Below are 57,061 nucleotides of genomic sequence, written 5' to 3'. Positions count from 1 at the left end.
GCTTGCCAGAGCATCCGCGAAACCGTTCTTGACGTCGGAGAGCGCAATGCGGCCTTCGGGACGCTTCGGACCGGCAAGAGAAGGTACGATATCGCCGAGATCAAGAGACAGCGTGTCGGTGAAGACAGGATCTGCCGCATCACGTTCCCGGAACAGGCCTTGCTCCCTCGTGTAGGCCTCGACGAGCGCGATGCGCTCTTCAGTGCGTCCCGACATGCGAAGATAGTTGAGCGTCTCGCCATCGACAGGGAAGAATCCACAGGTGGCGCCATACTCCGGCGCCATGTTGGCGATCGTCGCGCGATCCGCCAGCGTCATGTTGTTGAGGCCCGGGCCATAGAACTCGACGAACTTGGAGACGACACCCTTCTTGCGCAGCATCTGCGTGACCGTGAGCACGAGGTCCGTGGCGGTTACGCCTTCCGGCAGTTTGCCGGTAAGCCTGAAACCGATCACTTCAGGCAGAAGCATCGATTGGGCCTGACCGAGCATGGCAGCTTCGGCTTCGATACCTCCTACACCCCAACCAAGCACGGCGAGGCCGTTGACCATGGTCGTATGGCTGTCCGTGCCAACGAGCGTATCAGGGTAAGCGACGATTTCGCCGTTGGGCAGTTCGCGGGTCCAAACAGTCTGCGCGAGGTATTCGAGGTTCACCTGGTGACAGATACCAGTGCCCGGCGGAACCACGCGGAAATTGTCGAACGCGCCCTGTCCCCACTTGAGGAAATTATAACGCTCGCCGTTACGGGCATATTCCAGTTCGACGTTTTGTTCGAATGCGAGAGCGGTGCCGTAAGAGTCGACGATCACTGAGTGGTCGATCACCAGGTCGACAGGGACGAGAGGATTGATCTTCTTTGGATCGCCACCCAGGGCGGTCATCCCATCACGCATCGCGGCCAGATCGACAACCGCGGGAACGCCAGTGAAGTCCTGCATGAGAACGCGCGCCGGGCGATACCCGATTTCCGCGCCTGCACTGCCCTTATCCTCAAGCCAAGCAGCGACCGCCTCGATATCTTTTTTCTTAACGGTCTGCCCGTCCTCGTGACGCAGCAGATTTTCAAGCAAAACCTTCATTGAAAATGGCAGACGCGAAATTCCCGTCAGCCCGTTCTTTTCTGCCTCAGTCAGGGAGAAATAGGTATAAGTCTTACCCCCGACGTTCAGGCTTTTTCGGCAATTGAAACTGTCGATGGATTGTTTAATCTCAGCGCTCAAGATCTATTTTCCCCTGCTATCGATTCCAGACTCCGACGTTGTGGGCACATACAGACCGCATCGCCACACATCATGGTGCATCCCGACGAGCCGCAAAAAAGCTGGCCGGATGATGGTTCGGACCTCTATATAAAGGTTCCTCCGGTCGGCAGCCAGCGGCTAGCGGGCCGTTAAGTGAGCTCTAGCGTCAGCATTTAGTCGACTCAATTCTCCGACGACGCCATACGTTCACCCTAGGTGCCGTCATCACAATCCAGCAAACCTCCACGAACCTTGTGCAGCTAACCGGCGAAAATCTCGTTCTTCAGCGCGGCCAGCGCACACTTTGTGAGCATCTGTCGTTCGCAGTAACGGCGGGAGAGGTCTTGCTGCTCACGGGCCCCAATGGTGCTGGAAAAACAACGCTACTTCGCGCGATTGCCGGATTTTTAGCCCCTGCGGCGGGAGCGATTGAACTCAAGGGCGGCGATACGGAGCAAACCGTAGGCGAACAGGCGCACTTTGTTGGGCACGCCAATGGCGTCAAATCCAACCTGACCGTGACGGAAAATCTAGAGTTCTGGGCTGCATTTCTGGCACCTAAATCCAATCGGATGAGCCATATCGAGCGTATTGATAAAGCTCTGGAAGATTTCAACCTTCTTTCGTTGGCGGATATTCCAGCCGGCTATCTCTCTGCCGGGCAGAAACGACGGCTGGGCCTCGCGCGCCTGGTTTTAGCCCACCGCCCGCTATGGTTACTCGATGAGCCAACGTCATCCCTCGACGATGCGTCTGCCACCAACCTTGCCAATGTCGTGAATGCGCATGTTGCCGCTGGTGGTTTGGCCATCGCCGCCACACACCTGCCGCTTGGCTTTGAGCCGGCTCGCGAACTGCGGCTTGGCCGGGTGGCAGCGTCATGAGGGCGGCCTGGACCCTGTTGAAGCGAGATTTGCAGTTGGCGGTCCGCGAAGGCGGTGCGATCGGGACGGCGTTGGGCTTCTACTTATTGGTGGTCGCCATGCTGCCCCTCGGACTGGGGCCGGATCTCAATCTGCTCTCACGCATCGCGCCAGGCATTTTGTGGATCGCCTTGTTGTTGGCCGCACTGCTGTCCCTGAGTCGAATTTTCGAAACTGATTTTGAGGATGGTTCGCTCGAACTCATGGCGCTGGGCGAACTGCCGCTCGAATTGGTCGCGGCAATCAAAGCCCTTGCCCACTGGCTGACGACTGGGATTCCGCTCGCCTTGCTCGCGCCGCTTCTCGGGATACTGCTCAATCTCGATATCGGGGCTTATGGCGTACTCGTATTGACCATGCTGGTCGGAACGCCCGCCATCAGCTTCTTGGGATCAATCGGTGCCGCGCTGACCTTGCGGGCCCGCCGCGGAGGTCTGTTGCTGGCGCTGCTTGTACTGCCGCTTTATGTGCCAACACTGATCTACGGCATCACGGCCATCTCTTCGGCGCTGGTCGCACCAGATGCGTTCGTACCGTCCCTGTTGATCCTAACGGCGCTATCACTGGGCTCCCTGGTGCTTGGACCGATTGCCGCGGCGGCGGCGTTGCGCATTCAGATGCAGTAGTGTCCGATTGTTTCATGTGAATCAGCAACTGGCTGTGCAATCTACACAGAGCCTGCTAACGAAAATCGTCGATCTGTCGCCTGTTCCGGCACAATTTGCTCTTTAATCGTTGAGCCCTTAGATCTGAGCCCATGCAGACTCAATCGTTCACCCAACGTTTCGCAAATCCGACGCGGTTCATGGCTTTTTCGGGCGCGCTGATGCCGTGGCTGGCCGGGCTTTCGGTGTTGGTGATCGCGTACGCCCTTTATCGGGGTTTTACCGCGCCCCCGGACTACCAGCAGGGCAAAACGATCTACATTATGTACATCCACGTACCGGCAGCGTGGCTCGGCATGATGGGATATGCACTTATTGCCGCTTCAAGCTTCGGCCTACTCGTATTTCGGCATCCGTTGGCGGATGTGTCAGCGAAGACCGCTGCACCCATCGGTGCGGCTTTCACACTGTTGGCGCTCATCACGGGCTCTCTTTGGGGCAAACCCATGTGGGGCACCTATTGGGTATGGGACGCGCGACTGACCTCGGTGCTGATACTCTTCTTCCTTTATCTTGGCCTGATTGCCCTACGATCTTCGATTGAGGATGAACCGCTCGCTGCCAAGTTGACGGCTGTGCTTGCGTTGGTTGGCGTGATTATTCTCCCGTTCATCAAGATTTCAGTCGAAGGGCTCGATATTCCGAGCCTCGGCATCTCTATTCCGGCCTGGAACACGCTGCACCAGCCTTCCAGCGTATTCCGCTCCGATGGACCCAAAATTCACATCTCGCAGCTCGTACCCCTGCTGATTTCGGCAATCGGCTTCACGCTTCTCTTCTTCACGATGCACCTGAAAGCGATGCGTAATGAAATTCTGCGCCGTCGCGTCAAATCGCTCCGACTGGCTGAAGTCGATCGGGCACGCGCCAGCGAAACAACAGTCGCAGCGGAGTAGAAAATGGATTTTGGTCCGCACGCCACATTCATCATCGCCGCCTACGCGGCCGTAATCATTGTGCTCGGCGGCTTGATCTTCTGGCTGATCTTCGACGGTTTCCATCAGCGCCGATTGCTAAATGAACTGGAAGCACGCGGCGTTCGGCGGCGTTCGGCTCAGCGCGTATCCCGTGGAAGGCTCGATCATGAGTGAAGCCGGTACATCAACCAGGCCAAACCCCACACCCCGGCGCCGTTTCGGATGGCTTCTGGCGCCGGTCATTATCTTCGCGGGTTTGACGGTGATGTTTGCTTTAGCGCTGACTTCAGGGGATCCGTCCCGATTGCCCTCTGCTCTGATCGGCAAGCCAGTTCCACAAGCCTCATTTGAACCTCTTGAAGGCTTGAACAAGGACGGCAAGCCAGTTCCAGGCTTCTCCAGCAGCGATCTCGGCGGGGGCAAAGTGCGCATCGTCAACTTCTGGGCGTCGTGGTGTGTCCCCTGCGTAGCTGAGCACCCAAATCTTGTCGCTTTGGCAGCGCGCACGGGCGTGCCGCTTTATGGGGTCAACTACAAGGACCAAGCCGACGCAGCGCGCCGTTTTCTAGGCCGTTATGGCGATCCCTATACGGCAGTCGGTGTTGATCCACAGGGGCGCGGCGCGATTGAGTGGGGCGTTTATGGCATGCCCGAAACGTTCGTCATCGCGCCTGATGGAACCATTGCCTACAAGCACGTCGGCCCGATTACGGAGACGAGTTTGCAGAATGAGGTCATTCCCGCGATCGAGGCCGCACGCAAAACGGCACCGGGTAGCTGAAGAACTTCTTGCGCCCGTTTGGACCTTAGAGCTCGACGAACTCCACCGTGTCGTTGTCAAGAATTGATAACGTGCCGGTTGGAATGTCGAAGTGGGCGCCATGCAATGTCAGTTCGCCCCGATCTTCCAGTTCCTTGATGAACGGAAAGGTCCGCAGATTAGCGATGGACGTCCGGATACCCGCCTTTTCGAGCTGCGGCTGCAGTGCTGACCGGTCTGGCCCCTGATTGGCGGCTAGCACCCTGAGTTTCGCGTCGTCGAGCATGGACATCCAGTTGGAGATGAAGCGCGCTTCAGTTTCCAGGGCGGCTTTTTGATTAAGTGCCGCTTTGACGCCGCCACAGCCCGAGTGCCCCATGACGAGAAGGTGTTTCACCCGAATGTTGAGCACACCAAATTCAAGGGCAGCGCTGACGCCGTGGAAATGACCGCCTGTCTCATACGGCGGAACCAACGCGGCAACGTTGCGGACCACGAACATCTCACCGGGACCGGCTTTGAACAGCGTTTCGGGTGCAACGCGGCTGTCGCTGCACGAAACCACCATGACTTCCGGATTCTGACCATGTGCAGCCAAGTCCTCGTAGTGCTCACGGCCGGGTTCGAACTGCCCCGTCTTAAATTGTTGGAATCTCTCTGCAAGCGAGGTCGGAAAGCTCTTCATTTAGCAATTCCTGTGTGGTCTGTGGTGAATTTGGAAATTCCGGTTATCTGAAACCTGAACATCTGTCGAGAACAGTAAAAAATGATGCTAACTCGTGAAGCGACAGCGCTATCTGGCCCATCGGGCAAAGTGCCACAGGCGAAAAGTAGCCATTTTTGGGCCCGCGATTGGCATGCCAGCCCTCTCAACGTGAAATGAGGAGTCCCGTGCGACACGGAACGCAACTCGGCCTTGGATTATTCGCCGCAGGCTGCCTTTTCTGATGCGTCACCGATTGGACCAGGAATTGGTCGCGCGCGGACTGGCGCGGACCCGTGCTCAGGCACGCGATCTCATTTTGCGCGGGGAGGTTTTTGTGGCGGGACAGGCTGCTGCCAAACCCAGCCAACCTGTCGCCGCAGATACTGAAATCACGATAACGGGCGACAGTGCGCATTACGTATCTCGTGGAGCTCTCAAGCTGATCGCGGGCCTCGACGCGTTCGGTTTCGATCCGGCGGGATGTATCGCGATCGATGTTGGCGCTTCGACCGGCGGTTTCACGCAGGTTCTGTTGGAACGCGGAGCGGCGAAGGTCTATGCAGTTGACGTCGGTCGCGACCAGCTTCACGAGGAACTTGGCGAAGATCCGCGCGTCACGAAACTCGAGTCGACGGACATACGCGATCTCACAGCCGATACGGTGCAGGAACCTGTCACTGCGCTCGTCGCGGATGTCAGCTTTATATCTTTGAAGAAAGCGTTGCCTGCCGTTCTGGATCTGACAGCGCCCGGTGCATGGCTCGTCGCGCTCGTAAAACCCCAGTTCGAGGTTGGGCGCGAAGCTGTAGGAAAAGGCGGCATTGTGCGCGATTCAGTTCAACGTCAGACAGCTGCCGACGACATAGCGGCCTGGATCGGAGCGCGACAGGGGTGGCGCTTGTCGGGGATCGTCGAGTCACCGATTTCCGGAGGCGATGGCAACAAGGAATTCCTGCTCGGGGCAACGCGGCATGGGTGATATCGAAGAACTGGAAATCGCGAAACTGGGTGCACAGGCCGACGGCGTCTCTGAGCGCGCGTCTGGCTCGGTGTTCGTCCCCTATGCCCTTCCCGGAGAACTCATCCGCGCCGAAATACAGGGCACACGTGCACGCCTCGTCGAGGTGTTGCGAGCCTCTCCCGACCGCGTGGTTCCCCCCTGCCGGCATTTCACGGCTTGTGGAGGGTGCGCCATCCAGCACCTCGCCTATGAGAAATACACCGCTTGGAAACGTGAGACCGTAGCAGGAGCATTCGCCGCGCGGGGCCTCGATCTGGAAGTTGCCGATCCGGTAGCAGTTGGACACGGAGCCCGCCGCCGCGCCGTTTTCTCGGCGAGTCGCGATGGACGCGAGGTTGCGCTGGGGTTCCACGCGGCAAACTCTCACGATGTGATCGATCTCACGGAATGCCTCGTGGTGGATCCGGGTATCGTCCAGGTGTTGCCGGAGCTAAAGGCGTTTCTCGCGCCGTTAGTGCCCAGTAAGGGCGAGGCGCGTGTCACGGTCATCGCGGCCTCTAACGGCTTCGATGTTTCTGTTGACGTCGATGGCCTTGGCACCGAACTCCCACCAGGCCAAAGAGCACGTCTGGCGGCAGGCGCGGCTGAACTGAAGCTTCTGCGCTTTAGCTTGAATGGCGATCCGGTTTATCAGTCAGCCGTACCGTTCGTCACAATGGGCGCAGCGCACGTTGTTCCACCGCCGGGTGTTTTCCTGCAGGCTTCTGCTGACGCCGAAGCTGCCATGGCGAGCCTGATCGTCGAAGCCCTTCCTAAGCGAGCGAAACGCGCGGTCGATCTTTTCAGCGGTATGGGCGCGTTTTCATTTGCGCTCGCTGCTCGGGTCAAAGTCCTTGCGGTCGACAGCGACAAGCGTGCCATTGAGGCGCTGGACGAGGCCCGCCGTCACGCCCAAGGCATCAAGCCCATCGAGACCAAGGTCCGTGATCTCATGCGTGAGCCGCTTTCACGCAAGGAGCTGGAAGGTTTCGACCTCGCCGTTTTCGATCCGCCGCGCGCCGGTGCCCAGGCGCAGGCCGAGATGCTTGCGAAGTCCAAGGTGCCCGCGGTTGTCGCAGTGTCGTGTAATCCGGCAACCTTGGCTCGTGATGCACGCATCCTCATAGATGGCGGATACCGCGCGACCCGCATCATTCCGGTCGATCAGTTTCTCTACTCTCCGCACGTTGAGGTCGTCGCGGTGTTCACGCGCTAGCGCGCTACGCTGAAACCGACAGCAATTTGTCGACGTAAGCCGGAACGACCTCCGTCGCCGGTCCATGGACATGTTCTGCGAACAAACTCGCGCCCTCGGACGGTTCGAGGTTGAGTTCGACCGTGTGCGCACCGATGTCACGCGCCGCCGCGACGAAACCTGCGGCGGGATAGACATTCCCGCTGGTGCCGATCGAAATGAACAAGTCGCAACTGGAAAGCGCTGCAGCGATCTGGTCCAAATCGTAAGGCATCTCACCGAACCAGACGACGTCGGGCCGCATGCCGCCCGGCGTCGCGCATGCGGAGCATGCAAGATCCGCCGACAAATCCTCGACCCACGGAGAACGCGCGTTACATAAGGCGCAAAGAGCCTGAGCCATTTGCCCGTGCATATGGATCAAGTTCCGGCTGCCGGCGGCTTCGTGCAAACCGTCGATATTCTGCGTGACGATCACGACGTCGCCCGGAAACGCGTCCTCAAGCTTCGCCAAGGCTCGGTGGGCAGCGTTGGGTTGGACGCCCATTCCGTCGCGGCGGCGCTGATTATAGAAGTCGTAGACAAGGCTCGGATTACGAGCGAACCCCTCCGGCGTTGCCACATCGCGATAGTCGTACCGGGCCCAGATGCCGTCCTTGTCGCGAAAGGTAGAAAGCCCGGACTCGGCTGAAAGTCCTGCACCTGTCAGAATTACGATCCGCTGATAAACTGTCATCCGCTTCTCAAGTTTGCCGTCCGCCAAAGTTCAAGCTTGGCATAACGGCAGGCCGTGCCCGTGGCAAACGGTTGGACACGGGCGCTAACACGGAGACCAAGAGATGGCCGATCCCATCGCTATGGCTTTGCAAACCGCCGGCAACAGCTTGCGGGTGTCTTGGTATAGCGGCATCAATTGGCTGATGAGCCGGCAGGCACGGAAGCTCTCACCCGCGCCGAAATTCACGCCGACCAAGCCCGTTCCCGATCGCAACGAACTGTTTGAAGATCTCCGCGGGTTGATGCGCCGGGACGCGGAGGCGGCGGGCGCTGGGCTCTACCCCCCCGAAATCACGGATGAACCCCGCATTTGGGATCACTTTCGGCGTCTGCGCGCCATGTATGCAGACCTGCCCGGCACCACCGAACGCCGGCAGGCCCGCGATGCATCCACGGCAAGCGCAGCGGCAAAAACTGCGGATCTACCGGACTACTTCACCCAGGACTTCCACTATCAGACGGGCGGCTATCTGACGGACGAGTCCGCGAAGCTCTATGATTTGCAGGTCGAGATCCTGTTTTATGGTGCCGCCGCCGCCATGCGCCGCGCGAGTCTCAGACCCATCGCGGAATTCATGTATGGCCGCGATCAGCGCCGTGTGTCGTGCCTCGATGTCGCGTGCGGAACGGGACGACTGCTTCGAGAAATCCGCCGCGCCTATCCCGCTATGGCATTGACCGGCCTCGATCTCAGCGGGCCCTATCTGGAAGAAGCCCGCCAGCATATGGGGCGGTTACGCCCGGCGACTCTGATCGAAACGAACGCGGAGCAAATCCCCTGCGCGGACGCCAGCCAGGACATCGTCACGTGCACATTTCTGTTCCACGAGTTGCCGCCGGAGGTTCGTCGCACCGTGACGTGTGAAATCGCGCGCGTTCTTAAGCCCGGGGGCCTTTTCGTGTTCCTCGACAGTCTGCAGATGGGAGACAAGCCCGGGTGGGACGGACTGCTGGAAGCCTTTCCCGTCCGCTTCCACGAGCCCTACTACCGCAGTTACGCGATCGAGGATCTGAACAAGCTGTTCACTGACGCAGGCCTCAAACCGGCCACGCAGGAGCTCGCGTTTCTGGCAAAAGTCGTGACGTGCCGTAAGCAGGAATGAAATCAACACCACCACCACCCCCGCCCACCTGATTAGCCCCTCCGAAAGGCTTTACGCAAACGGCCATGGCTTAGCTTTCGCCGCCATATCGATCGCCGCGACGATGGCCAGTTCATCACGCCCGTTGCTTGCAGCGATGACGGTTTCCACGCCAGCGACAGCGCGCGCGAACGCGTCGCTTTCCGATGATCCATTGAGGATATGCCCGAGCAACAGCGCCGCGAACAGATCGCCTGTTCCATGCGGGACCACAGGGCGATAAGGGACGGCGCACGCGAACGCTGCTTCGGGGTCCGAGGTCACACAGCGGGTCCGCAGTTGATCGCCAGCAAGCTCTGCGGACGTGACGGCCAGCAAGCGGCAGTCTTTCGGAAGCGCATTTTGCGGGTCGTCGAAACCCTCACCGAAAATGAACTTTGCCTCAAACCGGTTGGGCGTCACGTACGTGGCAAGCGGAACCAGTTCGGACGCAATGGCCTGTGCGGCCGGCACGCCGATATAGTGCCCCTCGGGCTCATCGCCGAAGACCGGATCGCAGAGATAAGCGACGTCGCCATGGCGGTCCCGAACGTGGCGAACGGTCTTCGCAGCGAGCGCGACGTGCTCGGGCGTCGGCAGAAAGCCGGTCAGAATGGCGTCGATATCAGCGAATTGGCCGTTTTGTTCCAACGCCTCCAGCATCGCCGTCAGATCTTCCAAAGCGACGGGCCGGCCTGCCCAATGCACATGCCCCAGATGATTGGAGAGCACAACGCTCGGAAGCGCGATCACCTCGTGCCCCAGGCGTTGGAGCGCCGGAACGACGGCCGCGAGGCCGACGTGGCCGGAAGCGACGTAGGAGGAAAAAGCGAGAACTTGAGCCATTGCGCGCTCACTATCCGGGATATTCGTTTCGTACGTTTTTACAACTTTGTCGGCCTAGTCAGAGGACGCAGACTGCCGCAGGTCGTCCTACTACGTATTGTCCATTTGCGTTTGGGCGTTGCTTGATTAATGTGCGGCGCAACAAAAATCGACACATACAAAACACTTCTGGAACGCTCGAAAGGCCCACGCATGGCTGTCCGTCCTCGCCGCAGTGTCCTCTATATGCCAGGCTCCAACGCTCGTGCCCTGGAAAAAGCCAAAACAATACCTGCCGACGCGCTGATCCTGGATCTGGAAGACGCCGTCGCGCCGGATGCCAAGCTCGAAGCCCGCGAAAAGGTTTGCGCGGCTGTGAAGGCCGGTGGCTATGGTAAGCGCGAAATCATTATTCGCGTCAACGCCTTGGAAACCCCATGGGGTGCTGACGATCTGTTTGCTGCCGCCGCTGCGGCCCCAGACGCCATTCTTGTCCCGAAAGTGGGCCGTCCCGGCGACATCATTTCCGCGGCGAAGGTTGTGACGGCAGCACATGCGCCGGACAAAACCAAGCTGTGGGCGATGATGGAAACGCCGATGTCGATCCTCAACGTACGGGAGATCGCGATGGCGGGTATCGAGCGCGAGCATCGCCTCACCTGTCTTGTCATGGGAACGAATGATCTCCTGAAAGAGTCGCACGCCCGTGACTACAAGGACCGCTTCGCTGTCGTGCCGTGGCTGTCGATGACCATCGTGGCAGCCCGCGCCTACGGGCTCGACGTGCTTGATGGCGTCTACAACGACTTCAGGGACGAGGTGGGACTTCGCGCCGAAGCAGAACATGGCCGCACGTTGGGTATGGATGGTAAGACACTAATCCACCCCAACCAGGTTGCCATTGCGAATGAGATTTTTTCGCCGAGCCCGAAGGATGTCGAGTGGTCGCGGCGGATCATTTCCGAGTTCGCATTGCCGGAGAACCAGAAGAAGGGTGTCATCACCATCGATGGCAAAATGGTCGAGCGGCTGCATATGGTCATGGCGGAGCGCACGGTTTCTATTGCCGAGGCGATTGAAGAGATGGCGGCAAACTGAGTTCTCGACTTCGGCATCTCCCGGCAATAACTGAAGACTCTGAAGGCGCATACGATGCGGAGACGAAAGCGCCCGTCGCGAAAAGAATGAAAGACAACGCATGAGCACGACGAAGACCAACCCGGGCAACTACTTCGAGGATTTTCATGTCGGTCAGATCATCCGGCATGCCACGCCGCGGACTTTGACTGTCGGTGACGCCGCACTCTACATGGGTCTTTACGGACCGAGGTTTGCGGTCCAGTCATCCGACGCTTTTGCCCGCACAATTGGTTATCCGTCGGCGCCTCTCGATGATCTGCTCGTGTTCCACACCGTGTTCGGCAAAACCGTTCCCGATATCTCGTTGAACGCGATTGCCAACCTCGGATATGCCGACTGTCGGTTCGAGAAGCCGGTCTATCCTGGCACGACGTTGTCGACGGTGTCCGAAGTGATCGGGCTCAAAGAAAACTCAAACGGTAAGACCGGAACCGTTTACGTGCGCTCGACCGGCGCGGACGAGAAGGGTGAAACCGTGCTCAGCTACACGCGCTGGGTTATGGTCCGCAAAAAGGATGAGGCCTCACCTGCACCCGAAGCCGTCGTACCGGCACTACCCGAAATCGTCGCTCCGGAAGCCTTGGCTGCTGCGGTTCCCGCTATCGATGTCAGTCGTTTTGACACCAACCTTTCAGGTTCGCCCTTCCGCTGGGGTGACTATGAGGTCGGCGAAAAGATCGATCACGTCGACGGCATGACGGTCGAAGAAGCCGAACATCAGATCGCAACGCGCCTCTACCAAAACACCGCTAAAGTGCATTTCAATCAGCACACCGAAGGCCAGGGCCGTTTCGGACGCCGGCTGATCTACGGCGGCGTCGTAATCTCGTTAGCCCGTGCGCTGTCATTCAACGGGCTCAACAACGCGTTCCATCTCGCGGCCATCAACGCGGGCCGTCATGTTGCGCCACTCTTCGCAGGCGACACGGTCTATGCGTGGTCGGAGGTTCTCGACAAAGCGGAACTTCCCGGACGATCCGACATAGGGGCGTTGCGCACTCGGCTTGTGGCAGTGAAGAATCGTGCGTGTGCCGACTTCCCGTTCAAAACAGCCGAAGGCGGTTATGACGAGGGTGTGATTTTGGATTTGGACGTCTGGCTAGCCATTCCGAAATAACCCTGGACTGGCATACCAAGGTCCATTGCGACAAGTGATGCAGCAAGGCGCTACGTTGATTGCCGCAGCGCAACAGTCGCGCTAAACGAATTTGTGTCGGACAAGCAAAAAGGCAGCGGGAGAGCTTTATGGCAGAAGCGAAAACCATACGTGGTAACGCGATAGAGCGTCCCCTATCGCCGCATTTGCAAATCTATCGACCGTTGATCAACATGGTGATGTCGATCCTGCATCGCATCACCGGTGCGGCGCTGTATTTCGGATCGCTGCTCCTTGCGTGGTGGCTCGTCTCCGCCGCAATCGGTCCGGACTATTTCAACTTCGTCAACGGGCTCTTCGATACGTGGCTCGGGCGGATCGTTCTGTTTGGCTACACATGGGCGCTCATGCATCACATGATGGGCGGCATTCGCCACTTCATCTGGGACACGGCAAGCTACCTGGATATTCCCTCCGTCAACTTCCTCTCCTGGGCCACCATCGTTTGTTCCGTCGTGCTAACGGCTGCGGTGTGGGCCGGCGTATTTTTACTCGGATAAGGGCGGATCTCTCGATGAACATGCGCACCCCGCTAAAGAACGCGCGCAGACTGGGCTCTGCTAAGGAAGGCGCCGATCACTTCTGGCTGCAGCGTGTGACCGCCGTGGCCAACCTCTTCCTGGCCGTGTTCCTGGTCGGCCTCATCATCCACCTCATTGGCGCCGACTACGCGACCGTGAAGGCAACACTGGCTTCACCTGTCGTGGCGCTCCTGTTGCTGCTGCTGATCCTCTCGGGCGTCGTTCACATGCGGATCGGTATGCAAGTCATCATCGAAGACTACGTTCATGGTGAGGGCGCCAAGGTCGTGGCGTTGATGCTCAATACCTTTTTTGCATTCACGATCGCTGCCGCGAGCGTCTGGGCAGTTCTGAAGTTGAGCTTTGGAGCATGACGCAATGGCGGGATCGGCAACAGGCTCAACGAAAGGCGATTCAATGACGGCACCAGCCCAGGGTGGCAAAGCATACCAAATCGTTGATCACACCTACGACGTCGTCGTCGTCGGCGCGGGTGGCGCGGGTCTTCGCGCGACACTGGGTTGCGCCGAGGCGGGCTTGAAAACGGCCTGTGTGACCAAGGTCTTTCCGACGCGCTCGCATACCGTAGCTGCCCAAGGCGGCGTTGCAGCCGCGCTCGGAAACATGGGACCGGATAATTGGCGCTGGCACATGTACGATACCGTAAAGGGATCGGATTGGCTTGGTGACCAGGATTCCATTGAATACCTCTGCCGGCATGCGCCGGATGCTGTCTATGAACTCGAGCACTACGGCGTGCCGTTCTCGCGCACCGAGTCCGGCAAGATTTATCAGCGGCCTTTTGGCGGGATGACGACGCAATACGGTGAGGGTCCGCCGGCCCAGCGCACCTGCGCTGCTGCCGACCGCACCGGCCACGCCATGCTTCACACACTTTATGGCCAGAGCCTCCGGCACTCGGCGGAGTTCTTCATCGAATTTTTCGCCATCGACTTGATCATGGATCAAGAAGGGGCATGCCGCGGCGTCATCGCGATAAAGCTAGACGACGGCACGATCCATCGTTTCCGCGCGAAGAAAACAATCTTAGCGACTGGCGGTTATGGCCGCGCCTACTTCTCCTGTACCTCTGCGCACACGTGCACGGGTGACGGCAACGCTATGGTGTTGCGCGCTGGCCTGCCGCTGCAGGATATGGAGTTCGTGCAGTTCCACCCGACGGGGATATACGGAGCTGGCGTGCTGATCACCGAAGGCGCGCGCGGCGAGGGTGGTTACCTAACCAACTCGGAAGGCGAACGCTTCATGGAGCGTTATGCGCCATCCGCGAAGGATCTGGCGTCACGCGACGTCGTCTCGCGCTCGATGACCGTTGAAATCCGCGAAGGCCGCGGTGTCGGGGCGCATGGCGATCACATCTTCCTGCATCTCGACCATCTCGATCCGAAGATTTTGGCTGAGCGTCTGCCCGGCATTACCGAAAGCGCGAAGGTTTTCGCAGGGGTTGATCTGCGTCGTCAGCCGATCCCGGTAATTCCGACGGTGCACTACAACATGGGCGGCATCCCGACGAACTATCACGGTGAAGTCCTGACCCTGAAGGATGGCAATCCCGACTACATTGTCCCAGGTCTGATGGCCATCGGCGAGGCGGCTTGCGTCTCCGTCCATGGCGCAAATCGGCTTGGGTCGAACTCTCTCATCGATTTGGTCGTGTTCGGACGTGCCGCGGGGCTTCGCTGCGCTGATGTAGTCGAGCCGGGTGCCCATGCTGACCTGCCTGCGGACTCTGCGGATCTTGCACTCTCCCGTCTGGATCACTTCCGCTACGCCAAGGGCGACACGCCAACGGCTGATCTGCGCCTGAAGATGCAGAGGGTGATGCAGTCTAACTGCGCGGTGTTCCGCGACGGTCCGGTACTCGAAGAGGGCGTGCATCTGATCGACGAGATCTGGCAGCAGTCAGGCGATATCCGCGTCTCCGACAGATCTCTAGTCTGGAACTCGGACCTGGTTGAGACGATGGAGTACGACAACCTCATCAGCCAGGCGGCCGTCACCGTAACTGCCGCGGCCAACCGCAAAGAAAGCCGCGGTGCGCACGCGCGTGAGGACTATCCCAACCGCGATGACGCCAACTGGATGAAGCACACGTTGGCTTGGGCTGACCTCGATGCCCGTAAGGTCAAACTCGACTTCCGTCCAGTCCACACCTACACCATGACCAATGAAGTCTCGTATATCGAGCCGAAAGCGCGCGTCTACTGACGTCGCCGCGGGGCAAATGTACCGGCCGATCTCGTTCGGCCGGTATCCTCCAGTGTTTACAGAAACAAAACGGGACTGAGTACTGGCCCTGAATTGCTCACATATGGAGTGAGGATGTGAGCAATAGATAATTGAATTTGCAGAAAGTTTTAATGGAAAATAACTTAAGATTTTAGCGGTTCTTCGCTAACTAACCTTCAATTGTGAATTGCATTACGTAGAACTTGAATTGCACCCGTATATCAGCTGGGTTAGACAGCAACGTTTCCGCGATTAGAGCAGGATATTTCCTCAAATTTGACGGCCCCCACCATGTTGATCATGGTACGAAGAGGTCGGATTATCTTTAATCTGAGCAACTGCACGAACGGGTCTGCTACGAATTTTTTTGGGGCACGCGTATGCTGGAAATTGAATATGACCCGTTGCTCGTGGGCGTATCGATCGCGGTTGCCATCTGGGGATCCTGGACATCGCTCGTTCTGACATTTGGGCTTCTCGACGAACGGAAGCCCATGAGCCAAATCATCGCTCAGTGTATAAACTGCGCCGCAGTCATGGGCGGCAGCATCTGGGCCATGCACTTCATAGCAATGCTCGCCGTTAAGTTTCCCACCGCGATCTCCTACAATATGACAGAGACGGTAGCCTCTCTTCTACTCGCGATCACAGTATGCGGTTTAGGGTTGTTCGTCGCGTCGCAGAACCCAAAGGGTCTTCCTGGCACGCTAACGGGGGGCGCACTCATTGGTCTCGGGATCGCCGGTATGCACTATCTCGGCGTATCTGCCATACGCGGATGCGGGCTGACCTTTCATTTGTTGGGGACGCTTGGATCTGTAGCGATTGCGGTCCTTGCGGCTTGCGCGGCGCTCTGGTTTGCGATGGGCAAACGCGGGCTTGCCGAAACCATGATAGGTGGCGTCATAATGGGTATGGCGATTAGTGCCATGCACTTCATCGGAATGTACGCCACGACATTCGTATCAACACCTACGTTTGTCGCCGTTGCACAGTCCCACTTGTCACACTCGATACTGGCCTATGCCATAGCGATGGCCGCTTTTGCCGTCTGCTCAGCGCAATTGCTGATGGCCACCGGATCGGTAAACAAGGCAGCGGGAACTTTCCGGCGAGGTTACTGACAGAGATCGCGTAAACAGCTGACTCAGTGATCTCAGATAGCCTCACCAATTCGTCAGGGCCCGCACGTGAGAAAAGTGTGGGGTTGCCTTCTCCGTGCCGCAGGGACGAGGCATCCCCTGATTATGTGTGCTGCTGGCAACGTGGCTCTTGCTTGACACAGAAGCTCTGTAGGAGCATTCGCGCGATAAACCGAGTCGGCACGGGAGCGTTACCGCTATGCTTGCACGCTTGTTGTCGGGAATTGTGCGCCCAGGGGGAGATACCGTGAAAAAGAAGCCTGCCGCCATCCCTCCGCGGCAGCCACCGCGCGTTCCAGTGTCGCCGTCTGACACGCGCAGCGCACCAGATCCCTTTTCCATTGTACTGCCTGCAATTGCAGCTTTGGGCGCCGTCTCGTCTATTGCGAGCATTAACTGGGCCGCACAGGACAAAACACCGGATCGCAGTAAGCCGAAACGCAAAGCCGGCACCGCACTGCGCGATCTGGAGACCTGTTGTCTGGGCCTGACGGAGATATTCCGGCGGTTTCAGAAGCACCCCAAGCTCTTCTGTGGTGAAGGCGCTTCACCGAATTCCCCGCTAAAGTTCGGAGTGCACAGTGCCCGTGTATCGCCTGACTCAGCGCGCGTGTTCCAACAAATCGTGAATGACGTGGCGTCGATGCTGGTTCTGGCATCTCAGAATGCCTTTGATGTGATGTCGGCTGTCGAAGACGGAGAAATCAACGCGCCGGAAGAGCTCTTTTTCGGGTTCGGCGAGTGCCAGCAAAAGCTCAACGAGCTTATCCAGTCGCGCGCTACGCTCAAAACAACCGTTGAAGTCGGGTTGGAAGTGTCGGAGCGCCTGACGTCGCTCGTACGCGACATGAAGACCTATCGCTTGGAATAAGCAGCAAGCGTCATGTTCTCGTCACGACACACCTTGCTCTTGACCATTAGTGGCGTTGACAGGGCTGCCTGGAAGCCGCATGTCATTGCTTATCCATTTTAGATGCAGTGCAACAGAAACTGACGGCTCAATGGTCCAGCTCACGCTCCCTCGCAATTCGACGGTAAAATCTGGCAAGGTTTGGAACTCACCCCAAAGCTCGGGGCGCTGGAAAGAGTTCCGCATTTATAGGTGGAGTCCGGATGACGGGGAAAATCCCCGCATCGACATCTACTGGCTTGACCAGGATCAGTGCGGGCCGATGGTTCTCGACGGGCTCATCAAGATCAAGAATGAGATTGATCAGACCTTGACGTTCCGCAGGTCGTGCCGCGAAGGCATCTGCGGCTCCTGCTCTATGAACATTGATGGCACCAACACGCTGGCCTGTCTCAAAGCGATCGACGATGTAAAGGGCGCGATCAAGATCTATCCATTGCCGCACATGCAAGTCGTCAAGGACTTGGTGCCGGATATGACCCACTTCTATGCGCAGCATCGCTCGATTGAGCCCTGGTTGAAAACAGAAACCCCAACTCCGCCGACAGAGTGGAAGCAATCGCGGGACGATCGCGAGAAGCTGGACGGTCTGTATGAGTGTATTCTGTGTGCGTGCTGCTCGGCGTCCTGCCCAAGCTATTGGTGGAACTCGGATCGCTATCTCGGCCCAGCGATACTCCTGCAAGCCTACCGTTGGATCAACGATAGCCGCGATGAAGCAACCGGAGAGCGTTTGGACAATATCGAGGACCCTTTCCGGCTCTACCGATGCCACACCATTTTGAACTGCACCCAGGCGTGCCCAAAAGGCTTGAATCCAGCCAAAGCCATCGCTGAACTGAAGAAATTGATGGTTGAGCGTCGCGTTTAGCGATGACGAGTGCGGCGTTTGGCTTTCGAATACAATTCGAAAGCCCGCTGTTTAGAAATTACCTATGATTCGAGGCTTAATAGGCCTCGTAGCCTACATATCACAGTGGGCCCGCATATCTCTTCTCGACACGTTTCGCAAAAAATTAGACCGGTGCAACCTTAGCGCTGCAACCGGCCTTCTAAGTCGTTCATTGGTATTCTTGGTGGGAAGTCGAACCGTTGACGCTCCGGTGCCCATCCGGAGCCAACGGAATATCGCTTCGTTAGGCTGCCTTCTTCGCAACCTTGCGAGCTGCAGGCTTCTTAGCAGCGGTCTTCTTAGCAGCCGGCTTGACGGCTGCCTTGCGAGCAGCGGGCTTACGAGCCGCCGGCTTCTTAGCAGCGGTCTTCTTGGCGGCGGGCTTCTTAGCGGCAGGCTTCTTCGCAGCAGCCTTCTTCGCCGGAGCCTTTGCCGTAACAGCTTTCTTGCGAGCCGGAGCTGCGGAGCGAGCCGAAGCAGACGCCGTAGTCTTCGTTGACTTGCGGGCCGTGCTCTTAGCAGCAGCCTTCTTCGCCGGAGCCTTCTTTGCTTTGCTCTTGGCCGGAGCCTTTATCTTTTCAGTCATCGTAGTCTCTCTTTCTCTGTTTCTCTAAGGTGTCCGCCCGAATCAATTTCGGACTAAAAAAATCATGTGCAAGTTCGAGGAATTTGTTGACATGCAAAATGAATTGTCGGGTGAAATAATCTCTCTTTCCCCTCAAAGTGTTGCGTGAAGGACTCAAATTTGATGGCTTTTAGATAGGTAACGCGTTTCGACGAGATCAAAAGTTAGGTGCACGAGACAACATCATGGAACGTCGAGACGTTTTTTGAATCGGTTTTTGACTCTCGTCAGATTTGAAAATCGCGTTGCGCAAGGATGATCAATGTGAGGAGCGATGCGTATCACTTCGCATTTGCAAATGAGGGTAATCGATACGGTGTGATGTGGAGGGAGAAGACTTTAGAAAAGCGGTCTCGAAAAATCTAATCACGGTCAAAAAGAAAATGGGGCGCCACCGACGCCCCATTTCTTTATCCTGATGCATAACGGCGAAGACAGTTCGTGCAACGTTAGTTTGAAACGGTTGCACGTGTCGACGGATAAACAACTATGCCGCCGCGAGCGTGCGTGCCTGTAAGTCCAACACGGCAAGGACGTAGCCCACCCGATCTTCCATGGCTTCCGCCCAGATCGAAAAGTAGTTGGGTTGCTCCGGAATGATCTCTCCAATCACTTCGCCGTACTCAAACCTAAGATCGGCTTCGAAGTGTCTTGCGATTGCCTGCATCTTCGAGTTCTCAGAAAGACAGCTCAAGACAAGCTGGTGTACGCCGCGGTTTCTTGCAGCTCGGATGACACGACCCATCAATTCCGAACCGAGGCCCTTATTTTGAAAGGTAGGTTCGACCGATATCGCGGCTTCAGCCTGGGTACCCCAAGCATCCCCGAGTTTGCGTAGTTCGGCTGCTGCGCGGACTTCCCCGTCTACAATGTAGCCGTAGACGATCCCCCCCATATCGTTCATGCGGAGCGCGTAGTCTCCGATGAAACTGTCCGATACGCCGTGGGCGAAACGCATTCTCCGGCTACTCTTATCTAGCCGCAGTAGATGGTCGCGGAACTTTTCTACTTCCGTCGGCCACAGTTTTCTTATTGTTCCTCCCCAGAACCGGTCATCGCTCATGACATCACCTCAGTTCTGGTTGACCTATAATCGCCTGGTGCAGACGAGTGATTATCTGCAGTCCAATTGGCACGCTGTTTTGCGCACCTTGTATTGCACCCAACATTACGACAGGTGAAAGGCAGATGGGGGGCCGGTTGCCATATGTCGCCTCGCCAAAGGTATAGCGGGACTGTAAGTCACAGGCGGGATAATGCCTCATCTGGCGTCAAGGACGATTCTTTGGGCTTATTCGAATAGAAATAGGACGATTTTACTGCCTGTATTCTTTATATATGAGCGCTATACCCGAAATGAAGCATGCGGTATTGCACACGAACTGGGAAGGGAATGACAGCACTACCTAAGCATTCCGGTCCTGTTTTGCGCGCATACCTGCAACGCATTACGAACAATGAAATTGAAGCTGACCCGGCCCAGCAGGAAGCGGTCGTGCGGCTCGACGAATTGGCGCGCGCATTGAGCCTCTATCGTGCGCGCCGCCGTGGCGTTCTCTCCTGGCTGAACCTTGGGAGGTCGTCAGCCCCTCAAGTGCCAAAGGGGCTCTATATCCATGGCGGCGTCGGCCGTGGGAAGACGATGCTAATGGACCTATTCTTCGAGAATGTTGAGTTTGCGCCCAAGACGCGTCTTCACTTTCACGAATTTATGGCCGAGACCCATGAGCAGATCCAGGCCGCCCGCAAGGATGAGCCTGGAGACCCCATCCCGCTTGCTGCATCTCGTATTGCCGATAGGGCCGGCCTTTTGTGTTTCGATGAGCTTCACGTCACGGACATTACCGACGCGATGATCCTGGGCCGGCTGTTTCGCGTCCTCTTCGCGCGCAACGTTGTCGTCGTTGCAACGTCCAACGCAGCGCCAGCGAACTTATATAAAGACGGACTTAATCGCGCGCTTTTCCTACCTTTCATTGACTTGATCGAAGATCATATGTCGGTGCATGTCCTCGATGCGCAAAAAGACTTTCGGCTCGCTAAGCTTGCCGGTCGTCAGCTTTATTTCTCTCCGGCTGACGAAGTCGCGCGCGCCGAACTGGATGCTCTTTGGATGCGCCTGACCGGAGTAGCGAACCCGTCTTCTCAGGGTATCGAAGTCAAGGGGCGAACAATCGAGGTCCCCGCAGCAGCGATGGGCGTAGCTCGATTTAGTTTTGCCGACTTGTGCGCACGCCCACTCGGTGCACTTGACTATCTTCAGATCGCGCACGCTTTCCATACCTTAATAATAGAAGACATCCCCATTCTGACTCCAGACAAGCGCAATGAAGCGCGCCGCTTCATAAATCTGATTGACGCGCTTTATGACAACAAGGTGGGGTTGATTTCATCAGCGGCGGCCGAGCCTGATGCACTGTATCCGCATGGAGATGGCGCAGACCTATTTGAGCGAACGGTCTCCCGGCTCATGGAAATGCGTACCGAACAATACCTCGAAACGCGAAACCGGCGGGCTGAAAATGTCCGCGCGCTATAGAACTATGGCGCTGCAGGATCTGCCCACTAAATAATACGGCCCGGAACAAGAAGTTCCGGGCCGATCGAAGCAACGAGTATTTTGCCTTTTATTATCGGCTCGTTCCGGAGCTGGCACCCGGCTTCTGGGGCGGCTTCCATTCTGGTGCTGCAGCCAGCGCGTCGCTTGTCGCGGCCGCAGTGATCATCGGCTTATTGGGGTCGGTGTTGTCGATCTTCAACTCGGACAACTGAAGGGCGACGTTCTTTTCACCCAGTCCAAGGAAACCACCGACGCCCACGATGATGGATTCAACCTGACCATCCTTCGTCAGCAATACGTCATTCACGTTGCCGATAGATTCATTGGCACCATTACGGACCGACGAACCGATCAGCTTGCTGACACGAAGCTCGCCCTGACCGATTGTCGTGGCGCCTGCATCAGCGGTGGACTTGCTCATGGTCTCCGCGCTTGGGGACTGAGCTGAAGCGCCGGGCGCTTTGTCTTCCATGCCAGCAGCACCGTTGCTTGAACCCGGCATGGCGCTATCAGGAGTGGCCGGCTTGTTCTGCGTGTCGCCCATTGACGGCTTGGCCGGATCAGCGCCTGGAGCCGCGCTCTGCGCGAAAGCAGGGCCTGCAGCCATAAGTGCCAGTAGCGAGGCCGTGGTGATGAGCTTTTTCATAGCGATAAACCTCTTTTACATCCTTGGGAGCTGTTCAACCGCCTTACTGCGGCTGAGCGCTGCCTGCAAAGGCAACTGCTCCAAAGAACGGCCCATCCCGAAGTAGGGTTCCATGTCAATCTGACGCTACGATACGCAAGATGCTCCCAACGGAATATCCGCTGGGAGCATTTATAGTGACGTCAATTGATTGTTTCGCTGAGTTCCGTACGAACGTTAGCAATCGCGCGTTATGGTTTCCCACCGAGTCCAAAACTGGATCGACGTGACGACGGCTCGTCCGCTTTCTCGGTCCCGTCGGAATTGGTGTCGGCCAGTTCGGTAGGAGGTGTCAAAGTCTTCGCTTTGGCTTTAGCGAATTTCGGCCCCGCACCATAAATGAGAGCGGCTCCGGCCATGTCGCCGACGGCGAGATCGTGTTGCGTCTCATCATATTTATAGAACATCAGAGATCCGCGCTCGCTGGGATGATCAAGGCCGATCGCATGACCGAGTTCGTGCGCCAGCGTGTACCGTAGATCATAAGCAGCTAGGTCGCCATCGAACCCAACTTTCCACGGCATGTCAGGATTGAGGCAGATCAGTGAACGTTTTATTTGGCGCGTGCCGGGGGATACGCGGTCAGCCGCCAGTTCGACATTTGTGAAGGCGCGACCGATGCCTCTAACCTGAGCGCCGATCAAAATATTCGCCACTTGCGGCGTAGCCGCCTCAACAAAGCGAATGTTTGCCGCTTCTTCCCACATGTGCGTTGCTTTGGTGAATTCCTCGCGGAATTGCCTCATGGAAATACGCGAATGGTCGAGCGCCTTGCCCATAGGCTGCATAGCTCCGCAATTGCGGGCATCTTTGCTATGCACGATCTTATTGGCAAAGGCGTAGGTGACGACCGTTGTTTCGCTGGACTGAATTGGAGACCATCTTGCGAAATGCCCCTGAAGCTTGAGAAGCTTGTAGTTGTCTTCCTCGGCCAGCACGGCTGGCGCCAAGAAGATATGCGCGGCAATAAAGCTTGCCAGCGCGCAATAGATTCCCCGTATCAACGTGTCCCTCCTGCCCCTACTTGCCTTAAACCTCATGATCCCCTTGGGCCGCGCTTGACCGCCTTACCACGCAAGGCGCGCCGGCAAATTTATCTTGCAGTGCACATGCATCGCCTATCGAGGGAACCTTCGTCAACCCCCGGGCGTTACAAAGGGTTGTGCGCAACTCTGGCTACCGTTCGGGAATTCAGATTCTCCGAAGTGGGACTGTCGGTGTCCACATTATCGGTAGGAAACCGCCGGCCGACGCATCCATCAGATACTTTGGGCGATCTTCCGTCAGCAAACCTGAGCCGTTATTCAGGTCTGTGTTGGCGATGGCCATCTGTCGCACTTTGGATCCCAGCTTTAGTGCAGTCTCAAAGTGTGCTGAATTGGACGCGCTCACCGTCATTCATCCACAAGACCAAGATTTATTCCAAATTGAAGGAGATAACGCTCAATGGCGCGCACCAAAATCGCACTCATCGGCTCTGGCATGATCGGCGGTACGCTTGCGCACCTTGTCGGTTTGAAGGAGCTAGGCGACGTCGTGATGTTCGACATCGCCGAGGGACTTCCCAACGGCAAGGCGCTCGATATCGCGCAATCCGGAGCCGTGGAGGGTTTTGATTGCGCATTGAAGGGCACGAGTTCCTACGCTGATATCGAAGGCGCCGATGTTTGCATCGTGACCGCCGGTGTTCCGCGCAAGCCGGGTATGAGCCGCGACGATCTGCTGGGCATCAATCTCAAGGTGATGGAGCAGGTTGGCGCAGGCATCAAAAAATATGCACCGAACTCTCTGGTCATCGCGATCACCAATCCCCTCGATGCGATGGTCTGGGCGCTTCAGAAGGCGTCGGGTCTGCCACGTAACATGGTCATCGGAATGGCCGGCGTTTTGGATGCCTCCCGCTTCCGTCACTTTCTCGCGACTGAGCTGAACGTATCGGTTGAAGACGTGTCGGCCTTCGTTCTGGGCGGTCACGGCGACGACATGGTGCCGCTGATCCGCTACTCCACCGTTTCCGGCATTCCCCTCCCTGACCTTGTAAAGATGGGCTGGATCAAGCAGGAACGCCTCGATGAAATCGTGGACCGTACCCGTAAGGGCGGTGGTGAAATCGTTGCACTCTTGAAGACCGGCTCGGCTTTTTACGCTCCAGCCGCATCCGCCATCGAAATGGCTGACAGCTATCTCAAGGACAAGAAGCGGGTTCTGCCTTGCGCCGCATACTTGAACGGCGAATATGGGGTCAAAGGACTTTACGTTGGTGTTCCGGTGGTGATCGGCGCAGGTGGCGCCGAACGGATCGTTGAAATCGACCTGAACTCCGGCGAACGCGCGATGTTCATGAAGTCGGTCGAATCAGTGAAAGGCCTTGTCGATGCCTGTAACCAAATTGCACCGCAGCTCGGCGCCTAGATGATCGCAAACGGCGCACCCAAATGGTGCGCCGTTTTGGTTTTAGCCCCCCGTGGCAACGGAATGTGTCGCCTGCTGAGCGAATTTTGCTGCGATAGACAACCTAAGTTGATCGCGCCTTGCTCAGGAAGCGCACTGGTATATGGTATGCCAAGCTGATCCAAAAAACGGGCAGCCCCAAGGAATGGCAATGGAACTGGCCGTCGCATTTGAGGCGTCCAGCAAGCGGAAAAGCTCAACATGAACATTCATGAATATCAGGCCAAAGAACTATATCGCCAATACGGTGTTCCCACTCCGACAGGCTATCCTGCCTTTACAGTCGACGAAGCTGTTGCGGCCGCGCAGAAATTGCCCGGCCCGGTTTGGGTGGTAAAAGCCCAGATCCACGCTGGCGGCCGTGGCAAAGGTTCGTTCAAAGAGGCCGAAGCAGGCGACAAAGGCGGGGTTCGTCTCGCCAAGTCAATTGATGAGGTGAAGGAATTCGCCAATCAGATGCTCGGCAAGACGCTTGTTACCGTACAGACGGGCGCAGCCGGGCGCCAAGTCAATCGGCTATATATTGAAGACGGCTCCGCCATTGAGCGCGAACTTTATCTCTCCGCGTTGGTCGATCGTGCGACCTCGCGCGTCGCCTTCATCGTGAGCCAGGACGGCGGCATGGACATCGAGAAGGTGGCTCACGATACGCCTGAACGCATCACCACGCTGTCGATAGATCCGGCTTCGGGCTTCCAGCAATTCCACGGCCGTAAAGTCGCATTTGCGCTGGGCCTCAAAGGCGATCAGGTCAAGCAATGCGTTAAGATGGTCAATGCACTTTATAACATGGTCATCGAGAAGGATATGAGCCTGCTCGAAATCAATCCGCTGGTCGTGACCAAGGACGGCAGCTTGATCGCGCTCGATGGCAAGATGGATTTCGATTCCAATGCGCTCTTCCGGCATGCCGAAATTGTCGAAATGCGCGACCTGGCAGAAGAAGATCCGATGGAGCTCGAAGCCTCCAAGTACGATCTCTCTTATGTCAAACTCGATGGCAACATCGGCTGCATGGTCAACGGTGCAGGTCTCGCCATGGCCACGATGGATATCATCAAGCTGTACGGCGCCGAGCCAGCCAACTTCCTCGACGTTGGCGGTGGCGCGTCCAAAGAAAAGGTGCAAGCCGCGTTCAAGATCATTCTCAACGATCCGGCGGTGAAGGGCATTCTGGTCAACATTTTCGGCGGCATCATGCGGTGTGACATCATCGCTGAAGGCGTCGTCGCGGCCGCGCGCGAGATGGAAATCAAAGTTCCACTCGTTGTCCGTTTGGAAGGCACAAACGTTGATCTCGGCAAGAAGATCCTCAGCGAATCCGGGCTGAAGATCATTCCGGCTGACGATCTGGCCGATGCTGCCAAAAAGATTACGGACGAAGTGAAAGCCGTCGCGTGAGCCTCTCGCCACGCATCCAAGTTGAGATCAGATTTCTATAAAAGGCTCACCAATGGCCATTCTTATCGATAAGACAACCAAGGTAATCTGCCAGGGGCTCACCGGCGCGCAGGGCACCTTCCATACTAAGCAAGCGCGCGCCTACGGCACCCAGATCGTTGGTGGCGTCACGCCGGGCAAAGGCGGCACAAAGCACCCGGACGCCGAACTGGCAGACATCCCGCTTTATGACACCGTGATCGATGCCAAAAAGGCGACCGGCGCAACGGCCTCTGCCATCTATGTGCCGCCGCCGTTTGCGGCAGACGCCATCCTCGAAGCGATTGATGCCGAAATCCCGCTCATCGTGTGCATCACCGAGGGCATCCCGGTTATGGACATGGTCAAGGTGAAACGCGCCTTATCTGGCTCCGCGTCGCGCCTTGTTGGTCCGAACTGCCCCGGAGTTTTGACTCCGAATGCCTGCAAGATTGGCATCATGCCTGGCAACATCTTCAAGGCGGGTACGTGCGGGATCGTCTCCCGTTCAGGAACCCTGACCTACGAAGCGGTCAAGCAGACCACGGATGCCGGCATCGGCCAATCGACGGCTGTCGGCATCGGCGGCGACCCAGTGAAGGGGACCGAGTTCATCGACGTGCTCGACATGTTCCTCAACGACCCCGACACCCATTCGATCATTATGATCGGCGAAATCGGCGGTTCGGCTGAAGAAGAAGCGGCCGAGTTCATCAAGCAGGCAGCAGCGGCAGGCAAGCGCAAACCCATGGCTGGTTTCATTGCCGGTGCCTCGGCGCCTCCAGGCCGGCGCATGGGCCACGCCGGCGCGATCATCTCCGGCGGCAAAGGCAAGGCTGAAGACAAGATCGCAGCGATGACCGAAGCCGGTATTGCGATGGCCGATAGCCCAGCCTCGCTCGGTACTACACTTTCGGCGGTCTTAAACCGTTAGTCAAAACCTACTAAGTACAGTTAGACCTTCGCCGTCTTGCGTGGCGGCGGAGGTCTTTTAATGTCCGGACACGATGCCTAATATCAAGACATAGTGTCCCAAATTTTTTTGGGCGCTATCTCGGAGGGTGAGGATGCGGGCGTGATTGCGTGTCCTCGATCTGGCGTAATGTCGGAGTATGCAACTGCGAGATCGCGCGCTCTGACGCGATCCGCGAACTGTGGGCCTAACAAACAGGCGGGCGGCTATGACGCGCGAGGCACTTAACCAGTCGTTTCTCTTGACTTCATTCTTGGATGGGGCCAACGCCGCGTATATTGAGGATTTGCAGGCGCAATATGCCGCCAATCCCGGCTCAGTGCCTGACGCTTGGCGGCACTTTTTTGAAAGCCTCCAGGAAGACAAGTCAGTCGTAGAATCCGATCCGGGCAACCCGCCGTGGGCGACGCCCCTCACCAAACTCGAGTCCAACGGCGATCTGGTTGCTGCACTGACCGGTGACTACGCCCAGGTTGAACGGACCCTTCACGGCAAAATCTCCGCCCACGCAAATCATATGGGCGTCGATCTATCACCGGTCGCCTCGCTGCGCGCGACCCAAGATTCCATCCGCGCTCTCATGCTCATTCGCGCGTATCGCGTGATGGGCCATTTGGCTGCCGAGTTGGACCCTCTGGACCTCGCCGACCGCAGAGTGCACGCCGAACTGAAGCCTGAAACCTATGGCTTCACGGAAGCCGACTATGACCGTCCGATTTTTATCGATCGCGTTCTTGGGCTTGAGACGGCGAGCATTCGCCAGATTCTCGATATTCTGCGCCGGACCTATTGCCGTCACATCGGCTACGAGTTCATGCACATCACTAATCCCCTGCAGAAGGCGTGGATTCAGCGGCGCATTGAGGGTGAACGCAAAGACATCAGATTCACCGTCGAAGGCAAGAAAGCGATCCTCAACAAGCTGATCGAAGCTGAGACCTTCGAAAAGTTCGCAGACGTCAAATACACCGGTACGAAGCGGTTCGGCCTTGACGGCGGCGAAGCAATGGTCCCAGCCCTTGAGCAGATCATCAAGCGCGGCGGCCAGTTGGGTGTTCGTGAAATCGTTATCGGCATGGCTCACCGCGGCCGCCTCAACGTTCTCGCCAATGTCATGGCGAAACCCCATCGCGCCATTTTCAATGAATTCAAAGGCGGGTCGTTCAAGCCGGACGACGTGGAAGGATCGGGCGACGTCAAATATCACCTCGGCGCCTCGTCGGATCGCACCTTCGACGGCAACAACGTTCACCTCTCGCTGACGGCGAACCCCTCTCACTTGGAGATCGTTGATCCTGTAGTGCTGGGCAAGGTACGCGCGAAGCAGGATCAACACGGCTGTGCACCGAACGAACGCACGTCGATCATGCCCTTGCTGCTGCACGGTGATGCGGCGTTCGCAGGGCAGGGCGTCGTTGCCGAATGCTTTGGCCTGTCCGGTTTGAAGGGGCACCGTACCGGCGGCTCGGTTCACTTCATCATCAACAATCAGATCGGCTTCACGACCAACCCGCGGCACTCGCGGTCCTCGCCCTATTGCACGGACGTGGCCAAGATGGTTGAGGCGCCGATCTTCCACGTCAACGGTGATGATCCGGAAGCCGTCGTTCACGTCGCGAAAATCGCAACTGAGTTCCGGCAGAAATTCCAAAAGCCGGTCGTCATCGACATGGTCTGCTACCGGCGGTTCGGTCACAACGAAGCCGATGAGCCGATGTTCACGCAGCCGCGCATGTACCGCCGAATCAAGGCGCACACGCCGGTCGCGCGTCTGTACGCCGACAAACTGATCGAGGAAGGCGTCCTGGCGGATTCGGATGTTGACCAGATGTACGCGGGCTTCCGCTCGCATCTGGAGGAAGAATTCGCGGCTGCAGACGCCTATAAGCCAAACAAGGCGGATTGGCTCGACGGCCGGTGGTCATCCATCGGGTTCGCCGAGGACGAAGCTCGTCGCGGTGTGACGGGCGTAGACATCGACACGCTTCGTGATATCGGCCGGCGTATTACGACGATCCCCTCGGACTTCATCGTGCACAAAACCGTGCAGAGGTTGTTGGATCGCCGCCGCGAGATGATTGACTCAGGCGTCGGCATCGATTGGGCCATGGCCGAACACTTGGCTTTCGGCTCGCTGGTTCTTGAAGGTTTCCCGGTGCGTCTGTCCGGACAGGATTGCGAACGCGGCACCTTCTCCCAACGTCACTCCGTCCTTACCCATCAAGAAACAGAAAAGCGTTTCACGCCCCTACGGCACATCTCTGCCGACCAGGCGCGGTTCGAAGTTATTAACTCGATGCTTTCGGAAGAAGCCGTACTAGGTTTTGAATATGGGTTTTCGCTGGCTGAGCCCAACGCGCTTGTTTTGTGGGAAGCGCAGTTTGGCGACTTCGCCAACGGCGCGCAGGTGATCTTCGATCAGTTCCTGTCGTCAGGTGAACGCAAGTGGTTGCGCATGTCAGGCCTCGTCTGCCTGCTTCCGCACGGATACGAAGGTCAGGGCCCTGAGCACTCTTCGGCCAGACTCGAGCGATACCTACAACTCTCGGCGGAAGACAACTGGCAGGTGGCCAACTGCACCACGCCAGCGAACTACTTCCACATCCTGCGTCGCCAGTTGCACCGCAAGTTCCGCAAGCCGCTGATCCTGATGACGCCGAAATCGCTCCTCCGTCACAAGCGCGTAGAATCCCGCTTGGAGGAGATAGCGACCGGAACAACGTTCCACCGCGTTCTTTGGGACGATTGCGACCGCCAGATGCGAAACGCTTCGGGTCTCAAGCTTAAGCCGGACGACCAGATCCGCCGCGTCGTTCTCTGCTCGGGCAAGGTCTACTACGATCTTTACGAGAAGCGACAAGCCGCCGGACTTGAGGACGTCTATCTTCTGCGCGTCGAACAGCTTTATCCGTTCCCAGCACGCACGCTTATCCAGGAGCTCGGCCGCTTCACCAACGCCACCGAATACATCTGGTGCCAGGAAGAACCGAAGAACATGGGAGCATGGACCTGGATTGAACCGAACCTTGAATGGGTTCTCGATCATATCGGCGCGAACGCTTCTCGGGCCATCTATGCCGGGCGTCCCGCATCGGCGTCGACGGCCACCGGATTGGCAAAACGTCACCAGACAGAGCAACAGACGCTTGTCTCAGAGGCTTTGAACGCTTAAGCGCTCTCCTCATATTGCAGCAAGCCATTTTCGGGGGGCGCCTGTCAGGCGCTTCTGCTAGGAAAAGCGAAAGGTCCGGCGAAGATGTCCATCGAGATTCGCGTGCCCTCATTGGGTGAGTCTGTTACCGAAGCCACGGTCGGCCAGTGGTTTAAGAAGCCGGGCGATCCGGTGAAGGTCGACGAGCCTCTTGTCGAACTGGAGACGGACAAGGTCACGGTAGAGGTGCCGGCCCCCTCGACCGGTGTTCTGGCGGACATCATTATCCAGCAGGGCGAGACTGTCGAAGTTGGAGCCTTGCTCGCGACTTTGGGTCAAGGAACTGAGGCGAGCCCAGCCCCGGCCGCCAAGCCGTCAAAAGCCGCTGCAGCACCAGCCCCTGCCGAAAGCTCGAGTTCCTCCAAGGAGGACATGCCGCCATCTCCAGCAGCTCGAAAGGCGCTGGCAGAAGCAGGCCTGTCGAAAACAGACGTGGAAGGCTCTGGTCGTCGCGGCCAAGTGCTCAAACACGACGTCCCGGCTGTTTCTGCTCAGCGCGCGCAGCCAAGTTCATCAGCGACGGCATCTTACGTGCCTGTAGCCGCACCCGCTCCGTCGCAAGGTCTGCGCGTGCCATCCGCGCCCGTTGACGACCAGCGCGAGCAGCGCGTTAAGATGACCAGGTTGCGTCAGACGATCGCCCGTCGTTTGAAAGATGCACAGAACACCGCTGCTATGCTGACCACCTTCAACGACGTCGACATGTCGGCGGTCATGGAGATGCGCAGTCAGTACAAGGATCTTTTCGAGAAGCGTCACGGTGTCAAGCTGGGCTTCATGGGCTTCTTCGCGAAAGCTTGTATCCAGGCCTTGAAGGAGATTCCTTCGATCAACGCGGAGATCGATGGCCAAGATCTGGTCTACAAAGACTACTACCACATTGGTGTCGCCGTCGGGACGGACAGAGGGCTCGTCGTGCCCGTCGTCCGCGAGGCCGACAAAATGTCGATCGCCCAGATCGAAGGCAAGATTGCCGAATTTGGCCATAAGGCCCGTAATGGACAGCTCGGCATCGAAGAGATGCAGGGGGGCACCTTTACGATCACCAACGGCGGCGTCTTTGGTTCGTTGATGTCGACGCCGATTCTTAATGCGCCGCAGTCCGGTATTCTCGGTATGCACCGCGTCGAGCAGCGCCCCGTCGTTCTGAAAGATGGCTCTATCGTCGCGCGCCCCATGATGTATCTGGCGCTCTCCTACGACCACCGCATCGTCGATGGCAAGGAAGCCGTGACCTTCCTGGTTCGCGTCAAGGAATGTCTTGAAGACCCGCATCGCTTCGTTCTCGACCTGTAAGTCCGCGGAGCCCCGCACGTGATCGCAAGAGATTGAGACGAAGGAGCGAAACGAAATGGCAGGACCTTACGATCTGATCGTCATCGGCACTGGTCCGGGAGGCTATGTGTGTGCCATCCGGGCCGCCCAGCTTGGGCTCAAGGTGGCGGTCGTCGAAAAGCGCGCCACGCATGGCGGCACCTGCCTCAATGTCGGCTGCATTCCGTCAAAGGCATTGCTGCATGCCTCCGAACTCTATGAAGAGGCGGGCCACGGCTTCGCCGGTATGGGGATCGAGGTCAGCCCTAAATTGGATCTGGCAAAAATGCTGGCCTTCAAGGCTGACGGCATCAAGGGCAACGTTGATGGCGTTGCCTTCCTTCTGAAGAAGAACAAAATCGATTCCTACACAGGCACCGGACGTATTCTCGCACCTGGAAAGGTGAGCGTAACGCCGGAAAAGGGTGAAGTTGTCGAGTTGGAAACGAAGGCAATCGTAATCGCTACCGGTTCCGACGTCGCAAAGCTGCCGGGCGTAGAGATTGATGAAAAGCGCGTTGTTTCTTCGACTGGCGCGCTTGAACTGAGCAAGGTCCCGTCGACGATGATCATCGTTGGCGCCGGTGTGATCGGCCTCGAACTCGGCTCGGTCTGGCGTCGTCTGGGCGCTAAGGTCCACGTCGTTGAATTCCTTGATCGCATCCTGCCGGGAATGGACAATGAAGTAGCGAAGCAGTTTCAAAGGATCCTGTCCAAACAGGGCATCACCTTCCAGCTTGGCGCCAAGGTAACGTCCCTCAAGAAGGACAAGTCGGGCTGCAAAGTGCGCGTTGAGCCGGTTGCCGGTGGAGATGCAACGGAACTTGCAGCAGACGTTGTTCTCGTTGCAATCGGCCGGGTGCCATACACCGAGGGATTGGGGCTCGAAGAATTGGGCGTCGCACTCGACAATCGCCGCCGCATTATCGTCGACGATCACTTCGCAACCAATGTCGATGGCGTCTACGCTATCGGCGACGTGATCGCAGGGCCGATGCTGGCCCACAAAGCGGAAGACGAAGGCGTGGCGCTTGCCGAGCTGCTGGCGGGCCAGGCGGGCCACGTCAACTATGACGTCATTCCCAATGTGATCTATACGTACCCAGAGGTCGCTTCTGTCGGGAAAACCGAGGAAGAGCTGAAGGAAGCCGGTATCTCCTACAATGTCGGAAAATTCCCCTTCATGGCCAACGGCCGCGCGAAAGTGAACCGGACGACGGACGGCTTCATCAAAGTGCTAGCCGATGCGCACACGGACAGGATACTCGGCGTCCATATGGTTGGGCCGCACGTTGGCGAGCTTATCGCCGAAGCGGCTGTGATCATGGAATTTGGCGGCTCGTCAGAAGATCTGGCGCGCACGTGCCATGCACACCCCACGCTTACGGAAGCCGTCAAGGAGGCCGCCATGGCTGTCCAAAAACGCGCCATTCACATGTGAGCCAACGGCCAAACTTGCGCAAGACAGGATACGGTCTCACGCATAGTTCACAGTGTCTATCAGCGGATGCGCAAATAGAAATGGCATTTTGTTGCCTAAAGGCCTACAGCGCCTCGCGAAACACTTGACGGATATCGGGGCAACGCCATTTCGACCTTATTGGACGCCATTGGGCTAAGCGGGCTCCAACTCGGCCTGCTCGTCGCCGTAGCCATCGTTGCGGGCATCGTGCGTGGCTACTCCGGCTTCGGCTTTTCGGCCATCGTCATCGCTGGCGGGACCCTGGTGATCCCTCCAGCGACGCTGGTCCCTGCGCTCTTCATGCTCGAGATCGTCGCGAGCATTCACATGCTGCCTTCGGTCCGGAAAGATATCGACTATCCGAATTTCTGGCCCATGCTGGCGGGATGCGCCGTCGGCCTGCCCCTAGGTCAGTATCTGCTCGTCCATCTTGAGCCCGATACGGTCCGCTTCTATTTGGCTTGGAGCGTGCTGGTCTCAGCATTTCTGATTTGGCGTGGCGTCAGCTTCCATCGCAGCATGACATGGCCTCTTGCCGCATTCACCGGATTCGTGACGGGCTTTGGATCCGGCCTCGCCTCCATCGGGGGCTTGTTCGCAATGGTCATCTTTTTGGGGACGCGCTACCCGCCGGCCCAAGTGCGGGCCGTCTTTGTTGCGATGTTCTTTGCAATGTATGTTTATGGCGTTGGCTTGTCGTCGCTCAACGGCCTGATAAGCGCGACAACGTTCTGGATTGCGCTCATCCTGCTCATCCCCATGATTTCAGGCATTGTTCTGGGGCAGCGGCAATATCTGTCGACTACGCCGGAAGCGTTCCGTAGGTTTGCGTTGTTCCTCCTGATGGCGCTCGCGTCCATCGGCATTCTGCGCATCGTGTTTCTCTGAGGTGCGAGGCGCGCCTCACTCAACCGGGACAACGCGATAGCCAGCGTCACGCAGGAGCTTCACAAGCCCCTCTTCGCCGACGAGATGCAATCCGCCAACAGCGATAAACGCGCCGCCCTCTGCCAGGAGAGGCAATGCGCGCGTGCGCATCGTTCGGTTCCGATTGGTAATCAACGCTTCGCGGAAACCATCAAGATTGTCTGTCACTTCACCGGATTTGGCCGCCACGTACAGCTGCAGCGGAATCACCGCTCCTAGCTTTCTCTGGAGATAAAGGCGCAACACCGTTTCACGGAGATCATCGGCACGGCTTGCGTGAACCAGACTGGCGCGCAAGATCTGGACCTGCTCGTCCATCGGCACGGCCGCGGCGGCTTCGAGCTGCGACTGTAACGTCTCAAGTCCAACGACAGGGATCTTCTTTTCCTGCGCATAGGCGGAGACGACCATATCGAGGACGAGCTTGCCCCCTGCGACCCGTTCGCGCTCGCAAGGGCCAACCGCCAGTATCATGCTCACGACCCAGGGCTTGTACATGTGAGCCATCGCGGTCGGCAGCTTAGCTTCTTCCAGCTTTTTCTCGACCAGCGAGAAAGCTTCGGAAGAGATCACCTGGTCGAGGCGGTGGCCATTGTCGAAAAGCACCAAATCGGAAGCTGCCCCGATAGCCTGCATTGTCGCGACCGGTGAGATATCAGCGACTTCCAACGCGACCACACGAGATTTGCCAATGGCGCTCTTCACGGCATCGGAAAGCTCGGTGATCCGTTCGTCGGTTAGATGGATTGTGCCGAACAGGTAGGAATCCGGCTTTCCGTCGCGTTCAACACGCCACAACGCGGCACCATCATTCGCGGTAGCCTGCGCCTCAGTCATAATCTTCGTAAAGCTCGCAGGATCTTGCGCCTGTACGTCAGCCAAGATATCCCGCCCTGAACAGGTTCCAGCATCTTTGTCGTTAGCGAGAGCGGCGGAGGCATCGAATGCGGAGAGGTTGAACACGAGCCCTATGGCGGCGAGCGCTCCGGCAGCAGCACGCGTAAGAGCGCTGCGCGCGCGCAATAAAGCAAACAACCGGACAGCCGGCATGGCAATGGAACTCCCTAACTGGCAACGACAAGCAAAAATTGGTTTTCAGGTGGGCCCAAATGAGAACCAGCCCCCCTATGGCGTGGGTTTTAACGCAGATCAACCGCCAGAAGTTACCTATGCAACGAGATATCGCACCCGTACGACAGAATAAGCCGGACGGACAACGGAAGGGGGCCTGGGAAGACTAAGGGATTCAACGGAAAATCAGGCGCGAGGATGCGCGGCGTCATAAACTGCGAGCAGGCGGTCACGGTCGACTTCGGTATAAATTTGCGTCGTCGAAAGCGAGGCATGCCCGAGCAGTTCCTGGATTTGGCGGAGATCGGCGCCTGCAGATAGGAGGTGCGTCGCGAAGGAATGGCGCAAAGCATGCGGTGTCGCCGTGTCAGGTAAGCCCAAACTTTCCCGCAGACGTTTGACAGTAAGCTGGATGATGCGGGGCGAAAGCGGCCCACCCTTCGCGCCGACAAATAGGGCACTATCAGGCGGCAGTTTGTAAGGCACCAGTTCCAAATAGCGTTCGACAGCACTTTGAATAACTTCGAGGATCGGCACAAGCCGTTCCTTGCCGCCCTTCCCGACGATCCGCAAACTGTCTCGACCTTTGACCGGCGCGTCCTGTCGTGTCAGCGATAACGCTTCTCCTATGCGTAATCCGGCACCGTACAACAGTAACAATACAGCCGCGTCGCGCGCCAGAACCCAATCGACTTCAGCACCGGCTCCGAGGTCGACAACGGCACCTGCCTTTTCCACGGTCAGCGGTTTGGGCACGCCATGACCGACCTTGGGCATGGCTACTTGCAGAACGGCGCGATTCTTCGCGATCTCCCGTCCTTCCAGCCATTTGAAGAAAGTGCGCAACGCCGACATCGTCCGTGACAACGACCGCGAACCAAGACCTTGGCGCCGCCGCGCAGCCATGAAACCCCGCACGATTTGTGCGGTCAGCTGATTGATATCGACAAGCTCAGGTGATCGCCCTAGGCGGCCAGCCAAGTAGCGTTCGAATTGTTCGAGATCACGACGGTAAGCGGCAAGCGTATGCGCTGAAGCCCCGCGCTCATTGCTGAGGCTTTCGAGCCAGTCTTCGGCTAGCCGCGACAACTCATCGTCGCCAGACACAACCAAAAGCCCTCCGTCTGCGTTAGACTCCCTAGCGTAAAATCGCGCGGCTCACTGCGGACTCTGCCAGAACGATCAGATTCGCCCGCGTCTTTGAAGCCCCATATCGCGACGTTAACCAAGTCGGAGCAATGAAACCTGCCGCTACAAAGTTAAGATTGCCACCCCGCAAACTGAATTACGAAGGAAAAGGACGCCGCGTCGGCGTAGAGCTGGAATTTGCAGCCGTCGCCGCCGCTAAGGTTGCCACGCGTGTTTCAGGCCTCTACGGCGGCAAAGTCGAGCGTGACGACGCCCATCGCTATCGCATTGAGAATTCTAAGTTTGGTCGCTTCGTTGTCGAACTCGACAGCCAATACGCGCACCGCCAACCGGGAGATAGCGTCTATCAAGGAACCGGATTTGCCGCCATCGTGGACGGCTTCCGAGATTCCATGCGGACACTGTATGGGGATCTCAGTTCTCTTGTGGTTCCTTACGAGGTGGTTTGTCCGCCGGTCGCGTTCGACGAGCTAGTGGAACTTGAAAACCTCCTCAAGGCGCTGCGGGAGGAAGGCGCGCAGGGAACGAACGATAATCTGCTGCACGCGTTCGGCGCCCAGTTCAATCCGGAGATCGCGACCCGCGATCCGCACTGGATCCTAAGTGTGTTGAAGGCGGACATCCTGCTCTCCAACTGGCTGCGGAGCATTATGTCGATTGCATTTGCCCGCCGGCTCCTTTCGTTCGTCGATCCGTTTCCCGCGGCCTATGCCTACAAGGTGCTCGATCCCGATTATTGGCCTGACACTGCGAAGCTCATCGACGACTACATTGACTATAATCCGACCCGGAACCGAGAGCTCGATTTGCTCCCGCTCTTCATGTGGCTTGACGAAAAGCGTGTACGTGCGCGGTTGGCCCCGGGTCTCGTCAGGCCGCGGCCCACGTTTCATTGCCGCCTTCCCAACGCCAACATCGGAGAACCGATGTGGAGCCTCACGCTGGAGTGGAACCGTTGGGTCGTCGTTGAAAGGCTCGCCGACAAGCCCGAGTTGTTGGCGGAAATGGGCCCAGCCTACATCGCCAACGCCCAGAGTTTCCTTCCGGGCGATTGGGCGATGATGTGCACCGAGTGGCTAGTCGTTTAAAGCGTGGGGCCGAGATCGGAGGGCTAAACGATCGTTTGTCCCGTCTTCGCCCAGTCCGCAAGAAACTGTTCCAATCCCTTGTCGGTCAGGGGATGTTTGACCAGAGCCTTGAGGGTGGCCGGTGGAACCGTAGCCACATCGGCGCCGATGAGCGCGGCTTCTTTCACGTGGTTCACCGTGCGGATGGACGCCGCCAGAATATCCGTCGAGAAGTTCTGGTAATTGTCATAGATCTGCCGGATCTCACGGATCAGCGCCATGCCATCGAGGCCAATGTCATCGAGCCGTCCAATGAACGGAGAGACGAATGTCGCCCCGGCCTTGGCTGCCAGTAGCGCCTGGTTGGCTGAAAAGCACAGAGTAACGTTGACGAGGGTACCTTCAGAGGTCAAAGCCCGACAGGCTTTGAGACCGTCCAGTGTCAGGGGAACCTTAATGGTAACGTTCTTGGCGATCTTTGCCAGTTCTCGGCCTTCTGCCAGCATCCCATCGTAATCCGTCGCAGCGACCTCGGCGGAAACGGGGCCTGGGACAATGGCGCAGATCTCGCGGATTGTTGTCTTGAAGTCGCCGCCCGCTTTGGCGATGAGCGACGGATTAGTCGTCACGCCATCAAGCAGGCCCGTCGCAGCGAGTTCTTTGATTTCATTGAGATCGGCAGTATCCACGAAGAATTTCATGATCTTCCCCCTGCCATCGGTTCGCCCAATGGCGAAGCCTAGGCTAGTTTGAGTTCTTGGATTTCTCTGTAGCTCAAATATGCGCTGAGCGCCAAAGTCGAGTCGCGCGCAAAGCTAACGATCGCGCTTAACCTGCCAGCGCTGCCGCTAAAGCCCCATGTTGGGCCTTACTGGCAAAAAATCGAGAGCTATAACGCTCAAGATCAACCCGGGTGAAGGCCGCCGCATTGACCAATCTTCTTGATCTACAGCCCGACGTGAAGGCGCGGCAAGGCGAATGCGTGCCTGTGCTGCTCCCGGTCGCATTGGATCAAACATACGACTACCTGGCGCCGCCCGAGGGCGTTCCGCCGCCGGGCAGTTTTGTCCTTGTGCCGTTCGGGCCGCAATCGCGCATCGGGATCGTCTGGGACGAACCACGTGGTACGCCGGCGAAACCGATTGATCCTGCGAAACTCAAGGCAGTGACGGGCACGCTCGATGCGCCGCCTTTGCCTGTTTTGTCTCTCCGATTCGCCGAATGGATCGCCGGATACACGCTGGCGCCGCTCGGCATGGTCGTCCGCATGATGATGAGCGCGCGGGAGGTCTTCGAACCGCAGAAACCGCGATTTGGCGTCACAATCGTCGAAGGGGCAGCGATGCCTCCGCGGATGACGCCTGCCCGCCAACGTGTACTCGACATCGCTTCAGACGGACTGATCCGGGCTAAATCCTCGTTGGCACAGGAAGCGGCGTGCACAACAGGTGTCGTCGATGGTCTGATCACTGCCGGCTGTCTTGTCGAGGCGGCAATTCCACAGAAGCGGTGTCCAATCCCAGAACCCCATCACCGCACCATTGAGTTGAGCGAAGATCAGGAACGCGCCGTCATGGCGCTACGCGCGGCCGTCGACGGTGGCACGTTCGCGGTGACCCTCCTCGATGGTGTCACGGGTTCGGGTAAGACAGAGGTTTATTACGAGGCGGTGGCGCGCGCGCTGGAACGTGGGCGCCAAGTGCTGATCATGCTTCCGGAAATCGCACTGACCAGCCAGTTCATGGGCCGTTTTCAGGATCGCTTCGGCTGCCCTCCGGTGGAATGGCACTCGGCGTTATCAGGCCCCGAGCGGGGCCGCATCTGGCGTGGGGTGGCGACGGGAGAAGCCCGTGTCGTCGTGGGCGCCCGATCGGCGTTGTTCCTGCCTTACACGGATCTTGGGCTCATTGTCGTCGACGAAGAGCACGACGGAGGCTTCAAACAGGACGATCGCGTTCACTACCAAGCCCGCGACATGGCGGTGGTGCGCGCCAGTCTTGGGCGCTTCTCCGTTGTGCTGGCATCTGCAACGCCTTCCATTGAGAGCCACGTCAACGCTCGGACGGGGCGGTATAATCACGTTGTGTTGCCAGGGCGATTTTCCGGTACTGAATTACCTGAGATCGAGGCGATCGATCTGCGCCGGGAACCCCCTGAAAAAGGCCGCTGGCTCGCTCCGCCGCTCGTTGAGGGCATAACTGAGACCTTGGCGCGGGGTCAGCAGTCTCTTTTGTTTCTAAATCGCCGCGGCTACGCCCCCCTGACGTTGTGCCAGAAATGCGGCCATCGCTTCGAATGCCCGCAGTGCACCGCGTGGCTGGTCGAGCATCGCTTTCGCAAGAAGCTGAACTGCCACCATTGCGGATTTTCTCTTCCGATACCGGAGAAATGCCCAAGCTGCGGAGAAGCCGACAAGCTCACGGCTTGCGGTCCGGGTGTGGAGCGCGTGGCCGAAGAAGTCGCAGAGCGCTTCCCGGAGGCCCGGATCGAATTACTTTCCTCCGATCTCATCCCAGGCTTAACCGAAATGCGCCGGGTTATCGAACGGATCGAGCGGCACGAGGCCGATATCATCATCGGTACGCAGCTCGTCGCGAAGGGCCACCATTTCCCAGACCTCAATCTTGTAGGGATTGTCGATGGCGATCTCGGCCTCGCACAAGGCGCTGATCCCCGCGCCGGCGAGCGCACCTTCCAGCTTCTCCATCAGGTGACTGGTCGCGCTGGGCGCGCCTTTGCGCGCGGGCGTGGCCTCATCCAAACTCATCTGCCTGACCATCCTGTGATGGCCGCGATTATCCATGGCGATCGTGAAGCCTTCCTTGAAAGGGAAATTGCGCAACGGCAGGCGGGACTTTTACCCCCCTACGGCCGATTGGCTGCGCTCATTGTCTCCAGCCGCGACAAGCAGGCAGCCGAAATGATTGCCCGAGACATTGCACATCGCGCTCCGCCGGCAGAGCAGATTCGCATTTTGGGCCCGACCGAAGCGCCGATCGCCATAATCAGAGGTCGGCACCGGTGGCGTTTGTTGGCGAAAGCCCGTCGCGACATCGACATTCAAAATTATCTGCGCGCTTGGTTGTCGCGGATGCCGCCGATCAAAGGAGACGTCCGCCTGAGCGTCGATATCGATCCTTACAGCTTCTTATGAGCGTCCGTGAGACGCACGCAGCGCGCTATGAAATGCGCATAAAACTCCGCAGAACCTTATGAAAACACTATTTAAATATAGCCTACGCCTGTTTTGTAGGACCGTATGATGGGATGTTTTTAAGGCGACAATGCTCTCCACGCGAGTGCGCCGCAGCTCGCCACAACTCCCCCAAAACTCCCCAAGGTGGAAGCGGGTATGCACCAACGCAAAGCACAACTGCGTCATTCGTGACCGCATCTCCCCGTTGATGATGCGCGAACTGCGTGTTAGACAGCCCCTCGACGCCCGGACGGGGACGCCGGCTAATGTCGGCTGTGACCGTTGTTGTGGCCAAATAATCCCACCATAAGGGTAGCGAACCGGTATCCCGGGACTTCGCCGATCGCGCCTTAAACTCGTCCTCCCAGTGCGAACGAGAGCAATCGACGTGGCAACAGATCAGACTAATTCGGCCAGTATGCCCGGCCGTTACGCCAGTGCATTATTCGAACTGGCAAAAGAACAGGGTTCCGTAGAGCAGATCGAAGCCGATCTAAAGGCGTTCGAGTCTCTGCTCACCGAAAGTGAAGATCTGCGCCGCTTGGTAGCGAGCCCGGTCTTTGCCGCCGAAGATCAGAGTCGCGCTTTATCTGCGCTACTTGAAAAAGCGGGCATTTCGGGTCTGACAGAGAATTTCCTTCAGGTCATTACGCACAATCGACGGCTGTTCGCGGTGCCTCAGATGATTAAGATCTTCGCTGCGCTGGCTGCTGAGAGCCGCGGCGAGGTCACAGCTGAGGTGACGACAGCCCAGGCATTGACAGATGAACTGACGGCTGAGCTGAAGCAAACGCTCAAGAACGCGGTCGGCAAGGACGTTAAACTGGACGCCCGAGTTGAACCGGCGATTCTCGGCGGACTGATCGTAAAGATCGGCAGCAAAATGATAGACTCCTCACTGCGCACGAAGCTCACCGCAATGAAGGTGAGCCTCAAGGCAGTGAGCTAAAACACCAGAACAATCCGCACGCTGGACCGCAAGGGACGTTGTGCGACCCAAGTTATACAAAGAACTCTGCACCAGATTTGGTGCGCAACCGAAACGCTAAGACAAGAGGTCTATCGATGGAAATCCGGGCCGCAGAGATCTCCTCGATCCTGAAAGAGCAGATCAAGAACTTCGGCAAGGAGGCTGAGGTCTCCGAGATCGGCCAGGTTCTCTCCGTCGGCGACGGCATCGCCCGCGTCTACGGCCTCGATCAGGTTCAGGCAGGCGAAATGGTCGAGTTCCAGGACGGAACGAAGGGCATGGCGCTGAACCTCGAAGCCGACAACGTCGGTATCGTGATCTTCGGTGACGACCGTAGTATTAAAGAAGGCCAGACCGTTAAGCGCACGCAGGCGATCGTAGAGGTTCCTGTTGGTAAGGGTCTTCTCGGCCGCGTCGTTGACGCTCTGGGTAATCCGATCGACGGCAAAGGCCCGATCGTTGCGACCGAGCGTCGTCGTGTGGACGTCAAGGCGCCGGGTATTCTGCCGCGTAAGTCGGTGCATGAGCCGATGGCGACGGGCTTGAAGGCCGTCGACGCTCTGATCCCCGTCGGCCGTGGTCAGCGCGAGCTCATCATTGGTGACCGTCAGACTGGCAAGACCGCGATCATCCTTGACACCTTCCTGAACCAGAAGCCCCTCAACGAGGGCGATGACGAGTTCGCGAAGCTCTATTGCGTATACGTTGCTGTCGGGCAGAAGCGTTCGACCGTTGCGCAGTTCGTCAAGATTCTCGAGGAGCGCGGCGCTCTCGAATACTCCATCGTCGTGGCCGCGACGGCTTCCGATCCGGCGCCGATGCAGTACCTCGCACCGTTCACCGGCTGCGCGATGGGCGAATATTTCCGCGATAACGCGATGCACGCAGTTATCGCGTACGACGACCTCTCCAAGCAGGCCGTTGCTTATCGCCAGATGTCCCTGCTGCTGCGTCGTCCTCCGGGACGTGAAGCTTATCCGGGTGACGTCTTCTATCTCCACTCGCGCCTGCTTGAGCGCGCCGCGAAGATGGGTGATGATCATGGTGCCGGGTCTCTCACTGCGCTCCCCGTGATCGAAACGCAGGCCAACGACGTGTCGGCCTACATTCCAACGAACGTGATCTCCATCACCGACGGCCAGATCTTCCTTGAAACGGACCTGTTCTATCAGGGCATCCGTCCCGCCGTGAACGTCGGCCTCTCCGTGTCACGCGTTGGTTCGGCGGCCCAGACCAAGGCCATGAAGCAGGTCGCCGGTAAGATTAAGGGTGAGCTGGCGCAGTACCGCGAAATGGCGGCCTTCGCTCAGTTCGGTTCCGACCTCGACGCCGCTACGCAAAAACTTCTTGCACGCGGCGCCCGCCTCACCGAGCTCCTCAAGCAGCCGCAGTTCTCGCCGTTGAAGATGGAAGAACAGGTCTGCGTGATTTTCGCGGGTACCCGCGGTTATCTGGACGGTTTGCCTGTAAACGCCATCGGCAAATATGAGCAGCAACTTCTGACGACGCTGCGCACCGATCATAAGAACATTCTTGAGACCATTCGGTCGGAGAAAGCTCTATCGGAGAGCACGGAGAAAGAGCTGATCGGCGTTCTCGACAGCTTCACGAAGAACTTCTCGGTCTAAAGCGAAGTCCAGCCGATGGGCCCCTTAGAAAGGGGCTCATCGAAAAGCAAAATCCCGGTTCGGTATGCCGGGAGCGGATACGGGAACAACGTCTGAAATGGCGAGCTTAAAAGACCTCAGAAATCGCATCAATTCGGTGAAGGCCACGCGCAAAATCACCAAAGCGATGCAGATGGTCGCTGCCGCAAAGCTGCGTCGTGCGCAGGAGGCGGCCGAAGCCGCACGGCCTTACGCTGTGCGTATGGACACGGTGCTGGCAAATCTTGCACGCGCTGTGACAGATACGAACAGCGCATCACCGTTGCTCGTAGGCACAGGCAAGAGCGACGTACATCTGCTCATTATGATGACGGCGAGTCGCGGTCTTTGCGGCGGTTTCAACACCAACATTGCTAAGCTCGTCCGCGTGCATGCACGTAAGCTTCTGAGTGAAGGCAAGCAGGTCAAAATCATTGCGGTAGGCCGCAAGGGCGCAGAAAACCTGCGCCGCGACTTCGGCCAGCACATCATTGAACGCATTGACATGAGCGGCATGAAGTTCGTCGGTTTCGAAAAGGCCGCCGAAATCGGTGACAAAGTCATGGCGATGTTTGAGGCCGGCGAGTTCGACGTTGCAACGATGTTCTTCTCTGAGTTCAAGTCGGTTATTTCACAACAGCCGACGGCTCTGCAGTTGATCCCTGCGCATATCCCCGAAACCGACGGATCCGAGAAATCTTCTTTGGGCGACGCGGTTTACGAGTACGAGCCAGAAGAAGACGCGATCCTGGATTATCTTCTGAAACGCAATATCTCGACGCAGATCTTCCGTGGACTTCTTGAGAACGCGGCTTCTGAGCAAGGCGCACGTATGTCGGCGATGGATAGCGCCACACGCAACGCTACAGAGATGATCGACGCTCTGACGATTACGTACAACCGCCAGCGTCAGGCACAGATCACCAAAGAACTGATCGAAATCATTTCGGGCGCCGAAGCGCTCTAATCGAACAAACGCACACGAGGAACGGTTCATGGCTGAAATTTCTGTTGGTCGCATCAGGCAGGTAACGGGCGCCGTCGTCGACGTGCAGTTCGACGGAGATCTCCCTGCAATTCTGAACGCGCTTGAGACCGACAACCAGGGTAACCGCCTGGTTCTCGAAGTCGCCCAGCACCTCGGCGAAAACACCGTGCGCACCATTGCTATGGACGCGACGGAAGGACTTGTTCGCGGTCAGCCCGTGAAGGATACGGGGCGCCCGATCGCAGTGCCCGTCGGCGACGCGACCCTAGGGCGCATTATGAATGTGATCGGTGAACCCGTGGACGAAGCCGGCGAAATTAAAGGCGACGAATTGCGCCCGATTCACGCGCAGGCGCCCTCCTACGTTGAACAGTCAACGGAATCGGAAATCTTGGTCACCGGCATCAAGGTCGTTGACCTGCTGGCGCCGTACTCCAAGGGCGGCAAGATCGGCCTGTTCGGCGGCGCCGGCGTTGGCAAGACCGTTCTCATCATGGAACTGATCAACAACGTCGCTAAGGCACACGGCGGTTACTCCGTGTTCGCCGGCGTTGGCGAGCGCACCCGTGAAGGTAACGACCTCTACCACGAAATGATCGAATCCAAGGTGAACGTCGATCCGAAGGAAAACAACGGCTCTGCCGCTGGGTCCAAGTGCGCTCTCGTTTACGGCCAGATGAATGAGCCGCCAGGTGCCCGCGCTCGCGTCGCTCTGTCTGGTCTGACGGTTGCCGAACACTTCCGCGACCAGGGACAGGACGTTCTCTTCTTCGTCGACAACATTTTCCGCTTCACGCAGGCCGGTTCGGAAGTGTCCGCTCTGCTCGGCCGTATTCCTTCAGCCGTGGGCTATCAGCCGACGCTGGCAACCGACATGGGCACTCTTCAGGAACGCATCACGACGACGCAGAAGGGCTCAATTACGTCGGTTCAGGCCATTTACGTCCCTGCGGACGACTTGACCGACCCTGCGCCGGCAACCTCGTTTGCCCACCTTGACGCGACGACGGTTCTTTCCCGTGCCATCGCTGAAAAGGGCATCTATCCGGCCGTGGACCCGCTGGACTCCACGTCGCGTATGCTTGATCCGCGCATTATCGGTGAGGAGCACTACGAGGTGGCGCGTCGCGTGCAGGAAATTCTGCAGCGCTACAAGTCCCTCCAGGACATCATTGCTATTCTCGGCATGGACGAGCTCTCCGAAGAGGACAAACTCACGGTGGCGCGTGCCCGTAAGATCGAGCGGTTCCTGTCGCAGCCATTCTTCGTCGCCGAAGTCTTCACCGGTTCGCCGGGCGTCCTCGTTGACTTGGCTGATACGATCAAGGCTTTCAAGGGTCTCTGCAACGGCGACTATGACCATCTGCCTGAACAGGCTTTCTACATGGTGGGAACGATCGAAGAAGCCATCGCCAAGGCTGAAAAACTCGCCGAAGCAGCTTAGAATATCGAATCGCAGGTCGCACAGGGCGACCAGGGCATTGCCCTTTTTTGCTGGAGGAAGCATCCGGAATGTCGATCGATACGAGTGAAGAAGGCAATGACGATTCGGGCTTTGGCTCCTGCTGCGAAGAACTTCAGGAAGTAATGAGCGGCGAAGATTTCGACCCGCTCATTACGCTGGCTGAAGATGGCATTCTCTATATGTCGGTTGGTTTGATCGACGGAGACAGCGACGACCCCGGTATGGTCGACCATCCGGTGTTCTTCTGCCCCTTCTGCGGTACGCAGCTGCAAACGGCCGAGGAAGTACAGGCTAAGAGCGACGAATTGGGTGACGAAGAGTAGGACTACACCCAGTCCTGTAACGCGATAACCGCCGAAACGTAGAGGGCGGATTAGGAAGCAGATCAATGGCAGCAACGTTCAAGTTTGAGCTGGTAAGCCCCGAGCGTGTCCTCATGTCGAGCGATGCCGAGCAGGTGGTCGTGCCGGGCGTTGAAGGACAATTTACGGTGCTGCCAGATCATGCCCCAGTCATTTCGACTCTGGCGCCGGGCGTGATCCAGGTCACAACGCCCGACGCCAAGAAGGGCATCTTCGTGCAATCAGGCTTCGCCGATGTTACCGGCGACAGCCTGACCATCCTTGCCGAGCGTGCGTTCATCGTCGACGAAGTCGATCCGCGCCAGATTCAGGAAGAACTCGACGCTGCACAGAAGGCGTTGGAAAGCGCTGATGATGACGAAGCCCGTAATCACATTGGGCGTGCCATCGAAGAGCTAAAAGCTCTGCACGCCGAGGCGTGAGCCGGCAAATACCTGATTAGTTCGCAATGATCGGGCCGAACTCGGAAAGAACGGCCCGGTAAACGTCGCGTTTGAATGGGACGATCAGATCAAGCAGCTCACTCGAGTTCGCCCAACGCCACGCGTCGAACTCGATCGCGCGCGGATCCTCGGGCGTTATATTGATTTGCGTGTCTAAGCCTGAAAATTGCATCAGAAACCACTTCTGTTTCTGGCCGCGATAGCCGCCCCCCCAGGCTCTCCCAATCCGATCCTCTGGCAGATCGTAGAAATGCCACTCCGTGGTTTCAGCGAGAATATTGATATTTGAGCCGGTGATGCCGGTCTCTTCCTGCAGTTCTCGAAGGGCGGCCTCAACAGGAGCTTCCCCGGCTTCAATGCCACCCTGTGGCATCTGCCACCAATAGCCGCTGCCCTCAGGCGTGTTCGCCTTTTTTGTGGTAGCGCGACGGCCGATCCACACTAGCTTTTGGGGATTGATGACCATGAGACCGACACATGGCCGGTAGGCGAGATTTTCGTGGGTGCCCATGGGCGGTGTGTGCCCTCTCTATCTGGATAACGACCGGTCGGACGTCTCGATTGTGACTATTTCTAAAATTCCAACGACCCCAAAAAAGTTCATGGGCGCCTGATCTATCAGACGCCCATGAACATGACCCCAAGGCGAGATCAAAGATGCATCACTTGCTACTGTCCGTCTGAGTCTCGGCTTTTTTCTGCTCAGCCTGTTCGGCCTTCGGCGGTGGTGCGGTCACTTTGCCACGCAGATAGTTGAGCGCGAACTGGAGCTGTGTGTCTTTCTCCGGTTCTTGCGGAACGTAGGCCGATGAACCTGAGATTTCTTCCTCTGTATCGCCGTTGCGTAGATGCCCTCTAAGGCTCGCTTCGCCACGCGGTTTGACCCCGAGTTTGCCTTTCAGGTCCTCCGGCAGCTCTTGTTCGATGATGATATCCGGATCGATACCCTTCGCCTGGATCGAGCGGTTACGTGGCGTGTAGTACCGCGCCGTCGTCAACCGGATCGCCCCATTGGCACCAAGCGGAATAATCGTCTGAACGGAGCCCTTGCCGAATGACCGTGTTCCGATAATGGTCGCGCGCTCGTGGTCCTGAAGAGCACCTGCCACGATCTCCGAAGCGGAAGCGGACCCGCCGTTGATCAGCACGATAATTTTCATGCCATCAGCCACGTCGCCGGGGCGGGCCTGGCTTCGCTGGGTTTCCTCGTTATTGCGGCCTTTCGTAATAACGATGGCGCCACGCTCAAGGAAGTCATCGGAAACGGCAATCGCCTGATCCAGAAGACCACCGGGATTGTTGCGAAGATCGATGATGTAGCCCTTGAGCTTCGAGCCGATTTTGCTCTTCATCTCTTCGATCGATTTGACCAGATTGACGTGCGTCTGTTCGTTGAAGGTGGTGACCTTCACATAGGCGATATCGCCTTCGATGCGCGGCTTCACAGCGTTGATGCGGATGACGTCGCGCACGATCTTGATCTCGATCGGCTCATCGACGCCTTTGCGGACCACTGTGAGCTTGATTGGCGTGTTCACTGGACCACGCATCTTTTCCACCGCTTCTTCAAGCGATAGCCCGACGATCTGCTCATCATCGAGATGCGTAATCAGGTCATTGGCCTGTACACCGGCTTTGGCGGCTGGTGTGTCGTCGATAGGGGCGACCACCTTGACGACCTGATTTTCCATCGTCACCTCGATCCCGAGGCCGCCAAACTCTCCGCGTGTCTGCACCTGCATATCACGGAAGTTCTTGCGCGAAAGATAGGCCGAGTGCGGGTCGAGCGCGCTCAGCATGCCGTTGATGGCAGATTCAATGAGCTTCGTGTCGTCGGGCTTTTCGACGTAGTCCGAACGAACTCGCTCCAAGACATCGCCAAACAGATCAAGCTGCTTGTAAAGCTCGGTATTTGGAGAAGTTGCGGAGTAAGTTCGAGATACGTTCAAGACGGTTGTTGCGCCGGCCAGCACCGTCATCAAAAGAAATGTCCAGAACGCGAAATCCGTCTTGCGCATCATCCTTGCACCTTTTCAGGATCCTTGACCCACCATGGGTCCGGATCAATCGGCCGTCCGTCCTTGCGAAATTCGACATATAGAACGGGTTTGGCGTCTTCCGAGCCGCGCTGTACCGAAGGCGGGGCGTCACCCATCGTTCCCACCGGCTCTGCCGCCAGGACAAATTGTCCTGGCTCTACATCAATCCGTGATAGACCAGCAAGTAACACATGATATCCGCCGCCGGCGTTGATTATCAAGAGTTGGCCATAGCTTCTGAACTCGCCAGCGTAAACAATCCAGCCATCACAAGGAGATGTGATCTGCGACGAAAAACGCGTCTGAAACACTAATCCCTTGGATGTTCCACCATATTCGGTCTGCTGGCCAAAAGAGAGAACATGCTTACCAGAAGTTGGGCGCGGGAGGCGGCCCTTGGCAAGGTGGAAGGGGATAGCCGGTTCGATCCGGCCAGCATCCACGCTGCCAAATCCGGCCGCCGATGGGGCCAAAACAGCGACTTTAACCCCGTCATTACTGGATGATGCGCTACTTTCGGGCTGATCTGGCGTGAGGGTCGTTACGCCTGAATTGCCCGTTTCAGCCAAGCGCTCGGCGGCTTCCGCCTTGGCGTTATGCGCAGTTATGCGGGAATTCGATTGGACGGCAGCTTGGTCCGCCCGTGCGATCAACGCTCTCAGATTATCGACATTCTTCGAAATTTCGTCTGTCGCTTGGCGGACCTTAGTTAGTTCGGCTTGTCGCTCCGTCAGGGACGACTTCTTTTCGACCATTAGCCCCGAAAGCCGCGTTCGCGCATCGTTAAGACGCGTCGTTTCGAGCTTAAGGTGTTCGCCTTCACTTCGCGTCTCAGCCATGACGCGCACGAGTTCGTCAAGCTTGTTCGTGAGCTCGAGGGCTTGGCTGCGAAGCCCCGGGAACGCAGATGCAAGCAGCATCGCGCTGCGCACCATGGCCAGCGCATCCTCGCGCTTGGTGATCATAACCGGCGGAGGGTTCCGCCCCATCCTCTGCAGGACAGCCAATAGTTTTGCAATCTTGTCCCGGCGTTGATTGAGCGAACCGCGAACCACACGTTCCTGTTCACCGAGCTCGTCCAAACGCGCCTCAATCTCGGTCATCCGAGCTTCGCTCTTCTTGATCAGATCGGCGGTTTCGAGGAGCCGGGCATTAATGCGTTCGCGCTCTTTGGCAATCGCAGCGACATCAGTCTCGAGGGCCTGCTGCCGCCCGAGCTTGTTTTGTAGCTCTTTGGTTTGAGCATCAAGTTTGGATTTCGCATCGTCACGCGACTGCGCTGCTGCGGGCAACACCGCAGGAATACAGCCAGCCAGAATGCAGAGCACAGGCACGGCAGCAAACTTGACGCGTAATCTTTGGCGCGGGACGCGCAAGCTGGGAGCCCTCTGTATATATCCGAACGGTCCCCAAAAGACCGTCGACGAAATCGGCCTGCTTCCTTAGGCACCGACAATGCGGCGATTGTGGCGCGAGGCGATTGCCAAACTCTTGCTGCGGAGTCAGTTTGTGCCCGACAGCTACAACATTGCGCGGCGCCCAGCTGGCAGGCCGCAGGAGAAAGAAGCGCACATTGGGTTGCCGAAACGCCAAAGGTGCTTAAGAACCGGGCGCGTAGAAAGCTGGCCCCGCCGCCCCTATCTTGTCCAATCAAGCGCGAACATCAACCACCGCGCCTGACTTACTGACCAGGAAATTCATTTATGCAACCGGTCCTCTATCACCTGATTACCGTGGCAACCTTTGCTGTTCTGGCTGTGTTGATCGCGGGCCTGTATACGCTTTTGCGTCAAAAGAGCCCGCGTCTGAGCCAGAATTTGATGCGTTGGCGCGTGATTTTGCAATTTATTGCACTGATGCTGGTTGCGGGATTTTTGTTCCTGGGACGTTGATCTCCGTGTATGCCGCTTGACCGCCGCGCTGACGCCAATACGTTAGCTTTCAAATTTTACGAGAGGGGTGGAAAGCGCGGTGCGTAGGCAATGGTAAAACTCAATAAGATCTATACGCGTACCGGGGACGCCGGAACGACGGGGCTTGGTACGGGTGACAGGGTCGCCAAAGACGATCCCCGCATCGCCGCTTACGGGACCGTCGACGAGACGAACGCGATTATCGGCCTTGTCAGGCAGCATTTAGAACCTGGATCTGACATCGACTCGATGCTGGTACGTATCCAGAATGACATGTTCGATCTCGGAGCGGACCTCTGCGTACCTGATCGCGGAAAGGATCTTAAATTCGAACCGCTACGCATCGTACCGGCTCAGGTCGAGCGTCTGGAACGCGAAATTGACCAGCTCAATGGTGAGCTAAGCCCGCTCAAATCCTTCATTTTGCCTGGCGGTTCGCCGGCATCGGCCTACTTGCACGTTGCGCGAACGGTCTGCAGGCGCGCCGAGCGTCTGATGGTGACCCTGGCGGCCTCTCCGGACGAACCCGTGAGTGACGCAGCTCTAAAGTATATCAATAGACTGTCGGACTTTCTTTTCGTGGCTGGTCGCTACGTGAACGATAAGGGGCGCGACGACATTTTGTGGGTTCCAGGTCTGAACCGCTGATTAGGCTCTGGAAGCCTTCGTAATTCCTGGGAAGGAGCAAGCCACGTGTTCGTGCCTATTTCCGATGATAACCCATTGAAGGCAATTCATTTTCAGGTCGTCACGGTTGGTTTGATCGCCATAAACGTCATTGTGTTCGCTTTATCGTCGGTGAACATTGATGCTTATGCCGTCGCGGAATTCGCGGTGGTGCCGAACGAGCTGTTCCTGGCCGGTACGTCCGCGCCGGCTCCAGATGGCGTCCGCGCGAGCAACCTGCCCGAAGCGCTAACCCTTATCACCTACATGTTCTTCCATGCCGATATATGGCATCTCATGGGGAACATGTTGTTTCTGTGGGTCTTCGGCGACAACGTCGAAGACGCGGTCGGTCATGTGAAGTTTTTGTTTTTCTATCTCGCTTGCGGCGTCGCCGCTGCGTTGGTCCACGCGGCCATGGTCTCAGGAACGGATGGCGCCGGCGTGCCGCTGATTGGCGCGAGTGGCGCGGTAGCCGGCGTGATCGCAGCCTATTTGATGCTCCATCCGCGCGTTCGCGTTTGGGTTCTGGCTTTCAAGGTTATTCCGCTGCAGATCTCGGCTGAGTTCGTGCTTGGCGCCTGGATCGTGACCCAAATCGTCATGGTGCTGATGCCCGCCGTCGGCCCGGTGGCGTGGTGGGCCCACATCGGGGGGCTCGTGAGCGGGGCGGTCCTCATCCTTTTTTTGCGACGCCGAGGGGTTCCGCTGTTTGATCGTCAGCTTGACGTTGCGCGGCAGTAATGTGCCAAGAGGACGACAGTCCGTGGGACACCATTTTAAGAGGGGTAGACCTTTGCGAATCGTGTCGATTGACTAGTTTCAGGGCAGCCTTTAGGTTGGCTTTCGCATGTGCGAAACGTGCCACTTTGTCAAGGACGCATGGGGGGCAGTGTCGTCGATAATATCGGCGTGAGTCATATGCATTGAGACCCACTGGTTACGGCTTACTCAAAGGCCGCCCTGTGAGTGGGCAAGAAGATTTGCAAAGGATAGCAATAAATTGGGGAGCAGTTCGGGCGCATGAAGATACTTGTGCCGGTCAAGCGCGTGGTCGATTACAACGTGCGGATCCGTGTTAAGTCGGATGGTTCCGGGGTGGAACTTGCCAACGTCAAGATGTCGATGAATCCTTTCGACGAAATCGCGGTTGAAGAGGCCGTGCGTCTCAAGGAACGCGGCTCGGCCAACGAGGTCATCGCTGTGTCCATCGGCCCTTCCAAGTCCCAGGATGTGCTGCGCACGGCACTCGCCATCGGCGCCGACCGCGCGATTCTCATCGAAACCGACCAAGCTGTGGAGCCATTGGCTGTCGCCAAACTCCTGAAATCAGTCGTGGACGCCGAAAGCCCGGATCTGGTGATCATGGGCAAGCAGGCCATCGATGATGACTCCAATCAGACTGGACAGATGCTCGCAGCGCTCTTGGATTGGGGACAGGCCACGTTTGCCTCCAAGGTCGAGCTGTCGGACGGCGCAGTCACCGTCACCCGCGAAGTTGATGGGGGGCTGGAAACCCTGCGTCTCAAGACGCCGGCAGTCATCACCACGGACTTGCGTCTCAATGAGCCCCGCTATCCTTCGCTGCCGAACATCATGAAGGCGAAGAAGAAACCGCTCGATACAAAAAAGCCGGAAGATTTCGGCGTAGATATCTCACCTCGCTTGGAAGTGCTGAAGACCGCTGAACCGGCGACACGCGCAGCTGGCGTCAAGGTTTCGAGCGTCTCTGAACTGGTTGAAAAACTTAAGAACGAAGCGGGGGTGCTGTAATGGCGGTTCTGGTTCTTGCCGATCATGACAATGCATCTCTGAATGCTGCGACCGCCAAGACGGTTACGGCTGCGAAGGCGCTGGGCAGTGATGTTCACGTGCTGGTCGCCGGCGAGGGGTGCGCAGCGGTTGCCGACCAGGCAGCGAAATTGGATGGCGTCAGCAAGGTGGTGGTTGCCGAAGCTCCGCATCTGAAGGCGCAACTCGCCGAGGAAATGGCGGCGCTCATCGTCCCCCTCATGTCGGGCTACGATGCGCTCCTGTCTTCCGCCTCGGCCGTAGGCAAAAATGTGTTGCCACGCGTGGCCGCTCGCCTTGACGTTATGCAGATTTCTGAAATTTCTGCGGTCCTTGCGCCGGATACGTTTGAGCGTCCGATTTACGCTGGCAATGCGATCCAGACCGTGAAGTCGTCTGACCCCAAGAAGGTCATCACCGTTCGCACATCGACGTTTGCCGCAGCCGGAGATGGTGGTTCGGCGGCCGTCGAAAAGATCGACGCGCCGGCTGCCGTAGGGCTTTCAACATTCGAGAGCGCGGAGCTAACGAAATCAGATCGTCCCGAGCTGGCCTCAGCACGCATCGTTATCTCCGGCGGGCGCGGCATGCAATCGGGCGACAATTTCAGCAAGCTGATTGAGCCGGTTGCTGATCAACTGGGGGCTGCTGTTGGTGCCAGCCGCGCTGCTGTCGACGCTGGTTTCGTGCCCAACGACATGCAGGTTGGTCAAACCGGCAAGGTCGTTGCGCCGGATCTTTACATTGCCGTCGGTATTTCGGGAGCAATTCAGCATCTGGCGGGTATGAAAGACTCGAAGATTATCGTCGCCATTAACAAAGACGAAGAGGCCCCGATCTTCCAGGTCGCAGATTACGGTCTCGTCGCAGATCTGTTCACAGCATTACCCGAGCTCGAATCCGAGCTCAAAAAAGTAGCTGGATGAGCGGGTTTGGCCACGGACTGTCTTGAGCCGAGGAACTAGTAAGCATGGACGCCGCTGTGACATCGAGAATGAAACCACAGGCCGTGACAACTGGAGAAAAACCCAAAGACTCTTTGATTAACAGAGTCGGGATCATCGGCGCCGGACAGATGGGCAATGGCATTGCCCACGTCTCGGCGCTGGCCGGTTACGGCGTTCTTATCAACGACATTAAACGCGACGCTTTTGATAACGCCCATGCGATTATTGGGCACAATCTGGATCGCCAAATCAGCAAAGGGCTGATTACTGAGGAAGATAAAGAGCAGGCGCTGAGCCGTATTGAGTTTGCGGAGAGCCTTTCGGATCTCTACGACTGCGAACTTGTCATCGAGGCGGCAACTGAGGATGAGAGCGTAAAGCGTAAGATTTTCGCCGCGCTTTGCCCCGCCATAAATCCCACGGCCATCATCGCCAGCAATACGTCCTCAATTTCGATAACGCGTCTTGCCGCAATCACGGACCGGCCTGAACGATTTATCGGCATGCACTTTATGAACCCGGTTCCGTTGATGGAGCTGGTCGAACTGATCCGGGGTATCGCAACCGAGGATGACACGTTCGATACGTCTCGCAAGTTCGTTCATTCACTTGGCAAGACGATCGCTGTTTCTGAAGATTTCCCGGCCTTCATTGTCAACCGTATCCTCCTGCCGATGATCAACGAGGCCATCTACACGCTCTACGAAGGTGTCGGTACTGTTGACTCGATCGATACGGCGATGCGGCTCGGCGCTAATCATCCGATGGGTCCATTGGAACTGGCTGACTTCATCGGTCTTGATACCTGCCTGTCGGTTATGCAGGTGCTCTATGAAGGTCTTGCGGACTCGAAATATCGCCCCTGTCCGCTGCTCGTGAAATACGTCGAAGCTGGTTGGGTGGGCCGCAAGGCCAAGCGAGGCTTCTACGACTACCGCGGTGAAACACCGGTTCCGACGCGATAGAGCGTCGCTGAATTTCGCAAATATCTATATCCTGCATTGGGCTTTCAACGCCTGAAGCACGCGCTTCAGGCGTACGTGTCTCGTGCAAAATAATCCAGGCGCAAAAACATACACTGGATATTGAGGGAGAAGACGACAATGGCTGACGCGGGCAAGGTTGCGGTTGTAACGGGCGCTGGTACGGGTATCGGGCGCGCCGTCGCCCTCACGCTTCATAACGCGGGCTATCGTGTTGCAGTCGCCGGACGCCGAAAGGATCCTCTTGAAGAAACGTTGGCCATGGCGAAGGCAACCGAAGACACGATGCTCATCGCCCCCACGGATGTAGCCGATCCGCTTGATGTTCGGGCTCTCTTCAAGAGTGTGAATCAATCCTTTGGCAGGTTGGACGTACTCTTCAACAACGCAGGCGTTGGCGCGCCCGCCGTGCCAATGGAAGAACTTACGGTCGAGCAATGGCGGAAAGTCGTCGATATCAATTTGTCCGGCGTCTTTTACTGCTGCCAGGAAGCGATCCAGCTGATGAAGTCACAGGATCCGAAGGGCGGCCGCATCATCAACAATGGCTCGATTTCAGCGCATACGCCTCGGCCGTTTACCGCACCTTATACGGCAACCAAACACGCCATTAGCGGTCTCACCAAATCGATTGCTCTGGACGGTCGCGAGCACAACATCGCGTGTTCGCAGATCGATATCGGAAATGCTGCGACAGAGATGACGGAAGCGTTTGCCAAAGGCGTACTTCAAGCTGATGGCCAAAAGCGCCCTGAAGCCCGAATGGACGTCCAGCATGTTGCCGACGCCGTCCTGTTCATGGCGAATCTGCCGCTCGACGCCAACGTCCTCTCTATGACGATTAAGGCAACGACGATGCCTTACGAAGGCCGCGGCTAAGCACCACCCGAAGCACACACAACGAGCGCGCTCGTTTCCGGAGCTATGCGTTGTCCAATGCGTGGCAATGGGGGCAGCGCAGCTTTTGGCCGGTGGGCGGTTCCGGATGCATGATCGTCATCGGCGGATGGATCGCATGGAAGATGTCGCATTCAACCGTGAAAGCATCTTTGGGGACGTTGAATATGCGAAACTTGAACGCGCCGTCGGTCCCGATGCAATCGTAGAGACCCTGCCGTAAATTCGTATCGGATCGGCCAACGCGGTCGATATAGAATTTTCCGTCCTGGCCCTTATTGCCGATGACAAACACACCACAGGACGACTCCGCCACGAACCTGTCGATGGTTTCATGATCAAGCTGATAGGGACCCACTAACCCTTCCGTAGGCATTGGCTTCGGGCCTTCTGTCGTTAGGCAAAGTCACGTTGAGGAATAGCTTCACCTATACTTGCTTGCCCGAGGCTTGCGGCCAAGAAGGCGCGTTTCCGCAGCGGCCGACAGCACCGGAAAGGCAGCAAAGTCTGCCGGTGCTGTCGGCGATGCGAATCAGTTGACGCGAACCACCTCGACGAGATTGTCGGAGAATGTCGGGGCGTTTCCGAGCCCACAGTGCTCATCGGAGGAGATTGAGTTCACGGATCCGTCGGACCGGTTCAGCGAGCGCCAATAACCCAACGTCGCGACGACGACGCCTGAGCGCACGTCATCGGTCACGCGAGCATATCCTTCGAAATCGCCGCGCTTGTTGAACACGCGAACAGGATCGCCTTCGCGGATCTGCCGTGCGGCGGCATCCGAAGGGCTGATCATGACGAACTGCTCACCCTGCCCTTTGATCTTGTGTTCTTCGTTCGCGTAGCAGGAATTGAGGAACCCGTGGCTCTTCGGTGAGATGATGTTGAGGGGATAAAGCTTCGCGAGATCGGGCGCTGTGTCCACACTCTCGCGTGGTGGGACAAAACCTGGCAAAGGATCGACATCCTCCCCGCTTTGCCTGCCCTCGTACATGTGCCGGAACGGCGGCGCGACGAAGTTTTTTGCGCCCTCGACGAGAAATTGAACCTTGCCAGACTCCGTGGGGAAATTGCCTTCGGCATGTGGCAAGCGATAGTCCGGTGTTCCGACCGCGAGATGGAAGTAGCCATGCTCGCGGAAGTAATCCATGCCCTTGCCGGCCATCGCTGGTGATGACCAATCGATGAAATGTTCGATCTGCTCGGCATCCGACATCAGCAGACGATCATCGCCATCGAACCCCATGGTCCTGGCTAAACGACGGAACAACTCCGAATTGGAAATGGCTTCGCCGCGCGGTTCGATCGCTTTCTGATTGAGGGTGAAATAGAAGTGCCCCCACGAAAACATCATGTCATCGTGTTCGCCCGCCATGGTCGCAGGGAGAATGATGTCGGCATACTTTGCGGTGTCGGTGACGAAATGTTCGGAGACCACCGTGAACAGATCTTCCCGTTGAAGACCTTGCACGATCTTGTTCGTCTCAGGAGCTTGGCTCACAGGATTGGTGTTGTAGCAGAAGAAGCTCATGATCGGCGTGTCGAGATCCATCTCGCCGGTCAGTGCGCGCCCCAGCCGTAGATTGTTAATGACCTGGGTGTCGGGCTTGATCCAGTCCGGGCGGCATACGCGATCCCAATGAATTGGGAACTCCCAAAGCGGCATCTGTAACAGGCCGCCTCCGAGATGCCGCCA

Annotated in this window: 55 protein-coding genes (2 of these 55 cut by a window edge); 39 read left to right on the top strand and 16 right to left on the bottom strand. The window is 57.5% G+C overall.

Annotated features, from left to right (window positions below; translation table 11 throughout):
- Positions 1–1,212, bottom strand: the start of a protein-coding gene (acnA, locus tag K5845_RS03465) for an aconitate hydratase AcnA (protein WP_090227439.1). The gene continues 1,497 nt to the left of window position 1, outside the view; 1,212 of the gene's 2,709 nt are visible here — the first part of the coding sequence; the start codon lies at positions 1,210–1,212; its stop codon lies beyond the left edge, outside the window.
- A gap of 287 nt (positions 1,213–1,499) precedes the next feature.
- Between acnA and ccmA the strand changes: the two genes are divergently transcribed.
- The 5 genes from ccmA (at position 1,500) to K5845_RS03440 (ending at position 4,531) form a co-directional block, all read left to right on the top strand.
- Positions 1,500–2,129 carry a heme ABC exporter ATP-binding protein CcmA gene (gene ccmA / locus K5845_RS03460; protein WP_046477177.1) on the top strand — a complete coding sequence of 210 codons (630 nt, stop codon included), beginning with the start codon at positions 1,500–1,502 and terminating at the stop codon, positions 2,127–2,129.
- Complete coding sequence (ccmB, locus tag K5845_RS03455; protein ID WP_046477179.1) at positions 2,126–2,794, top strand: heme exporter protein CcmB; 669 nt, start codon at positions 2,126–2,128, stop codon at positions 2,792–2,794. Before ccmA ends, ccmB begins: the two co-directional genes overlap by 4 nt.
- Before the next feature lie 131 nt (positions 2,795–2,925).
- Entirely contained in the window at positions 2,926–3,729 is an 804-nt protein-coding gene (locus K5845_RS03450; RefSeq protein ID WP_046477181.1) for a heme ABC transporter permease, read from the top strand.
- A 3-nt stretch (positions 3,730–3,732) separates the two neighbouring features.
- Positions 3,733–3,924 carry a heme exporter protein CcmD gene (gene ccmD / locus K5845_RS03445; RefSeq protein WP_046477183.1) on the top strand — a complete coding sequence of 64 codons (192 nt, stop codon included), beginning with the start codon at positions 3,733–3,735 and terminating at the stop codon, positions 3,922–3,924.
- Positions 3,917–4,531 (top strand): DsbE family thiol:disulfide interchange protein, encoded by a 615-nt coding sequence (locus K5845_RS03440; protein WP_046477184.1) that lies wholly within the window; start codon positions 3,917–3,919, stop codon positions 4,529–4,531. Before ccmD ends, K5845_RS03440 begins: the two co-directional genes overlap by 8 nt.
- 25 nt (positions 4,532–4,556) lie before the next feature.
- Here the strand turns inward: K5845_RS03440 and K5845_RS03435 are convergent, their stop codons facing one another.
- Positions 4,557–5,195: a carbonic anhydrase gene (locus tag K5845_RS03435; protein WP_046477187.1), complete on the bottom strand. Its 639-nt coding sequence runs from the start codon at positions 5,193–5,195 to the stop codon at positions 4,557–4,559.
- A 262-nt stretch (positions 5,196–5,457) separates the two neighbouring features.
- Between K5845_RS03435 and K5845_RS03430 the strand changes: the two genes are divergently transcribed.
- Together K5845_RS03430 and K5845_RS03425 are read left to right on the top strand one after the other, a co-directional pair.
- Complete coding sequence (locus K5845_RS03430) at positions 5,458–6,195, top strand: TlyA family RNA methyltransferase (protein ID WP_287958389.1); 738 nt, start codon at positions 5,458–5,460, stop codon at positions 6,193–6,195.
- The gene (locus K5845_RS03425) at positions 6,188–7,432 is read left to right on the top strand and encodes a class I SAM-dependent RNA methyltransferase (RefSeq protein ID WP_287958388.1); all 1,245 of its coding nucleotides are present in this window, start codon (positions 6,188–6,190) and stop codon (positions 7,430–7,432) included. Before K5845_RS03430 ends, K5845_RS03425 begins: the two co-directional genes overlap by 8 nt.
- 4 nt (positions 7,433–7,436) lie before the next feature.
- On the opposite strand, the gene K5845_RS03420 is transcribed toward K5845_RS03425, so the two are convergent.
- Positions 7,437–8,147 carry an NAD-dependent deacylase gene (locus K5845_RS03420; RefSeq protein WP_287958387.1) on the bottom strand — a complete coding sequence of 237 codons (711 nt, stop codon included), beginning with the start codon at positions 8,145–8,147 and terminating at the stop codon, positions 7,437–7,439.
- A 103-nt stretch (positions 8,148–8,250) separates the two neighbouring features.
- Between K5845_RS03420 and K5845_RS03415 the strand changes: the two genes are divergently transcribed.
- Positions 8,251–9,291, top strand: a complete 1,041-nt coding sequence (locus tag K5845_RS03415) for a class I SAM-dependent methyltransferase (RefSeq protein WP_287958386.1) — start codon at positions 8,251–8,253, stop codon at positions 9,289–9,291.
- Between the two features lie 51 nt (positions 9,292–9,342).
- Here K5845_RS03415 and K5845_RS03410 read toward each other — a convergent pair whose 3' ends face one another.
- Positions 9,343–10,155, bottom strand: a complete 813-nt coding sequence (locus tag K5845_RS03410) for a bifunctional hydroxymethylpyrimidine kinase/phosphomethylpyrimidine kinase (protein ID WP_287958385.1) — start codon at positions 10,153–10,155, stop codon at positions 9,343–9,345.
- A 192-nt stretch (positions 10,156–10,347) separates the two neighbouring features.
- On the opposite strand from K5845_RS03410, the gene K5845_RS03405 reads away from it, so the two are divergent.
- The 8 genes from K5845_RS03405 to K5845_RS03370 all read left to right on the top strand — a co-directional run bounded on the left by K5845_RS03405 (position 10,348) and on the right by K5845_RS03370 (position 18,124).
- Positions 10,348–11,232, top strand: a complete 885-nt coding sequence (locus K5845_RS03405) for an HpcH/HpaI aldolase/citrate lyase family protein (protein ID WP_170832412.1) — start codon at positions 10,348–10,350, stop codon at positions 11,230–11,232.
- 100 nt (positions 11,233–11,332) lie between these two features.
- Entirely contained in the window at positions 11,333–12,391 is a 1,059-nt protein-coding gene (locus tag K5845_RS03400; RefSeq protein ID WP_287958384.1) for a MaoC family dehydratase, read from the top strand.
- A gap of 128 nt (positions 12,392–12,519) precedes the next feature.
- Positions 12,520–12,930, top strand: coding sequence for a succinate dehydrogenase, cytochrome b556 subunit (gene sdhC / locus K5845_RS03395; RefSeq protein ID WP_046477203.1), 411 nt, complete (start codon positions 12,520–12,522; stop codon positions 12,928–12,930).
- A gap of 14 nt (positions 12,931–12,944) precedes the next feature.
- The gene (gene sdhD / locus K5845_RS03390) at positions 12,945–13,325 is read left to right on the top strand and encodes a succinate dehydrogenase, hydrophobic membrane anchor protein (protein ID WP_046477205.1); all 381 of its coding nucleotides are present in this window, start codon (positions 12,945–12,947) and stop codon (positions 13,323–13,325) included.
- A gap of 4 nt (positions 13,326–13,329) precedes the next feature.
- Entirely contained in the window at positions 13,330–15,180 is a 1,851-nt protein-coding gene (sdhA, locus tag K5845_RS03385; RefSeq protein WP_046477207.1) for a succinate dehydrogenase flavoprotein subunit, read from the top strand.
- A gap of 401 nt (positions 15,181–15,581) precedes the next feature.
- Positions 15,582–16,325, top strand: coding sequence for an MHYT domain-containing protein (locus K5845_RS03380; RefSeq protein WP_090227027.1), 744 nt, complete (start codon positions 15,582–15,584; stop codon positions 16,323–16,325).
- Positions 16,326–16,542: 217 nt separating this feature from the next.
- Positions 16,543–17,214, top strand: a complete 672-nt coding sequence (locus K5845_RS03375) for a hypothetical protein (RefSeq protein ID WP_244465012.1) — start codon at positions 16,543–16,545, stop codon at positions 17,212–17,214.
- Between the two features lie 130 nt (positions 17,215–17,344).
- Entirely contained in the window at positions 17,345–18,124 is a 780-nt protein-coding gene (locus K5845_RS03370) for a succinate dehydrogenase iron-sulfur subunit (RefSeq protein WP_090227024.1), read from the top strand.
- Between the two features lie 265 nt (positions 18,125–18,389).
- On the opposite strand, the gene K5845_RS03365 is transcribed toward K5845_RS03370, so the two are convergent.
- Together K5845_RS03365 and K5845_RS03360 are read right to left on the bottom strand one after the other, a co-directional pair.
- Positions 18,390–18,731 carry a hypothetical protein gene (locus K5845_RS03365; protein ID WP_046477218.1) on the bottom strand — a complete coding sequence of 114 codons (342 nt, stop codon included), beginning with the start codon at positions 18,729–18,731 and terminating at the stop codon, positions 18,390–18,392.
- A 526-nt stretch (positions 18,732–19,257) separates the two neighbouring features.
- Positions 19,258–19,728, bottom strand: coding sequence for a GNAT family N-acetyltransferase (locus K5845_RS03360; RefSeq protein ID WP_244465013.1), 471 nt, complete (start codon positions 19,726–19,728; stop codon positions 19,258–19,260).
- A 435-nt stretch (positions 19,729–20,163) separates the two neighbouring features.
- On the opposite strand from K5845_RS03360, the gene zapE reads away from it, so the two are divergent.
- On the top strand, positions 20,164–21,309 hold the full coding sequence (gene zapE, locus K5845_RS03355) for a cell division protein ZapE (RefSeq protein ID WP_052743717.1): 1,146 nt from the start codon (positions 20,164–20,166) through the stop codon (positions 21,307–21,309).
- Positions 21,310–21,400: 91 nt separating this feature from the next.
- Here the strand turns inward: zapE and K5845_RS03350 are convergent, their stop codons facing one another.
- Positions 21,401–21,976 (bottom strand): PRC-barrel domain-containing protein, encoded by a 576-nt coding sequence (locus tag K5845_RS03350; RefSeq protein WP_046477223.1) that lies wholly within the window; start codon positions 21,974–21,976, stop codon positions 21,401–21,403.
- Positions 21,977–22,206: 230 nt separating this feature from the next.
- Positions 22,207–23,019, bottom strand: coding sequence for a matrixin family metalloprotease (locus K5845_RS03345; protein WP_287958383.1), 813 nt, complete (start codon positions 23,017–23,019; stop codon positions 22,207–22,209).
- A 442-nt stretch (positions 23,020–23,461) separates the two neighbouring features.
- On the opposite strand from K5845_RS03345, the gene mdh reads away from it, so the two are divergent.
- The 7 genes from mdh (at position 23,462) to K5845_RS03310 (ending at position 33,733) form a co-directional block, all read left to right on the top strand.
- Positions 23,462–24,427, top strand: coding sequence for a malate dehydrogenase (gene mdh / locus K5845_RS03340; RefSeq protein ID WP_046477226.1), 966 nt, complete (start codon positions 23,462–23,464; stop codon positions 24,425–24,427).
- 240 nt (positions 24,428–24,667) lie between these two features.
- Positions 24,668–25,867, top strand: coding sequence for an ADP-forming succinate--CoA ligase subunit beta (gene sucC / locus K5845_RS03335; protein WP_046477228.1), 1,200 nt, complete (start codon positions 24,668–24,670; stop codon positions 25,865–25,867).
- Between the two features lie 52 nt (positions 25,868–25,919).
- On the top strand, positions 25,920–26,819 hold the full coding sequence (gene sucD / locus K5845_RS03330) for a succinate--CoA ligase subunit alpha (RefSeq protein WP_046477230.1): 900 nt from the start codon (positions 25,920–25,922) through the stop codon (positions 26,817–26,819).
- Between the two features lie 247 nt (positions 26,820–27,066).
- Positions 27,067–30,030 carry a 2-oxoglutarate dehydrogenase E1 component gene (locus K5845_RS03325; protein WP_046477232.1) on the top strand — a complete coding sequence of 988 codons (2,964 nt, stop codon included), beginning with the start codon at positions 27,067–27,069 and terminating at the stop codon, positions 30,028–30,030.
- Positions 30,031–30,114: 84 nt separating this feature from the next.
- A complete protein-coding gene (odhB, locus tag K5845_RS03320) occupies positions 30,115–31,365 on the top strand; it encodes a 2-oxoglutarate dehydrogenase complex dihydrolipoyllysine-residue succinyltransferase (protein ID WP_287958382.1) in 1,251 nt (416 codons plus the stop codon).
- 55 nt (positions 31,366–31,420) lie between these two features.
- Positions 31,421–32,824: a dihydrolipoyl dehydrogenase gene (lpdA, locus tag K5845_RS03315; protein ID WP_046477236.1), complete on the top strand. Its 1,404-nt coding sequence runs from the start codon at positions 31,421–31,423 to the stop codon at positions 32,822–32,824.
- A 159-nt stretch (positions 32,825–32,983) separates the two neighbouring features.
- A complete protein-coding gene (locus K5845_RS03310; RefSeq protein ID WP_046477237.1) occupies positions 32,984–33,733 on the top strand; it encodes a sulfite exporter TauE/SafE family protein in 750 nt (249 codons plus the stop codon).
- Positions 33,734–33,748: 15 nt separating this feature from the next.
- On the opposite strand, the gene K5845_RS03305 is transcribed toward K5845_RS03310, so the two are convergent.
- The gene (locus K5845_RS03305; RefSeq protein WP_052743719.1) at positions 33,749–34,822 is read right to left on the bottom strand and encodes a TraB/GumN family protein; all 1,074 of its coding nucleotides are present in this window, start codon (positions 34,820–34,822) and stop codon (positions 33,749–33,751) included.
- 207 nt (positions 34,823–35,029) lie between these two features.
- Positions 35,030–35,950, bottom strand: a complete 921-nt coding sequence (locus K5845_RS03300) for a tyrosine recombinase XerC (RefSeq protein WP_280136723.1) — start codon at positions 35,948–35,950, stop codon at positions 35,030–35,032.
- Between the two features lie 131 nt (positions 35,951–36,081).
- Here K5845_RS03300 and K5845_RS03295 point away from each other — a divergent pair, with 131 nt between their 5' ends.
- Positions 36,082–37,080, top strand: coding sequence for an amidoligase family protein (locus K5845_RS03295; protein WP_287958381.1), 999 nt, complete (start codon positions 36,082–36,084; stop codon positions 37,078–37,080).
- Positions 37,081–37,103: 23 nt separating this feature from the next.
- Here K5845_RS03295 and fsa read toward each other — a convergent pair whose 3' ends face one another.
- Positions 37,104–37,760, bottom strand: coding sequence for a fructose-6-phosphate aldolase (fsa, locus tag K5845_RS03290; protein ID WP_046477240.1), 657 nt, complete (start codon positions 37,758–37,760; stop codon positions 37,104–37,106).
- A gap of 227 nt (positions 37,761–37,987) precedes the next feature.
- On the opposite strand from fsa, the gene K5845_RS03285 reads away from it, so the two are divergent.
- The 7 genes from K5845_RS03285 to K5845_RS03255 all read left to right on the top strand — a co-directional run bounded on the left by K5845_RS03285 (position 37,988) and on the right by K5845_RS03255 (position 46,108).
- The gene (locus tag K5845_RS03285) at positions 37,988–40,213 is read left to right on the top strand and encodes a primosomal protein N' (RefSeq protein ID WP_052744098.1); all 2,226 of its coding nucleotides are present in this window, start codon (positions 37,988–37,990) and stop codon (positions 40,211–40,213) included.
- A gap of 430 nt (positions 40,214–40,643) precedes the next feature.
- Positions 40,644–41,204 (top strand): F0F1 ATP synthase subunit delta, encoded by a 561-nt coding sequence (locus tag K5845_RS03280; RefSeq protein WP_076605285.1) that lies wholly within the window; start codon positions 40,644–40,646, stop codon positions 41,202–41,204.
- Between the two features lie 116 nt (positions 41,205–41,320).
- Positions 41,321–42,853: a F0F1 ATP synthase subunit alpha gene (gene atpA / locus K5845_RS03275; protein WP_046477242.1), complete on the top strand. Its 1,533-nt coding sequence runs from the start codon at positions 41,321–41,323 to the stop codon at positions 42,851–42,853.
- Positions 42,854–42,950: 97 nt separating this feature from the next.
- Positions 42,951–43,838 (top strand): F0F1 ATP synthase subunit gamma, encoded by an 888-nt coding sequence (locus tag K5845_RS03270; protein ID WP_046479998.1) that lies wholly within the window; start codon positions 42,951–42,953, stop codon positions 43,836–43,838.
- Between the two features lie 28 nt (positions 43,839–43,866).
- Positions 43,867–45,303, top strand: a complete 1,437-nt coding sequence (gene atpD, locus K5845_RS03265) for a F0F1 ATP synthase subunit beta (RefSeq protein WP_046477243.1) — start codon at positions 43,867–43,869, stop codon at positions 45,301–45,303.
- A 68-nt stretch (positions 45,304–45,371) separates the two neighbouring features.
- Positions 45,372–45,647, top strand: a complete 276-nt coding sequence (locus K5845_RS03260) for a hypothetical protein (protein WP_244465014.1) — start codon at positions 45,372–45,374, stop codon at positions 45,645–45,647.
- A 65-nt stretch (positions 45,648–45,712) separates the two neighbouring features.
- Positions 45,713–46,108, top strand: a complete 396-nt coding sequence (locus tag K5845_RS03255) for a F0F1 ATP synthase subunit epsilon (protein WP_046477244.1) — start codon at positions 45,713–45,715, stop codon at positions 46,106–46,108.
- Between the two features lie 16 nt (positions 46,109–46,124).
- Here K5845_RS03255 and K5845_RS03250 read toward each other — a convergent pair whose 3' ends face one another.
- The 3 genes from K5845_RS03250 to K5845_RS03240 form a co-directional block, all read right to left on the bottom strand.
- On the bottom strand, positions 46,125–46,640 hold the full coding sequence (locus K5845_RS03250; RefSeq protein WP_046477245.1) for an RNA pyrophosphohydrolase: 516 nt from the start codon (positions 46,638–46,640) through the stop codon (positions 46,125–46,127).
- Between the two features lie 151 nt (positions 46,641–46,791).
- The gene (locus tag K5845_RS03245; RefSeq protein WP_082101235.1) at positions 46,792–48,147 is read right to left on the bottom strand and encodes a S41 family peptidase; all 1,356 of its coding nucleotides are present in this window, start codon (positions 48,145–48,147) and stop codon (positions 46,792–46,794) included.
- Positions 48,147–49,544 (bottom strand): murein hydrolase activator EnvC family protein, encoded by a 1,398-nt coding sequence (locus K5845_RS03240; RefSeq protein WP_090227009.1) that lies wholly within the window; start codon positions 49,542–49,544, stop codon positions 48,147–48,149. Before K5845_RS03240 ends, K5845_RS03245 begins: the two co-directional genes overlap by 1 nt.
- Before the next feature lie 327 nt (positions 49,545–49,871).
- On the opposite strand from K5845_RS03240, the gene K5845_RS03235 reads away from it, so the two are divergent.
- From K5845_RS03235 to K5845_RS03205, 7 genes are all read left to right on the top strand, one after another.
- On the top strand, positions 49,872–50,060 hold the full coding sequence (locus K5845_RS03235) for a twin transmembrane helix small protein (protein ID WP_046477251.1): 189 nt from the start codon (positions 49,872–49,874) through the stop codon (positions 50,058–50,060).
- Positions 50,061–50,150: 90 nt separating this feature from the next.
- The gene (locus tag K5845_RS03230) at positions 50,151–50,729 is read left to right on the top strand and encodes a cob(I)yrinic acid a,c-diamide adenosyltransferase (RefSeq protein ID WP_046477253.1); all 579 of its coding nucleotides are present in this window, start codon (positions 50,151–50,153) and stop codon (positions 50,727–50,729) included.
- Between the two features lie 45 nt (positions 50,730–50,774).
- Positions 50,775–51,491 carry a rhomboid family intramembrane serine protease gene (locus tag K5845_RS03225; RefSeq protein ID WP_046477255.1) on the top strand — a complete coding sequence of 239 codons (717 nt, stop codon included), beginning with the start codon at positions 50,775–50,777 and terminating at the stop codon, positions 51,489–51,491.
- A 279-nt stretch (positions 51,492–51,770) separates the two neighbouring features.
- Positions 51,771–52,520 carry an electron transfer flavoprotein subunit beta/FixA family protein gene (locus K5845_RS03220; RefSeq protein ID WP_046477257.1) on the top strand — a complete coding sequence of 250 codons (750 nt, stop codon included), beginning with the start codon at positions 51,771–51,773 and terminating at the stop codon, positions 52,518–52,520.
- Positions 52,520–53,464, top strand: a complete 945-nt coding sequence (locus K5845_RS03215; protein ID WP_090226999.1) for an electron transfer flavoprotein subunit alpha/FixB family protein — start codon at positions 52,520–52,522, stop codon at positions 53,462–53,464. Before K5845_RS03220 ends, K5845_RS03215 begins: the two co-directional genes overlap by 1 nt.
- Positions 53,465–53,532: 68 nt before the next feature.
- Positions 53,533–54,450 carry a 3-hydroxybutyryl-CoA dehydrogenase gene (locus tag K5845_RS03210; RefSeq protein ID WP_046480000.1) on the top strand — a complete coding sequence of 306 codons (918 nt, stop codon included), beginning with the start codon at positions 53,533–53,535 and terminating at the stop codon, positions 54,448–54,450.
- 138 nt (positions 54,451–54,588) lie between these two features.
- On the top strand, positions 54,589–55,347 hold the full coding sequence (locus K5845_RS03205; protein ID WP_046477263.1) for an SDR family oxidoreductase: 759 nt from the start codon (positions 54,589–54,591) through the stop codon (positions 55,345–55,347).
- A 43-nt stretch (positions 55,348–55,390) separates the two neighbouring features.
- On the opposite strand, the gene K5845_RS03200 is transcribed toward K5845_RS03205, so the two are convergent.
- A complete protein-coding gene (locus K5845_RS03200; protein WP_287958380.1) occupies positions 55,391–55,741 on the bottom strand; it encodes a hypothetical protein in 351 nt (116 codons plus the stop codon).
- A 156-nt stretch (positions 55,742–55,897) separates the two neighbouring features.
- Positions 55,898–57,061, bottom strand: partial view of a molybdopterin-containing oxidoreductase family protein gene (locus K5845_RS03195; RefSeq protein WP_287958379.1) — the 3' portion only. Its footprint extends 972 nt past the window's final position; only the last 1,164 of its 2,136 coding nucleotides appear in the window; its start codon lies beyond the right edge, outside the window; the stop codon is at positions 55,898–55,900.

Origin of the sequence: Filomicrobium sp. (assembly GCF_025698805.1) — a bacterium.
Taxonomy (GTDB): Bacteria; Pseudomonadota; Alphaproteobacteria; order Rhizobiales; family Hyphomicrobiaceae; genus Filomicrobium; species Filomicrobium insigne.
The sequence above is the reverse complement of the archived record's forward strand: the minus strand, read 5'-3'. Positions and strand labels throughout refer to the sequence as shown.

Coding starts and splice junctions, on each gene's coding strand:
- ccmB (WP_046477179.1), top strand. CDS start 2,126: ATGAGGGCGGCCTGGACCCTGTTGAAGCGAGATTTGCAGTTGGCGGTC.
- K5845_RS03450 (WP_046477181.1), top strand. CDS start 2,926: ATGCAGACTCAATCGTTCACCCAACGTTTCGCAAATCCGACGCGGTTC.
- ccmD (WP_046477183.1), top strand. CDS start 3,733: ATGGATTTTGGTCCGCACGCCACATTCATCATCGCCGCCTACGCGGCC.
- K5845_RS03440 (WP_046477184.1), top strand. CDS start 3,917: ATGAGTGAAGCCGGTACATCAACCAGGCCAAACCCCACACCCCGGCGC.
- K5845_RS03435 (WP_046477187.1), bottom strand. CDS start 5,195: ATGAAGAGCTTTCCGACCTCGCTTGCAGAGAGATTCCAACAATTTAAG.
- K5845_RS03430 (WP_287958389.1), top strand. CDS start 5,458: ATGCGTCACCGATTGGACCAGGAATTGGTCGCGCGCGGACTGGCGCGG.
- K5845_RS03425 (WP_287958388.1), top strand. CDS start 6,188: ATGGGTGATATCGAAGAACTGGAAATCGCGAAACTGGGTGCACAGGCC.
- K5845_RS03420 (WP_287958387.1), bottom strand. CDS start 8,147: ATGACAGTTTATCAGCGGATCGTAATTCTGACAGGTGCAGGACTTTCA.
- K5845_RS03415 (WP_287958386.1), top strand. CDS start 8,251: ATGGCCGATCCCATCGCTATGGCTTTGCAAACCGCCGGCAACAGCTTG.
- K5845_RS03410 (WP_287958385.1), bottom strand. CDS start 10,155: ATGGCTCAAGTTCTCGCTTTTTCCTCCTACGTCGCTTCCGGCCACGTC.
- K5845_RS03405 (WP_170832412.1), top strand. CDS start 10,348: ATGGCTGTCCGTCCTCGCCGCAGTGTCCTCTATATGCCAGGCTCCAAC.
- K5845_RS03400 (WP_287958384.1), top strand. CDS start 11,333: ATGAGCACGACGAAGACCAACCCGGGCAACTACTTCGAGGATTTTCAT.
- sdhC (WP_046477203.1), top strand. CDS start 12,520: ATGGCAGAAGCGAAAACCATACGTGGTAACGCGATAGAGCGTCCCCTA.
- sdhD (WP_046477205.1), top strand. CDS start 12,945: ATGAACATGCGCACCCCGCTAAAGAACGCGCGCAGACTGGGCTCTGCT.
- sdhA (WP_046477207.1), top strand. CDS start 13,330: ATGGCGGGATCGGCAACAGGCTCAACGAAAGGCGATTCAATGACGGCA.
- K5845_RS03380 (WP_090227027.1), top strand. CDS start 15,582: ATGCTGGAAATTGAATATGACCCGTTGCTCGTGGGCGTATCGATCGCG.
- K5845_RS03375 (WP_244465012.1), top strand. CDS start 16,543: ATGCTTGCACGCTTGTTGTCGGGAATTGTGCGCCCAGGGGGAGATACC.
- K5845_RS03370 (WP_090227024.1), top strand. CDS start 17,345: ATGGTCCAGCTCACGCTCCCTCGCAATTCGACGGTAAAATCTGGCAAG.
- K5845_RS03365 (WP_046477218.1), bottom strand. CDS start 18,731: ATGACTGAAAAGATAAAGGCTCCGGCCAAGAGCAAAGCAAAGAAGGCT.
- K5845_RS03360 (WP_244465013.1), bottom strand. CDS start 19,728: ATGCGTTTCGCCCACGGCGTATCGGACAGTTTCATCGGAGACTACGCG.
- zapE (WP_052743717.1), top strand. CDS start 20,164: ATGACAGCACTACCTAAGCATTCCGGTCCTGTTTTGCGCGCATACCTG.
- K5845_RS03350 (WP_046477223.1), bottom strand. CDS start 21,976: ATGAAAAAGCTCATCACCACGGCCTCGCTACTGGCACTTATGGCTGCA.
- mdh (WP_046477226.1), top strand. CDS start 23,462: ATGGCGCGCACCAAAATCGCACTCATCGGCTCTGGCATGATCGGCGGT.
- sucC (WP_046477228.1), top strand. CDS start 24,668: ATGAACATTCATGAATATCAGGCCAAAGAACTATATCGCCAATACGGT.
- sucD (WP_046477230.1), top strand. CDS start 25,920: ATGGCCATTCTTATCGATAAGACAACCAAGGTAATCTGCCAGGGGCTC.
- K5845_RS03325 (WP_046477232.1), top strand. CDS start 27,067: ATGACGCGCGAGGCACTTAACCAGTCGTTTCTCTTGACTTCATTCTTG.
- odhB (WP_287958382.1), top strand. CDS start 30,115: ATGTCCATCGAGATTCGCGTGCCCTCATTGGGTGAGTCTGTTACCGAA.
- lpdA (WP_046477236.1), top strand. CDS start 31,421: ATGGCAGGACCTTACGATCTGATCGTCATCGGCACTGGTCCGGGAGGC.
- K5845_RS03305 (WP_052743719.1), bottom strand. CDS start 34,822: ATGCCGGCTGTCCGGTTGTTTGCTTTATTGCGCGCGCGCAGCGCTCTT.
- K5845_RS03295 (WP_287958381.1), top strand. CDS start 36,082: ATGAAACCTGCCGCTACAAAGTTAAGATTGCCACCCCGCAAACTGAAT.
- fsa (WP_046477240.1), bottom strand. CDS start 37,760: ATGAAATTCTTCGTGGATACTGCCGATCTCAATGAAATCAAAGAACTC.
- atpA (WP_046477242.1), top strand. CDS start 41,321: ATGGAAATCCGGGCCGCAGAGATCTCCTCGATCCTGAAAGAGCAGATC.
- K5845_RS03270 (WP_046479998.1), top strand. CDS start 42,951: ATGGCGAGCTTAAAAGACCTCAGAAATCGCATCAATTCGGTGAAGGCC.
- atpD (WP_046477243.1), top strand. CDS start 43,867: ATGGCTGAAATTTCTGTTGGTCGCATCAGGCAGGTAACGGGCGCCGTC.
- K5845_RS03260 (WP_244465014.1), top strand. CDS start 45,372: ATGTCGATCGATACGAGTGAAGAAGGCAATGACGATTCGGGCTTTGGC.
- K5845_RS03255 (WP_046477244.1), top strand. CDS start 45,713: ATGGCAGCAACGTTCAAGTTTGAGCTGGTAAGCCCCGAGCGTGTCCTC.
- K5845_RS03250 (WP_046477245.1), bottom strand. CDS start 46,640: ATGGGCACCCACGAAAATCTCGCCTACCGGCCATGTGTCGGTCTCATG.
- K5845_RS03245 (WP_082101235.1), bottom strand. CDS start 48,147: ATGCGCAAGACGGATTTCGCGTTCTGGACATTTCTTTTGATGACGGTG.
- K5845_RS03235 (WP_046477251.1), top strand. CDS start 49,872: ATGCAACCGGTCCTCTATCACCTGATTACCGTGGCAACCTTTGCTGTT.
- K5845_RS03230 (WP_046477253.1), top strand. CDS start 50,151: ATGGTAAAACTCAATAAGATCTATACGCGTACCGGGGACGCCGGAACG.
- K5845_RS03220 (WP_046477257.1), top strand. CDS start 51,771: ATGAAGATACTTGTGCCGGTCAAGCGCGTGGTCGATTACAACGTGCGG.
- K5845_RS03215 (WP_090226999.1), top strand. CDS start 52,520: ATGGCGGTTCTGGTTCTTGCCGATCATGACAATGCATCTCTGAATGCT.
- K5845_RS03210 (WP_046480000.1), top strand. CDS start 53,533: ATGAAACCACAGGCCGTGACAACTGGAGAAAAACCCAAAGACTCTTTG.
- K5845_RS03205 (WP_046477263.1), top strand. CDS start 54,589: ATGGCTGACGCGGGCAAGGTTGCGGTTGTAACGGGCGCTGGTACGGGT.
- K5845_RS03200 (WP_287958380.1), bottom strand. CDS start 55,741: ATGCCTACGGAAGGGTTAGTGGGTCCCTATCAGCTTGATCATGAAACC.